The organism is Kiloniella laminariae (genome assembly GCF_027214005.1).
GTDB classification, from domain to species: domain Bacteria; phylum Pseudomonadota; class Alphaproteobacteria; order Kiloniellales; family Kiloniellaceae; genus Kiloniella; species Kiloniella laminariae_A.
In genome coordinates this window covers 57672-114390 of sequence record NZ_JAPWGY010000006.1, presented here as the reverse complement: position 1 = coordinate 114390, position 56719 = coordinate 57672, and the positions used below count along the sequence as shown (strand labels likewise).

The following is a 56719-nucleotide window of genomic DNA, read 5'->3' as shown; positions in this document are numbered from 1 at the left end:
ATCCTCGATAATCCCAACTATCCTACTCATCTATTTGTTAATCACTCGTCTATTTCGCGACCTTTAGGCTGCGTGCAAGCGACAAAAACAAGAAGTTATAGGGCTATTTTGCTGAAAAATAGCGTTACCCGATCCGGTTTTCTTTAGCAGATCAAAAAACAGGTGTCATCAGGATGGTCAGAAAGATCCGGTTATACGGCGGGCTTGTACTGTTTTTCTATCTCTTTACCCACCTGTTGAATCATGCTCTGGGGCTCCATTCCATTGCCATGATGGACGAGGGACGTGAGGTTTTTTTGGCACTGTGGCGTAACCCGCTTGGTACGTTCTTGCTCTATGGTGCGTTGATCTCTCATATGTGTCTGTCTCTGTGGGGGGTATATCGTCGTCAACATCTGCATATGCGATTCTGGGAGATGGCGCAGTTGGTGTCTGGGGCCATAATTCCTCTTTTACTGGTTTTGCATGTGCTGGGAACCCGTTTCGCGCATGAGATTTATGGAATAGAGGACAATTATTACTATGAACTCTATGCCCTGGTGGTTTGGCGCCCCGATGCCGGGGTTCGGCAAGTTATCCTGTTTTTCCTTGCCTGGGGGCATGGCTGTGTCGGGCTGCATTACTGGCTGAGATATCGTTCGGGCTATCAGGCATTCAAACCTTATGCCCTGTCGTTGGTAGTGATTCTGCCTGTGATTTCTCTGGCGGGGTTCTATGTATCCAGCTTGAAAATTACGGAGCTGGCAGCAAATCCTCTTTGGCTGGAAAATTTTCTGGTTTCGGCAAACCTGCCTTCTGCGGAAGAGGTCGGGGATATCTACAGATTTGAGACCTTGTTGCAGGTTGCATTTATCTTTTTGTTGCTTCTGGCATTTTCCGCACGTTGGTTGCGGTACGCCTATCAGCGGTGGCAGGGGACTTTCAAGGTAAGTTATCCGGATGGACGTGCGCTAAGGGCGATAAAGGGCACAAATCTGCTGGACGTCAGCCTGATGAACGGTGTTCCCCACGCATCGGTTTGCGGGGGGCGTGGACGCTGTTCTACCTGCAGAGTCAGGGTCGGGCGCGGTCTGGATACTTTGCCAAGCATAGAACAAGATGAACTGAGGGTACTTCAAAGGATCGGTGCTGCAGAGAACATGCGTCTCGCCTGTCAGACCTATCCGATATTGGATCTGGAGATTACACCGCTTCTCCCTGCAGAAAGCGGAATGAATATGATCGGTCGGCAGGTCAGTTCTATTGCGCAAGGGCAGGAGCGTGAAATTGCGATCCTCTTTGCTGATATCAGGGGATTCACCAGCCTTTCGGAAAAAAAACTTCCTTATGACGTGGTCTTTATCCTCAACCGTTACTTCGAGGCAATGGGTACTGCAGTCGAAGAATCTGGGGGGCGGCTGGACAAGTTTATCGGTGATGGTGTGATGGCGCTTTTCGGTATTGATCGAGGCGTGGAAGCTGGCTGTCGCAACGCCTTGAAAGCGGCCAAGCGGATGGCTGAAAAACTGGACGAACTTAATGCGCATCTTGCCCACGAACTGCCCCAACCCCTGCGAATCGGTATCGGGATTCATACCGGACCGGTGATCGTTGGCGAACTGGGGTGGGGGCAGGCAACCTCGATCACAGCAATCGGAGATGCCGTAAATACGGCTAGCCGGCTGGAGAGTATGAGCAAGGAGCTGGGGGCTCAACTGGTGATTTCCCAGCCAGTTGCCGAGATTGCAGGCGGGGACTTCAGTGCTTTCCCAAAACAGCATATTCAGGTGCGCGGCCGAACCGGGGGTATGGATGTCTGGTCATTAACCAGTGCAAAGGATCTTCCGCACTAGAGGTGCTGCAATTTTTCTGGATTAGCCTAAACGGCCCCGCGTTTATTGGTTGCTTTTGTATTTTTCGATGGCGGTTTTCAGCTCTGAATATTCGTCACAGCCAAAAAAACAGCTCTCGTCGAGAATTTCCAGACGCTCCAGCGCTTTGTTCGGCTGGTTCATTTCCAGATAAAGCTCGCCGAGATAAGCATTGGCCCCGCGATGGCGTGGGTTTATTTCCAGGGCCTTGGTGTAGTTGCTCAAGGCATCATCTTTGTTCCCCAACTTGCGTAGACTGTATCCGAGCATGTTGAAGGCATCTGCATTTTTCGGGTCTTCTGCGGTAACTTTTGTCAGCAGGGGTAAAGCTTCTGTATACTTTTCACCCTTGATAAGCTTGACGGCTTCCTTGAGTTCAGGGGAGCTCTGGTTATCCCAGCCGCTGCCTGCTGCGGAGACGGGAAGACTGTATGCAGAAAGGCCCGCAGCGAAAAGCAGGCCAAGGGCAGTGTGACGAAATCGCATTGTTCTGTTTCCCTGTTGTGAAGGCAGATGATCATACGTCCTTTTATAAAAGGATTGGGTGTCTCTCCTCCGAATTCAATGTTTCTTTGCAACAATAAAACGAAAACCGGCTCTGCTTGGATGGATTTTAAAAGAGTCCTGCTTCTTCCTCAAGCAGTTCAAGATCTTCAGCCTGAATGACCTTTTCAGCAATCGCATAGGAAAAGCCTTTCCTGCCGAGTGCTGCCATATCACGCTCTCGCCGTTCTTCGCGTTCTTCTTCGGGGCGATAGGGGCCCATGCGGCGGCGGCGGGCGTAAGACACTGCTGCTTCCAGATCAGGGTTGATGCTTTCTTCCTTGATGACATTTATCGCCTTGCCGATTTCCTCTTCGGGTACACCTTTGAGAGAAAGATCCTGGCGGATTGCCCGTAAGGAGTTGCCTCGCCGATGAAGACTGCCGCTGCGTCCTTCGGCATAGCGTTCGTCGTTGAGAAAATTGAGATTGCGGAACTTTATAATCAAGGCTTCAATCGCCTCGATCCCTTCTTGTGGATCTGTATCATGCTCCTTGGCCGAGAGAGTGACCTTGCGCATCAGATAACGCCTCAAGCCGGCTTCTGTCGTGGCATAACGCTCAAGATAAAACCGGGCGACATTTCCAAGATACCTGGGCGTCGCTTTGCGGGGCACTTTCCTTTTCGGAGGGCCGTCTTCCGGTTGTCGGGTGAACTTTTTCATGTACTAAAAATGCCATGTCCCAGAGCGTGAACCAATTTTTTTCTGCAACAGGTTTATAAATTTTTCCCTTCAGCAGTATTGTCTGATGAGATCAGGTTATACTTTCAGAATAGTCAGCAAAAACAGAAATAGGATAAGTTAGGTATGTCTGCAAAAATCCAGGGGATGCAGGCACTGTTGGCAATGCGCAACATTGGTCCCAAGTCTGTACCCCAGCTGTTGGAAGTCGGGATAACCAGCCCGGATGACCTGCGAAATTATGGTGCTGAAGAGACCTTTCGCCGCCTTTATTTTCGCTTTTGTGACGAGCATAAATTCTCGCTGAATTATCTCTATGCACTTGAGGGAGCAAATCTTGATTGCGACTGGCGCTGGCTTCCGGTGGAGCGAAAGCAGGAGCTGAAAGAATATTTCAACGGACTAAAACAAGGAAAAAAAGATAGCAAAGTTTAATTTTGTGGCCTGGTATTATTGAAAATAATCAATGATTGATAGGCTTATCCTTTTCTTGCCCTTGAAGATTTCCCCCAGGTTGCGTAAATGTGCAACATGACTTTGATCGACCCGCCTTTGAGTAAAATTGCTCCCCGTCAGATTGGTGCCATGAATTTTCTGGGCCTCTGGACGCTCTACAGCCGTGAAGTAAAACGTTTTCTGAACGTCTTCACCCAGACCTTGATGGCACCGGTGATTACCACCTTGTTGTTCCTGGCAGTCTTTGCGCTGGCGTTGGGTGGCCTGGGGCGTACGGTCGGTGGCGTTGACTATATTACCTTTCTGGCGCCGGGTCTGATGATGATGACCATGACGCAGAATTCTTTTGCCAATACCTCGTCTTCGATCCTGATCGCCAAGGTTCAGGGAAACATTGTCGATATTCTCATGCCGCCCTTGGCCCCCTGGGAGATGACCCTCGCAATCGCGGCGGGTGGTGTTACCCGCGGGCTTCTTGTCGGTCTGACAGTTTTTGTTGCGATGTTGTTTTTTGTACCCAGTGGTGTTGCTCATCCTTTATCGGCGCTATGGTTTGCCGTGAATGCTTGCCTGATGCTCTCGCTTTTGGGGATGCTTGGCGGGATCTGGGCCCAGAAATACGATCATATCGCGGCGGTTACCAATTTTGTGATCACGCCCTTGTCCTTTCTTTCCGGGACGTTCTATTCCATAGATCGCCTGCCCGAAGCCTGGGTGGCTGTGGCTCACTTTAATCCCTTCTTCTATATGATTGACGGTTTTCGTTACGGCTTTATCGGTCATGCTGATGGCAATGTAATCATCGGGTATCTGCTGTTGCCTTCTGTCAATCTGTTGCTCTGGCTTCTGACGCACCGTCTGATTTCCACTGGTTACAGGCTGAAGGCCTGATGTGATGACAGACCCGGGTCCCAAAGTTCCAGCTGTTTCAGGGATCGATCAACCGATCCGGGTGATTGCGCTTCTGCGGGTCTGGACCTTGTTCTATCGGCGTGGTGTGGTCCGTTTCATGCGGTTCTGGACCGAAAGCCTGTTGGGGCCGATGATTTCAACCATGCTGTTTATGACGGTCTTTACCCTGGCCCTTGATAGTGGTCAGCAGATCGCCCCGGGACTTACGGCCTTACAGTTTGTTGCTCCGGGGCTGGCTGCTTTTGTTCTGGTGCAGATTTCTTTCCAGAATGTCTGCTTTATGTTGATCATCGATAAACAGGAAGGTGTGATCGCCGACGTGCTGATGGCACCCCTGACGCCGCTTGAGCTCTTGCTTGGATACGGACTGGCTGGCGTCATGAACGGCTTGATTGTTTCGGTATTGATCATGCTGGCGATGACTGTTTTTACGGGTCCGATGCTTTATGCCGTGGGTTACACGTTGTTTTTCGGCATAGTCGCTGCCTTCCTTTTTGCCATGATTGGTGTCCTGGTTGGTCTCTGGTCAGAAAAGTGGGACCAGTTTTCCATGATTGATAACTTTCTCGTGCTTCCCCTAGGACTGTTGTCAGGCACCTTTTTTACCCTTGATCGCATTCCATCGAACCTGCAGTGGTTGTTCGAAGCAAACCCCATGTTCTGGATCATCAATGGTTTTCGCTATGGCATTACAGGCTATGGCGATCCTTCGATGGTTCTTTGGCAGGGGACAGCGTTACTGGTTATAACTGTGGTTGCTTTTCTCGCCGGCTGGACATTGATGGCACGGGGTTACAAGATAAAGGCCTGACCATTCAAATATTCAATCCTTGGATCTTTACAGGAAGATAGTGGATGAAGGTTTTTGGTTTCGAGATCCTGAGTACTGTAGTCCAGGCAGTTTCTGACCTGCCTCTTCGCAGCTTGTTATTCCGTTCTCCCCAGCGCTTTGTAATCATGCTGATGCTTGGGCTCTGGTCTCTGTTGCCTTTGTCTTCCCTGACACAGGCAAGTGAGAAGGAAGAGATCCTCTATGGGCAGGGGCTGTTCTGGAAGATTGAACGCGAAGGACGGTCGCCGAGTTATCTGTTTGGGACCATGCACGTTTCAGACCCCCGGATTCTGAAACAGAAAGACAGGGTGAAACCTTATCTGAACAAGGCGGATGTTCTCTATCTTGAGATAGATCCGACGTTGCGAGAGGCTCGGGAAGCTTACAACGTAAGGATCCGTGATGATGGCAAAACGCTGGACGAGGTTTTGCCGGAAGAGGTGTATAGCAAGATACGGGATATCGCCCTGAAGCAGGAAATTCCTGAAGAGGATCTCAAACAACTGGAGCTCTGGGCCGTCTATTCGATGATCCAGTCCCTTTTGGGAGAGGAGAGCCAGAAGGTCGAGGAAGAAGGGCTTGCTCTGGATTTTCAGCTGGGACAAATGGCTGAGGAAAACGACGTTCCGGTTAAATCGCTTGAGACAGCAAGAGAACAGCTGGGTGTTTTCCATGAGCGGGATGACAATATCTTTTATGATGCCATCATTCGTGCACTAGAAAGCCCCCTTGCTGTTCAAAACTCTCTGGAGCTGATGGAGCAATACAAACAATGGTATCTGGCGGAAAATACGTCGGCATTTTACCGATCCATGCTTGAGGAACTCAAAACAGAACCTCCAGAGATCTATGACATCATGAAAACCAGACTGATTGACAAGCGTAACCTGAATATGGCCAACCGGATGGCGCGCGGTCTGGTAAGGGGGAATTCTTTTACGGCTGTCGGAGCGCTGCACCTGCCGGGAGAGAAGGGCATTCTGAATATCCTGGTGGAACGGGGCTATCAGGTTAGCCCTATGGATTGAGGGTATCAGTTTCAGGTTTCTTTCACTTGGCTCAACACAATCATAAGACCCGGGTTTGAGATAATCCTCTGTAAAAGCTGCACAGATTTGCTACCTTCGCAGGTCTGTCGCCTTTGTATCTGGGATGTTCCATGCTGAAAAAACCTTCTCGTATTCATTCTGCTTCTTTGTCATATGCCCCGAGGAGCCTGAAACTTGTTTGGAACAGGATCCTGTTGCTCAGCCTGATGCCGGTTTTTCTGGTCATCACACAGCTTGCCCAGGCGCAGGAGTTGCCTTTTGGGCGAGGATTGATGTGGCAGGTGAGCAAGGAGGGCGTTGAGCCAAGTATTATCTATGGAACTTTCCACAGTAGCGAACGCCGTGTCGTTGATTCCAGTGCTTCGGCACATCGAAAGCTCCTGACAGCGAAAAGTCTGGTCATTGAAGTCGAGGATGATGACGCCATTCAGCAACGCCTGTTTGAGACCATGGTTTATGATGACGGGCGGCGACTGGACCAGCTTGTCTCGCCCGAAACCTTCGAGAAGATCAAGGTTCTGGGGTACGAATACGGTTTTCTGGCACGCCAGATGAATGTCCTGCGCCCCTGGGCCGCCGGGGTCATGTTTTCCTTCCCGCCTTCAGAAGCTTCAAGAATTTCACTGGGGATCAGAACTCTTGATCAATCGCTTCAGGATCTGGCGAGAAAGCAGGAAATAGAGATCATCGCGCTGGAAACGATTCAGGAACAGTTGTTGGCTTTGCAGGGCGAAGGCGAGGAAGAGCAGATCCTGTTGCTGACCAGTCTGCCAGAGACAATACAGGAAGTTGAAGACGATTTTGAAGATCTGGTTGGAGATTATCTGTCTCAAAATGTTGCGGGTCTTTATGCCCGCAAGCGCCAGAGCCTGGCGGTCTTGCCGCCTGAAAAAGCTGATGCCTATATCCATCGGCTAGTAACATCCCGGAACTATAGCATGGTGGAACGGATGCGCGGCATGTTGAACAAGGGAAATGTTTTTGTGGCTGTTGATGCTCTGCATCTTCCCGGGCATGAAGGCATTCTCAGCCTTTTGCAGGCCCAGGGGTACAGGATTGAGCCTGTTAAGTGAATTTTCCTGCGGAAAAGGCAGAAAATCAGCTTTCTCCTTATTGACAGTTCCAGATGATCTTGGGTTAATACCTTGCTCCGGGGTGGCAGTATTGTCGCCCCGGGTTTTGTTTTTTCAGCAGATATCAAGAGAGATCCCAATGAGTGACGCAGTAATGCCGACCTATGCACGTATCGACCTCGCATTTGAGCGCGGCGAAGGACCTTATCTCTATACTGCTGAGAACCGACGATATCTCGATTTTGCCGGTGGTATTGCCGTCAATTCTCTTGGACATAGCCATCCCCGGCTGGTGGCGGCACTGGAAGAACAGGGACGCAAGCTCTGGCATGTTTCCAACCTCTACCGGATTTCTGGTGGAGAACGGCTTGCCGAACGCCTGGTGGAACATACTTTTGCCGACAAGGTCTTCTTTACCAATTCGGGTACTGAAGCGCTTGAAGGTGCCATCAAGCTGGCGCGGAAATATCACAGTCATAATGGACAGCCACAAAAATACCGGATCATAACCTGCGACAGTGCGTTTCATGGCCGAACCATGACGGCTTTGTCTGCGGCGGGAAATGCGAAACATCTGGAAGGCTTTGGCCCCCAGACTCCCGGGTTTGACCATGTCGCCTTTGGCAATCTGAATGAACTGCGCGCCGCCATCACGGAAGAAACTGCCGCGATACTGGTTGAGCCAATTCAGGGTGAAGGCGGGATTCGTGCCGCTTCGTTGGATTTCCTCAAAGGCTTGCGAACGGTTTGTGATGAGTTCGGCTTGCTGCTGATCCTTGATGAAGTGCAATGTGGTAACGGCCGTACGGGCAAGTTTTTTGCCTATGAATGGGCTGGCATAACTCCGGACGTACTGGCTACGGCCAAAGGTATTGGCGGGGGCTTCCCTCTCGGGGCATTCATGGCGACTGACAAGGCAGCGGCTGGGATGAAGCCGGGAACGCATGGCAGTACTTATGGCGGTAATCCTTTGGCAATGGCCATAGGTAACGCAGTGCTTGATGTTTTGCTTGAGGAAGGGTTTCTGGAAGGTGTTCTGGAGATTTCCGGTTATGCTCGCGAACGGTTTGAAGGACTGGTTGCCCGCTATCCAATGCTTTTTGAGGAAGTGCGGGGCTCCGGGCTGATGCTTGGTTTGAAATGCAAGATCCTCAATTCTGATGTGATTGTGGCAATGCGTGCAGGAGGCCTGCTTTCTGTCGGGGCAGCTGACAATGTCATCCGCCTGTTGCCACCACTGACAATCGAGCGTGCGCATGTAGATGAGGCAATCGCCATTCTTGAAGATGTGAGCCAAAAACTGGCGCAGGCAGCCTGAGGGCCGCCGGATACCCGAGGTAAATAAAATGACGAGCGTAAAACACTTCCTGGATCTGAACCGGTTTGATACGCAGCAGCTGCGCGCGATTCTTGATTACGGTACGAAGCTGAAATCAGGAGAAATTCCGGGCCGCCCGCTGGAAGGTAAATCCCTGGCGATGATTTTCGAGAAACCTTCGACACGGACCAGGGTTTCATTCGAGGTCGGTATTTCTCAGCTGGGCGGCGATGCCGTACTGCTTGATTCCAGCAGTACACAGATGGAGCAGGGGGAAAGTATTGCAGACACAGCCCGGGTTCTTTCCCGTTTTGTTGATGCCATCATGATCCGGACCTCTTCTGAAAGTATTCTGCACGAGCTGGCTGAATATGCGAGCGTTCCGGTAATCAATGGCCTGACAGATGAGTCGCACCCTTGCCAGCTGATGGCTGATATCATGACCTATGAAGAACATCGCGGCTCGATTGCCGGGAAAACGGTGACGTGGTGCGGCGATGGCAACAATGTTGCCACTTCCTGGATACATGCGGCCGTGCGGTTTGGGTTTCATCTGAAACTGGCAACACCGGCCGAGCTGCCCCCCAATCAGGCTGTTCTTGACTGGGCCAAAGCAGAAGGCGGCAAAATCACGGTGACCCGATCTGTTGAGGAAGCGGCTACAGACAGTGACTGCATCGTGACAGATACCTGGGTTTCCATGGGGGATACGGATGCAGCAAACCGTCACAATCTTTTGAAACCTTATCAGGTGGATCAACGGGTGATGGGGTTGGCTAAACCGGATGCTCTTTTTATGCACTGCCTTCCTGCCCATCGCGGGGAAGAGGTGACAGAAGAGGTCATTGATGGTCCTCAGTCTGTTGTTTTTGATGAAGCCGGTAACAGATTACATGCCCAGAAGGGCATCATGTACTGGTGTATGAGCAAGTAAGAAGCTGGAGTAATGTTGTAATGAGTAACACTGTCGGGACCGGCATAAGAGATGATCTGGTTCAGCCATTTCTGTTAGAGGCGACCGGCATTCGAGGTCGGCTGGTCCGGACCGGGCCAGCCATCAGCACGATTCTGGCACGCCATGACTATCCACAGGTGGTCAATGAACTGCTGGCCGAAGTGCTGACCCTGACAGCTGTTCTTTCTTCGCTGATGAAGTTTGATGGGTGCTTTACCCTTCAGAGCAAGAGTGACGGACCTGTAAAAATGTTGGTCAGCGACATGACGTCGGAAGGCGTTTTACGCGGGTATGCCGGAATCAACGAAGAGGCACTTGCTCAACTGCTTGAGCGGACAGATGATCCTGCCACGCTTACACTCAAGGATTTGACCGGAAAGGGCTATCTAGCTTTCACGGTTGATCAGGGTGAACATATGGAGCGGTATCAGGGGATTGTCGAGCTTGAAGGAGCTACTCTGTCCGAATGTATCCAGGGATATTTCAAGCAGTCTGATCAAATCAAAACAGGCGTTCTGGTCAAGACAGAAAACGAAGGAGAAAGCTGGCGCAGTGGCGGCATGATTCTTCAATACATGCCCGGTGAGGGAGGCATCCAGGGAAGAAAAGATCAAGATGAAGAGACGCTGACAGAAGACTGGCAACGCTCCATGGTCCTGATGGCCAGCTGTACCGCTGGCGAGCTTCTTGATCTTGATTTGCCTGTAACAGATCTGCTCTACCGGTTGTTCCATGAGGAGCAGGTCAGGGTTTTTGATCAGAAGGCCATACTGGAAGGGTGCCGCTGTTCCCGGGAGAAGTTGGAAACTGTCATCAAAACCATTCCCCTTGAAGAGATTGAAACCTACAAGGTTGAGGGCAAGATTGTTGCCTCCTGCGAGTTTTGCAGCCGCAGTTACCACTTTAATGATGCGGATATTGCCCGGCTTAATTCTGAGGAAGAGGTCGAGTCCTGACAGGTCTTCTTTGTGCCATAATTTCTGGGTATTTCCCTAATCATAATTAGACTTGGCCCCCCTGTTTGTATCCCCCTTGGAATAGCGTGGGAGATGATCCGGGGAGAGCGCTTATAGAAGAGGCAGATTAGATCATGGAACTTAGCAGAAGAAATTTTGTGCTTGGGGGAGTTTCCCTTTCAGGTGCTTTATTGGCGGGTTGTCAAACGGCGCCCTCTTCCGGGCGTCAGCCGGAATTGACCTATTCACATCTTCCTCCTTATCAGCTGCTGGTCAGTGAGATAGTGGTTGAGCAGGCATACGTCAGCCCAGCGCAGAGTCCGAATGTCGAGCATCTTTTCAATACGACGCCGTCTGAAGCAGCTGAACGCTGGGCTCAGGATCGCCTGCAGGCAATGGGCAATGACGGGGTGCTGAACTTTATCATCAAGAATGCGTCCGTCACGGAAACCAAGCTGGAGCGGCAAAGTGGGATCACAGGTCTTGTTACTTATGACCAGTCCGAACGCTATGATGGTGTGATTGAAATTGAAATGCAGGTGCGTGATGGCCGGGGATACAAAGATGCCCAGGTCTTTGCCCGCGCTGAACGGAGCAGAACTGTTCCTGAAAATCTAACGCTGCGCGAACGGGAAAAAATCTGGTTCAAGATGACGGAAGATCTGATGATTGAGATTGATCGTCAGCTCCAGCAGGGAATTGCCAAACATCTGAGCAGTTTTGTGATGTAGCCCAGAGCTTACCTTACTGAAGGCAAGCTCTAACCGATAAAAAAACAGCAGGCCTGGAAACAGGTCTGCTGTTTTTCTTTGGCAGATCAACCGCGCCAGAAACGGGGCAAGACCATGACAAGAATGGTGAAAAGCTCCAGACGTCCGAGCAGCATCCCCGCGGCCATGAGCCACTTTGCCCCATCAGGCAGGGTCTTGAAATTACCGACGGGACCAATGACATCCCCAAGCCCGGGACCGACGTTGGCGATCGCAGTGGCCGCACCGGAAACCGCGGTAATAAAATCAAGTCCGAACGCACCCAGCCCAACGGCAAGAAATACGAAACTGACGGCAAAGAGGAAAAAGAAGCTCATCACAGAGTTGGAAACGCTCTCTGGAATGGGGTTATTGTTGTAGTTGGGAAAGAAAATTCCGTTTGGCTGGATGAGGCGATTAAGCTGTGCCTGTGTCGTCGCGTAGAGTACCTGTAGACGGAAAATTTTGATGCCGCATGTGGTCGATCCGGCACAGCCACCGACAAACATCAAAATGAACATCAAGGCGAGGGCAAACCCGCCCCATTGACCATAGTCAGCAGAGCTGTAGCCTGTCCCTGTCATAACAGAGATCACATTGAAAGCCGACAGGCGAAGGGATGTCCCCAGGCTCATTTCGTCTATGTACCAGAGCCAGAGGGTGATGGTCAGGACCGATACAGCGAGAATGATCAGAAAGGTTTTGACCTGGCTATCCTGAAGCAGGCTGGTTAGATCACCCCGGATAACCCGGAGGTAGAGGATAAAGGGAATACTGCCAAGAACCATGAAAAGGCAGATCGCCCAGTGAATCATCGGGTTTTTGAAGTGGGCAATAGAAGAGTCGTAGTTTGAGAAACCGCCTGTTGCAATAGAGGTCATCGCGTGCACAACGGCATCAAATCCAGACATCCCGAGCAGAGAGAGGATGACTGCAGCGGCGATGGTGATGAAAACGTAGAAGATAGAAATGGCGGCGGCAATCTGGGCGGCTTTGGGCAGGACCTTGTCTGCTTCAAAAGCTTCAACCCGGAACATCTGCATGCCCCCGACTTGCAGCATCGGCAAGATGGCAACGGCCATGACGATAATACCAATGCCGCCCAGCCACTGCAGGATGCCGCGCCAGAGAAGAATCCCTGGCGGAGAACTGTCTAGTCCGACGATAATGGTCGAGCCGGTTGTCGTGATGCCGGACATTGATTCAAAAAATGCATCAGTGACACTGAGTTCCAGCTCGGAAAAAGCCAGGGGAATGGCGCCGGCAACGGCAATGGTCAGCCAGGCGACATTGGTAATGACAAAGGCTTCTCGCAAAGAAAAACGGTGCCAGGAGGCGTTGGTCGCCAGAACCATGGCAATGCCGATAGAGAGGCTCAAGGCGGAAGATGTCGCAAAGACACGCCAGTCCGGGTGACCGGCAGCGGCATCAACCACAGCCGGAATAATCATGGCAATAGCCATGATAGAGAGCAAAATTCCGGTTACGAAGACGACGGGACGAAACTGGATCATCCACAGGGCCTTTTCATCAATAGGACTGAGTGCATCAAACAGTTGAACGGTGATGCGTCGGGGACGGTAAAATGTGACATGCCAAAGTCCAGTTCTGGCCGGAGCAATTGATCTGCCTGTTTACAGCAGCAGAGATTAGCAGAAAAAAAACAAGTTTGGTATGCAAAAGCCCCCGGTCCCGATTGCAGGGAACGGGGGCCTTGAAAAGATCTTTTTATTCAGGAGGCCGAAGAAGAAGGATTCCCGATCAGGGAAAGGAATTCTCGCCTGGTCGAAGGGTTGGTTCTGAACAAGCCAAGCATCCGGCTGGTTACCATTGTCACGCCGGATTTATGGACGCCGCGGGTGGTCATGCACTGATGTGCGGCCTCAATCACGACGGCAACGCCTTTGGGTTGCAGTACATCATTGATCGCGTTGGCGATCTGTGCCGTCATCTTTTCCTGGATCTGCAAACGTTTTGCATAGGCTTCGACCACTCTTGCGAGTTTGCTGATACCAACAACACGGTTGTTGGGAAGGTAGGCGACATGGGCCTTGCCTATAATCGGTGCCATATGGTGTTCGCAGTGGGATTCAAAGCGGATATCGCGCAGCAATACGATCTCGTCATACCCTTCAACTTCTTCGAAGGTTCTTTCGAGAAGTTCATTGGGGTCAACATCGTAACCAGCAAAGAATTCCTGATAACTGCGGACAACACGGTCGGGCGTGCCCAAGAGACCTTCGCGGCTGGGATCATCACCCGCCCAGCGAAGCAAGGTTTCCACGGCCGACAGAGCTTCTTCGCGTGTCGGACGGATGACGGTGTTTTCGGTGTTGCTCACGGGCTCTTTCCTTTTATCTTCCTGCTGGAAGTGTTGTGCTAGTTCGGGCGTGCCACTTCGTGTGGACTATCCAGTGAAAAGGCCGGAACGATGACGCTGAAAAGTTCACCATTCGGGCCTTCCATCTCGTAACTGCCTGACATGATACCTGAAGGCGTCGGTAAAGGTGTGCCACTGGTATACTCAAAACTTTCACCCGGCTTGAGGCAAGGTTGTTCACCAACAACACCTGCACCGCGGACTTCCTGTACCCTGCCCATGGAGTCTGTAATACACCAGTAACGGTTTCTCAGTGTGACGGCGTCGTCACCTTTATTTTCAATCTGGACCTGATAAGCCCATACATAGTGGTCGTCAGTGGGAGACGACTGATCTTCGAGAAAAGTCGGTTTTACTGTCACCGTTATAGACCTGGTGGTCTGGCTATACATGGGCACTGGCTCCGGGGCTGTCTTAAATCGTGACAGCTTTTATCCTGAATTTGCCGTTGGGGCAAAATCAAGATGGCATACTGCAGTAAAAAAAACTGCGGTTTTCACTCTAACACGACGGTATTTATTGAAAATTCCCCGATCAGGGCACTTTCTTCAACATATCGACCATCTGAAAACACTGAGTACAAAACAATTTGGGCCCTGACCAGAACAAAGATCTGTGCCAGGGGATCATATAACCGGGGGTCATACAAAAGGCATGTTCAGAATGACACCTTCAGCCGAACGCGCATCTTCCGGGTCATGTGTGACAAGCAGGGTTGGAAGATTATGAGCGCGGGCATGATCAAATACAAAAGTTCGAAAACGTTCGCGCAAAGCGCTGTCGAGTTTGGAGAATGGCTCGTCAAGCAACAGGGCAGAAGGACGAGACAGCAGGGTTCGCATCACAGCGACCCGCGCCCGTTGTCCTCCGGACAGGGTGGCGGGGTCCTGATCGGCAAAACCGGATAAGCCGGCTTCTTCCAGAGCCTGTTCGATCAGCATTTTCCGGTCTGTTTTCTGGCGCACAACGGCAGGAATGCCAAAGCCGAGGTTTTCCCCGACCGAGAGATGCGGGAAGAGCAGATCTTCCTGGAATAACATGCCAATATGTCGCTGTTCTGGCGGGGAGTCGGTAATATCGCGTTGTCCGAGGCAAACCCGACCGTCCACGGTGAAATCTTTGGCAAGCGTCCCACTGATGAAGGAGAGAAGGCTGGATTTCCCACAGCCGCTAGGACCCATGATTGTCGTAATTTCACCGGGCTGTATTTCCAGATCAAATTTGTTGAAAAGGGTTCTGTTTACCCCGGCTCTGAAGAGCGAAAGTGTGAGATCCTTGAGTATAAGGGGTTCGGGTGCCTGAGCAGCGCCGGGTCGCTGGTGTGTATTCATGACTGGGACAAAGCTTTTCTGTGGCGGAAAGTGAAGTTGGAAAACCCGATGGCCGCACTGAAAGCCAGGAGCGGGAACAGGCCTTGGAGCAAGGCATAAACAGAGATGATCCGGCGGTTACCACTGGCTGACAGGTTCACAGCCTCGGTGGTCAAAGTCATAAAACGCCCGCCGCCAGCAAAAAGTGTCGGGAGATACTGGGCCACCGAGACGGCAAAACCGATAGCCAGGGCAAAAAGCAAGGGGCGTAAAAGCATGGGCAGGCGCACTTTCCAAAAAGCACGCCAGGGGCTGGCGCCAAGGCAGTGGGCAATGTTGACAAAACGGTTATCCTGAAAGCGATAGGGCTCAGCCAGTGAAAGGAAAACATAGGGGAGTACAAAAAGAAGGTGGCTCCAGATCAACGCCAGCCAGCTGCCGTCTATATCAAGTTTTATTGCAATCACCTGGGTACCGAAAAGGAATGAAACCTGAGGAATCATCAGAGGAAGATACAGCAGCCAGAGTGCACCGGATCCAGCAGTTTTGCCACGCCGCTTTTCATTCTCGAGACAGGCTACGCTCAGGATGACGGCAATCAGGGCACTGATACTACCGACAATCAATGTTGTACTGCTGCTCAGTAATAGTGTGTCGAGGTTGTTTTGCCAGCTTTGAATACTCCATTCAGAAGGAAAAGCATCGGGATAGCGCCATCTTCGGGTAAAGGACCAGATGGCGATGACCAGCAGAGACCCACAGAAAACACCGCCAAGAATTTGGAAAAATGACCGGGAGAGAAAGCTGATGGTTCGTTCAGCACATGACCTCTGCCCATTGCTAAGCCAGTGGCGAAAGATCTGTGCCATTAACTGTTCCAGAAGATACCAGACCAGAATGGACAGAACGACGATGACGAGTTGAAAAGCAGCTGCCGTTGATGCGAGGGCCCGGTAGCTCAGGTCGGGGTCATTGAACCATCGCACGATAAGGACCGGCAAGGTCGGGGGAGCTGTCGGGCCGAGAACAAGAGCCACATCGACAACAGAGAGGGAGAAGGCGAGAACGGCATAGATGGGCAGACGGATCTGGCGATATATCAGAGGGAGAACAGCCTTGATCCAGGCCGCAACCGGGCTGTATCCGAGGGTTTGTGCCAAAACAAGCCGCTGTCTTGCCTGTCCCTGGTCACATGCCGCAATGATCATCAGAAGCAGGTAGGGGGTTTCTTTAATCACAAGTCCCAGAATCAGGGAAACCGCAAAGGGATCGTGGATAATGGCTATATCTGGAGGGGTATCCCATCCCGTCACCCCCGGAGAGAAAAGACGCGCGATCCAGCCACTGGGGGCAAGCAGAAAAGCAAAGCCGATCGCCAAAGCCGAGTGAGGAATTGCCAAAATAGGCGCAAGCAGTTTTCGAACGCGATTAAAGCTGGGGCGGCCTTGCCAGGCAGCAGTAAAGGCAATTGCCAGGCTAAGGGAGAGTGCTGTTGCGACAAAGCCAGATAAGAGTGTGAGGTGTAATGCCTCAGGCAAAGCCGGATAGTCCAGCAGATACCGCCAGCTCAGGAGAGAAAAATCCTCTGCACCCAGAGCAGGAAAATACCCGAAAGCAGGCAAAATCGTACCAATCAACCCGGCGCCCAAGGGACCAAGAAAAACCAGAAGGGTAAATGCCGGGACATATTTCAGGCTTAGACAATCAGTGATGATCGAGATTTTTACCATGTTCTGTCTTGATGCCGCAGAGAAAGCTATTGGCCATAGCGTTTCAGCCATTCCCGTTCGATTTTCTCCATCCAGGAGGGGTGAGGTTCAAGCAAGGTTGGTCCGAGATCCTGCGGGGGCAGGGTTGCGATGCCCAGCTCAATAGCATCAAATGTACTGCGATCTTCTGCGGAGAGCTTGTCTATAGCCAAAACTGTGTCGTCGCCCCAGTAGCGAGGATCCTGCTTTCGGGCCTGGGCTTCCGGACTCATCAGGAAATTGGCAACAACCATGGCAGCTTCCTTGTGGGACGAATTGTAGGGGATCGCGACAAAGTGGGTGTTGCCGATTGTCCCGTCCTTGAAGGTGAAGGTCCGAACGCTGGCAGGGAGTTCACCGCTTTCGATCAGGGCAGATGCTGCGCCAGGATTGAAAGAAAGGTGAATATCGACCTCGCCATCATCAAGAAGTTGTTGCTGGGCCGAACTGCTGACAGGGAACTGTTTGCCACTGCGCCATAGTTCTGGATGAAGCCGATCGAGAAATTGCCAGAGGGGTTTTGTTTTTTCATCGAACTCTGCCTGGTTGGCGACAGGTGAGCGCAGGGTATCCTCTTTGTCAGTAAGATCAATCAGGGCCTGTTTTAAGAAAGTCGAACCAAGATAATCAGGAGGAGCTGGATAGGTGAAACGTCCGGGGTGTTTCTCGGCCCAGTCAGACAGTTCCTGCAAGGAGGTTGGGGGGGTATTGATATGGGCAGAATCATACATAAAATTGAACTTTGCCATACCCCAGGGGGCTTCTAACCCTTCAACCTGGATAGTGAAGTCAACGGTTGTGGTGGCTTTGTTCTCAATATCAACAAAACGATAGTTGGGCAGGCTTTGTGTGAAGGGACCAAACAGCAGTTGGTGTTGTTTCATCGAAGCAAAATTTTCACCATTGATCCAGACCAGATCAACACTGCCGCCCTCATTTTTGCCAGCTGTCTTTTCGGCAAGGACGCGGCTGACAACATCGGCTGTATCTGTGACTTTGACGTGCGTCAGGCGAATGGAATACTGCTGATCCAATCGCTGTCCCACCCAGGCAATATAGTCATTGATCTTCTCGCTGCCCCCCCAGGCGTTCCAATAGAGGGTTTGGCCTTCTGCCTTTGCTGCGATCTCTTGCCAGTTCAGTTCTTCAGCCTGGGAAACCGATGTTGCTCCCCCCCAGAACAAACTTGATACCAGCGCGAGAGCTCCGAATGTTTTACTGACCACGTTCATTCCTCTTTTCAACCTGCAAGTGCTTGGGCCAATAATCCCGTTTCACCCGGGACTGATTGGTAACTTCAATCGAGACAGCCTACAGGGTCACCGGAGAGCTGTCAGCCTTAAGGCACTCTCATCACGAGGGTTTTACTGAAATCGTCTGTTTTTATCGAGACAGACAGAGGCAGGTTAAAAGAAGGCTTGCGCAGGTTTGTCCTGAGAGCTAGAAGAATCAAAGCCGATCAATGATCGTGCGGCAGTGATGCGGGTGTAGTTCAATGGTAGAACATTAGCTTCCCAAGCTAAATACGGGAGTTCGATTCTCCTCACCCGCTCCAAAGCCCGGCATATTTTTTCCTTTATGACTGTTTGCGTTTACGGCGGGTTCGTCTTTGATTATTTTGAATATACATCGTCAGAAACAATCGAATTCCCTGATTGAAAAGATTCCTGAGTAGTTCCGGTAGCGCGTTTTTTGCGCAGGCGTAAAGGTTTCCACCCGGGGCCGCGTAACAGGAAGCCTAAAAACTCCCCACCAGTCTTGGCGCTATTCAAGTCTTTGTAAAGATTTATGAATTCGTGGAACTGAACCGTAATAGGGTTTTTACTCGTCATAGGAATCGTCAAGCCATAAGTGGGTAATTCCTCTTCTTTCTGATAAGTTTGGAACAAACGGTCCCAGATAATCAGGATGCCCCCAAAATTTTTATCAAGATATTTCCGGTCTGAACCATGGTGAACCCGATGATGGGAAGGTGTGTTGAAAATCCATTCGAGAGGCCCCAGCTTGCCGACCATTTCATTGTGAATCCAAAACTGGTAGGCCTGAACAAGAACCTCTGCGCCAAAGATAAAGATAGGGTTGAAACCAAGCAGTAATAACGGCAGGTGGAAAACGGCAGACATAACGGGATCGAATATACTAAACCTGAAAGCTGTCGCAGTGTTCATCATTGTCGAACTGTGATGGACTGAGTGAGCCAGCCATAAAAGACGTATCTTGTGAGCAAAGTAATGCTCCACATAATAGGTAAAATCGGCCAAGAGGAGGACTAGCAAGAAGACATAGCCTGTTGTGGGAATTTGCCAGGGAATGTATTCGTAAATCGTGAAGTAGCCATAGACTGCGATTCCAAAAATAACAGCTTCAGAGAAATAATAGGGAATCTGGGTAAAGCAGCTTGAGATGGTTTCAAGTATGCGCTCGCCGTTGAGGCGTTTGGTGACTATTTCGTCAAGCAGTTCGATGGTCAGAAACAGAAGTGCGAACAGCAAAGTCCAGTCATATATATCGAAAGAGATGTATTCAATATAGGTCACCCAGTCAGCGGTGTTCATATCTATTTACCTGCTTTATTGGTTTTTGACATGGGAGTGATTACTCCTAGAAATGTTGTTTGAGATACAACGGTGTCTCCGGCGCCGAACTGATAGAGTTCGTAATCAGCGGCATAGGTGAAATTGAATTCGTTATTCTGAGGGCTGCTCCAAGCTTCAAGCACGTTTGCTCCGCTCTGCTGAATGTAATCTCCGGCAGGAATAATGAAGCTGTCGAGAAAAGCTGAGGTAGAGTTATCGGAATTGATCCGGTACCCCAGAGTCACCAGCACCGTTTCCTGGTTGGTGTCGTAGTCGTGATAAACCAGATACAGACTGTTGGGTGTCTCTGTAATCTGAGAATGAGCGAGGTCATCGGTGAGAAAATCGATCCATAGAGTATCGAGTTGCTTTTCCACATTTTTGGAAAGATCTATCGAAACGGTTTTCCCTGATATCAGCTGTTGTTGCTGATATTTAACCGGAACTATTAGTCCAATTTCTCCTGAACTTTCTTCTGCTCCATGGGGTGCAGGCGTGTTGGCGAGCGAGATCTGATACGAGCTATCTGAAAAAGCGATCCAACTGATAAATATAACCATGCACAAGAGGCTGATCACATAAGAAATCTGCAGGAAAATATTGTGTTTAGGTATAGTCAAGGCTTGAACCCTTTACCAGTAGAAGCAAGAAATTGCGACTAAGAACCATAAGGTGAGTAATCCCCAATAGTGTATAGGGGATTTTTTTCGATAATATTTACGATGAAACCAAGTAGTCCCATTGAGAAGGTTTAGTCCTAACCAGAGGAGAAGTATGACACCAATAACCGAAGGCCAGGGCATGACGTTGTTTATTCCGAAGCGTTACGTAGGGTTGAGATGAGGCTTTCTGCACAGGTCCGTGCCGCCCGGCGATATTCTGGACCGATGTTAAGTGGAGAAAGAGCATCAAGATTAAAGTTGAGAGACACGAGTCCAAAAGCGACTGCGTCAACCTGTTCTCGTTTCGCCTGTGGAAATATACTACCGAGTATCGTCTGGATATCTTGGGTGAAGCTGTTTATCCAGTTTCTGAGCATTTTGGCGAGATCCGGATCGTTCCCGGCGGAAAAGGTCAGTGCAGAAATAACCAGGACAGTCTCTGGGTTTGTATTTTTTTCTTCGAAGAGACCATCGAGAAGATAATCAAGTGGATTGTCCTCTGGAATTCCAGCTTTGAACTCTTCCCAGACGGGAACGCTGTTTCCGATCACCCAGTGTGCCAGAGTACGTACAAGTTCTTCTCGATTACCGGCGAAGTGCCGGACGAGACTTCTTTGCATACCTGCTTCTTCGGCGATCTGGTCAAGTGTGCTTCCTTCCAGGCCTGACCGAGCAACGCATCGTTGGAAGGCGGCAAGGATTTGTTCTGTCCGTTCTGCTTTTTTACTGGGACGTCCCATGACCCACTCCATAAATTGTCAATATAGATGATTTATGGAGTGATGGGTAAATTGTCAATATTGATAATATATTATTATTTTTAACTTGCCCCTATTTTCAGCGAGAACTAAAAAAATATGATCTCGTCTCATCACATAAGGGGCCGCATATATTGCGGACATTCAAAGATAATGGTTGGTCGTATTGTTCAGGTTGTTCTTCTTTGTTTTGTTGTTGGCGTAATTTTGGCCGCTTTCAATACTGATGCACTGGGCCTGATGAGATGGGTTACCAGTAATTTCAAGGAAGTGATCGATTACATTCTTGAGTTTCTCGATTGGGGTGGCCGCTATATCCTGCTAGGGGCGGGTGTGGTGTTGCCGATTGTTGCAATTAATATTCTGGTTCATTTTCTCAAAAGACGCCGTTCGGGCGAAGAATAGGAAAAACAAATTTGTTTAGGCAAAACAGATAAATCCTGTCCGGTGTTTACACTCCAGTAACCGTCGTTTTGTTAGGTTAGGAGACGGCGGGTGATAACACCCGTTCAAAGAACAGTGCTGCAGATCTTTAGGATATGAAATGAGTCGACCTTATGGATGGCAATCCCCGGGATTTGTCCTAGATCTGGTCTCGGGGACAAATTGAACACGAACATACGACATATACTGGATACTCTCCCCGATCTTGCGATGCTGATTCGGGACGGGAACATTACTTTTTGCAATAAAGCTGGTCTTTCCATGCTTAAGGCAGAGACTGATTCCGAGATTGTCAACGGCCCCTTGATAGAGTTGGTGCACGAGCAGTACCAGGATGTTTTTCTCGAGGTATGGCAAGATCTCCTGAAAAAAGGGGCAACGCGGTTTCCTCTGAAAATCAAGAGTAATGATGGAGCATTCCATGAAATCCTGTTTCATGCCGACTGTTCACTGGAGGTCGGTAAGGATGTGGTTATTCTCTATGGGAAAGACTTCTCCACTATCGAAATGGATGCAACAGTCCAGATGGGAAATGCGCTTTCCCAACGGGTGCTTAATGACGTGTCTCTTTCCCTGCTTTGTATTTGTGATCCGGAAGGTATCAGTTATATCAATCCGACTGGGGTAAGGCTGCTTGAAGCCGAACAAGAAGATGAAATTCTGGGATTGAAGTTCGCGCAGCTTGTCCATCCTGATTATAAATCAATCTTCAGAAGCGAACTGGATGTTCTTGCTCAAGAGGTTGAACCTCTGCCCTTGAAACTTATCGGATTGCGGGGCACTGAACTGCGCGTGGAGATGAAGGTTTCGCGGTTTCGCCATGGCAGGCGTGATGGCTTCCTTCTGGAAGCCCGGGATATTACAGATCTGTTGTTACGGCAGGAAGAGCTGTTGCGCATACAGGGCGTTCTCAAACGAAAAGTCGAGGAACAAACCCAGGAACTCAGTCAGGAAATTCACGCCCGGATAAAAGCCGAGGAAACTGTCGAGCATATGATCTTGCATGACGGATTGACCGGGCTTGGAAACCGCACCCAGTTTGTACGGCATATGGATGCCGAAACAAAGAGCTGCGGGGAAGAAGATAAATGGGCTGTCTTTGTTCTCGATCTGGATCACTTTAAAGATCTGAATGATATTTTCGGGCACGAGACCGGTGATCAGCTTTTGCGGAATGTGGCCAGAATTCTCAGCAAGAGAATAACGGGCGATGGTTATATGGCCCGGTTGGGAGGCGATGAGTTCGCCCTGATGATCCCCTATGATGATGATCAGGAGCCCGAGCTGTTCGCCCAGAAAATCCTCCGAAAAATGAGCCGCGCATTCGTGTTGAATGATCAGGAAATCTATTCTGGTTGCAGTATCGGGATTTCGCTCTTCCCGGTGCACGGGGACAAAGCGGCTTCTTTGCTTGGCTGTGCAGAGATGGCGCTCTATCACGCCAAGAACAAGGGCCGGGCAACCTATTCGTTTTTCAATAACACCCTCAAGCAAAATGCTGAGGAAAGCAGCCGGATTGAGCACCTGTTACGCGCTGCACTGGTTCGGAATGAGTTTGAATTGTACTATCAACCCCAGATTGACCTGAAGACAGGAAATCTGGTCGGCGCCGAAGCGCTTATTCGTTGGCACAGCAGTGAAGGGATGGTCAGCCCTGATCGTTTTATTCCCATCGCGGAAAAAACGGGCTTGATTGATCCCATCACCGACTGGGTTATGACGACCGCCTGTACACAGGCGAAGGAATGGCAAAGCATTATTCCCGGAATCAGGATTGCCGTGAATTTGTCGGCAGTTTCTTTCCGGCAGGCAGATTTTGTCAACAAGGTCAGTGAAGTGCTCGAATTTACCCAGGTGAGCCCGGAATGTCTTGAGCTGGAAATCACCGAGACAGCTATTATGGCCGATTTTAAGGAAGCAGATCGCATCCTTAACCGTTTGGATGAATTGGGAGTAAACCTGGCGATTGATGATTTTGGAATGGGTTATTCATCGCTGTCCTACCTCAAACGGTTTCCCGTGGACAAGCTCAAGATTGACAAATCGTTTGTCATGAAGCTGGATCAAAATCCGGATGATGCGGCAATTACGGCGGCGATTATTTCCATGGCCCATGCAATGGGAACCCGGGTTCTTGCCGAGGGCGTCGAGGAAAAAGCCCATATGCTGTTCCTGAAAGAGCGGGGCTGTGAAGAGGCTCAAGGGTTTTACTTCGCGCGCCCCATGCCGGCAGAGGAATTTGTCAAATGGTGCTCACAGGGGGGGACTGGAACTGCGCCGCCCGTGCCGGGGCTGGGGAGCTTGAATTAACCTGAACATCCTCTGGTCAAGCCAGCAAATTCTGGCTGTAATCCCCTCCTGGAGTTCTCAATGTAAATCCGCGCTTTCCTTGATGAAGGCCCGGAAGGTTTCGTCAAACATATCCCTTTTCAGGTCTCGGACAATAAAGACCAGTTTGGAGCGATGGTCCTCATCTGGCCAGCCTTCGAGCATGACAGGTGGGTGAAAGACGTGCTGGACCCCGTGGATGACGACGGGATTCTGGTCGCCTTCGATATTTAAAATCCCCTTTATCCGCAGAATATTATTGCCATAGAGCGTGATCAGCATATCGACCCAGGAATTCATCTGGTCCCAGTCGATCGGTCTGTCGTGGATCAGGCAAAAAGCATGGATCTTGTCATCATGGCGATTGACATCGTGATGATGATTCGTGTCATGACCATGACCATGGCTATGGCTATGGCTATGGCTATGGCTATGGCTATGGTCATGTCCGTGAGAAGTTTCCTCGAAAGCTTCGGCCTTTAACCACTTTTGCACGTCAAGAGACTTGGTTTCGGGGTTGTATAGCCCGGCATTAAACAGGACCGCTGGCTCAACATTGCCAAAACTGACCTCCTGAATCATTGCAGCAGGATTCAGGGTTTTGATCCGGTGAAGAAGATCCGGATCTCTTTTCCCTTCTGTCATATCGGTTTTGGTGATGAGCAAACGATCTGCAACGGCAACCTGTTTGACGGACTCTGGGTGGTTGTCCAGTGTACTGTTGCCATTGACGGCATCGACGGTGGTGATAACACCATCCAGCCGGAAGCGTTCACTCAAAAAAGGGTCCGTCATCAATGTCTGAAGAATGGGTGCAGGATCTGCCAGACCCGTTGTTTCGATAACAAGGCGCTTAAAGGCAGGGACCTCTTTGATAAGGCGCTTTTTATAGAGCTTGCGGATGGTTTCAACCAGATCCCCTCGCACGGTACAGCAGAGGCAACCACTGTTCATCAGCACGATGTCTTCCTGCGAGCTCTCGACCAGCAGATGATCCAGCCCGATTTCACCAAACTCGTTTACAATAACTGCCGTTTCATCCATTTCCGGATGCTGGAGAAGCTGTTTAAGCAAGGTGGTTTTGCCACTGCCGAGAAAGCCGGTCAGGACAGACAGAGCGAGAGGCTCTTCGGGAATGTCCATATCATGGACCTGAAATTTTATATCGGACATGATCAGATCTTTCAGATGAGCGAAGGATTTTTGTCCCGGCGAGCCAGAAACAAACTATAAAGGCTGGCGGTGAGAAACAGAAGCCCTCCTGCTTGATGCAGGGCGCCCAGTGTAATGGGAACAACCAGAAGCAGGGTAGATATTCCAAGGCTGAGCTGAACGAGTGCTGCCAGAACCAGAAGATGGAGCGCTTTGTTCAAGGGCCTTGAGCGGGGAAGTCGCCACGCGTAGAGCCATATGCCCAGGGTCATGGCAACAGTTGTAACGGCGAGGAGACGATGGTTGAACTGTACAGCGGCAACGTTCTCGAAGAGATTGATGTACCAGGGGGTAATGTCGTTATAGGCCGGGGGAATGATCTGTCCTTCCATCAGTGGGAAGGTGTTATAAATCATTCCGGCATTGAGCCCCGCCACAAGCCCGCCAGAGGCGATGGTTGTTACAATCAACCAGGGCAGGAGTGCCAGAGGACGGTACAGGCGGGTGCTGGCTTCGGCGGCTTTGTGACCGGGTTGGGGGAAAAGCAGGCCTAACGCAACCCAGAAGAGATAAGCGTAAATCGCAAAAGCGGCCAGAAGATGTGCTGTCAGTCGATATTGACTGACATCGGTTCTGTCGGCAAAACCACTGGCAACCATGTACCAGCCAAGAGCGCCCTGTAACCCGCCGAGCAGGAACATGCAGAGCAGGTGGGGAACCAGTGCTCTTCTGATCTGACCACGGAGCCAGAACCAGAGAAAGGGAACAAGAAAGACAACACCGATCGCCCGCCCCCAAAGGCGGTGGATAAATTCCCACCAGAAAATTCCCTTGAATTCTTCCAGACTCATTCCGGCATTTTCCTGCTGGTATTCGGGAATTTGCTGATAGATGGTAAAGAGCCGCTGCCATTCTGTTTCGGACAGTGGCGGAAGGGCCCCGCCGATTGGATTCCACTCCATAATCGACAAGCCTGATTCGGTGAGGCGGGTAATGGCCCCGATCACAGCCATAATCAAAATCATCGCACAGCAAACCAGAAGCCAAATCGCGATTGGGCGATCCTGTTGGCGGGTGTCGTTCTTCATTCTCAATCCAAATAGAAAATAGAGTCACACTGGGTTTATAGAGAGAATCCGGGGTGTTTCAAGGCAGATAAGACTATTGTTCTTGGATGATACCAAAGAAGGACTCTTAAGATGCTGGTGCCGGGGTGATCCTGCAGGAAGGAAGCTGGAGGTGGTGTGTTATCCTGCCGGTTAGATCTTTGATGGACAGCTGCATTCCTGGGGAGGTGTTCCTGTAGGTTATGGCAGGTATCAGAGATATCTGTCGCAGTTTCTCCAGATCTTCAGAAAAACCTTCATCCTGCGGTAATTGTAACTCTATCAGGTCCAGGTCACTAAAGTTCTGTCGGTTGCTGTTTTCCCATTGATCCGGTCGTTTTCCACCAGGTGACTGGAAGATGAAGGGATGCAGTGGATCCTGACTGGAAAGGCTGACGGGAATTGTCATGCCAGGCGGCAGGTAGGGTGGGAGGTAATCCCACGTAGCCAGAGGGAACGGATGCTGGACCGTCCGTCGCAAGGCCAGACCAAAAGGGGAAGCACCATTTGTTTTCCAGTGGGCGCGTTCAGCCAAAGCGGTTCTGGCGATCAGGGGGCTGCGGGCTTCTTGCTCGTTCGTGAGCCACAAGAGTTCCAGATAGCAGTTATCAAAACAGTAACAGATATTTGTTGTTCCCTGCCCGGGGTGCGCCCGTCGATAGCTTTCCTGCAGCCCGGCCTGTTCCAGAAGAGTTGCCTCTTTCGGTTTTGTCTCACTGTCCTGAAGTGTGACAAAAACAAAGATATGGTCAAGTTCTAGCTGTGCAGGTGGGAGGGCGGGTGGTTCGTCTGTGATGACGGGCATAGGGGAGGTAATCTCGTCGTAAGTTGAAAAAGAAGAGGAAAGTGCTGTGAGTTCCCTCTTCTTTTCGTCTGGCTTATTCCGTTAGACAGAAGTGTAGCGTGCACGGGTGCCGCGTTCAATCGCAGCTGCAACAAGACGTTCAACATTCAGTGTATGGCGGAGAATTTCAAGTAACCGGAGCTCTTCCTGACTGGCAAAGCCATCAGCCGCGACAACTTCCAGTGCAAGAGCATAAGCTGTTTCATGAAGTTTTTCCGGCAGGGCTTTAGCGGCCTGAGAGATAACTTCTTCAAAGCCGTCTTCGCCACCCAGAAGCTCGGCGCAGGCATTGGCATCCTTGGGCAGGTCATCCGGATTATACCCTTTGAAAACCGGAAGGAATTTCACGATTTCGCCAATGGTCTGCAATTCGGAATCCGTCATGTCGCTATCAGCAGCTGATGCGAGAACCATAATGTAGACAAGTGCGGTTCTATAGTCGGTCATTAAGGAACGTCCTTTTACCTTTATGTGTTTATGTACTGACTGGCCTGGAAATCCAAACTCCACATGATGAAGCAAGCCCAAAAGCAATCCCTTTGGTGATACTATACCAGCCCCTTGCCGGAAAGGCCTAGAGAAGTCTTTTCAAATGTGGCTGTCGGGCGTTGATCAGAGCTGTTGATAGACAAGATCAGCAAGTTGTGAGAGCTCCTGGCGATTCATCTCGCCAACCAGGGCATATCCCAGAGGGCCGTCATACCAGTAAAAGGCTCTGGTTGTGCCTTCCTCATGATAGCGGAATGCTGTTTCTTTACTGCCAGATTGTCTGGACAGGTACAGTGTAACCCGGTTTTCATCCGTGTTTTGATACATAAACTGTGCTGCGGGTCCATTGGTGGAAGGAAGAAGACGCCCCCCAACGAGGCTGAACCCTGCCGAGGCAAGATCGGGAATGGTAAGAGGGACCTCCAGGCGATTGGAGAGCCACTTGGCCAGGTGGGCCTCTTCATTTGCCAAGACCTCGACCGGATGTCTCGCTTCGGGCGTATAGACCCAGTGTGCTTCCAGTGCAGGTTGGGTGAAGTTGACAGTCCGGGCGGTTTGAAAGCCGGGTACCTGAAAAATTCCAGAATTGTTCGAGATATACTCATGGCCAAACCATCCCCCACTGCCTCCGATGGTAAGCCACAGAACCGCGGCTGCAAGCCTGGACCAGACGCGTGAGGTTTTCCTGGGGGCAGGGGATGAGGAGGTAATGTTTGTTGCCAGGGGTTCGCCGGGAAACAACTGAGGAGGGGCTATTTCTTCTGCTTTGTGATCAAACAGAACCCGGAGCCCACGAGTCTGCTTTTGCCAGGAAGCCACCCGTTCTGCATCTTCAGGGTGTGTGGATAGCCATTGCTCTACACGGTTTCTCTCGGCAGCAGTCAATTCACCATCAACATAAGCGTGGAGAAGGTCGGCTCCCTCGAATTTATGTTTGTTCATTTGATCCGCCTTATGTTTGCGGCTGCTTCATCAGTTCCAGTTCCGGAAGTTTTGTGGCGCAGCGTTTCCCGGGCGCGCGAAAGTCGTGACATAACAGTGCCCAAGGGCAGTTCAAGCGTTTTTGCGGCTTCTTGATAGGAAAAGCCTTCGAGGCAGATCAGGAGAAGGATCTGTTTTTGTTCTTCTGGCAGCTGGGCAATGGCGGCTTCGAGATCCTGCAAATACAGATGATCAATCTGGTTGGCTGGACTTTGTGCTTCTGCAGCAGTAAGTACGGCTTCGCTTGTGGTATCTGAAGTCTTCAAGAAATTTCCCTTGTCTGCCCTTATCTGATTAAGATGGATATTGCTCAAAATCCTGTATAACCAGGTTTTAAGGTTTCCCTCTCCTCGCCATTGGGCGCGATGCGCCAATCCTTTTTCAAGACAGTCCTGTACGAGGTCATCAGCCAGAGACGAGTCCCTGACCAGTGCATAAGCATATCGACGTAACGTCGGGATTGCTTTGGTCAGCTGCTCTAGAAACTCGTCCATACCTTGTTCCTGATCCGATGCCGATTGGCAAAAGCGGTTTTGCCTGCCTCTGCTGTCAATAGAGCACAGGGCGAAATCCTTATTTGCCCTTGATCCGGCAGAGATCAGGGCTTGGCAACATGCCAGACATTCTTGAAGTTGTCGCCTGTCACATCGCCCGGATTTTTGTCCTGGACCCAGCCATAAAGTGCCTTGCCTTTATATGCCCATTGTTGGGTGCCATCATCCCGTGTAATTTTTGTGAACTCGTCAGTTTCTTCCGTTTCACCCTGAACGAGAAGGGGAGGCCAGGCTTGGGCACAGCCCCCGTTACAGGTTGATTTTCCGTCAGAATCATTGGCAAAGGTATAAAGCGTCATTCCCTTGCTGTCTGTCAGAACAGAGCCAAGGGATGTTTCCCCGGTTGTCACAACGTTCTGTAGTTCCTGGGCATAGGCATTGCCAAGAAAACTGGCGCTGACAACAAGTAATGATGCCGAGAGTGCAAGAGTGCTCAGTGTCCGTTTCATGAGAGTAACATCCTTCTGGTGGAGGCCCCAGCTAGAGGCAGGTATAGATTAGACACCTCAGAAGCAGATTTATTCCCGTAACGGTAAAAAATATTCTCTGAAAGGTTATTTGGACAGAGCCAAGAGACCCCCCGCTCCGATAAGCAAGCTGCCACTTGTCCGGTTCATGATTTTCTGTCCCCGGACTGTTCGGGTCAGAAATGCCAGCTGTTTCCCGGAAACAGCGTAAAGGATCAGGGCAATGATTTCGAGTACTATGAATGTACTGCCCATGATGCTGAACTGAGGCAGCATCGGGGTGTCAGCGACCAGAAACTGGGGGAAAAACGCAGTAAAAATCAGGATTGCCTTCGGGTTCGTGATGGCAACAAAAAATTCCTGGCGAATGATGTTCCGGGTCGAGACTTTCTGTTCTTTTGTATGGGAGTCTTTGCTTGTTTCTTCGGGTTGGCTACGCCAGAGGCGATAACCGAGGTAAACCAGATAGAGTGCACCGGCAATTTTCAGCAGATAGAAAGCGGTTACGGAAGTTGAGAGAATTGCTCCCAGGCCCGTTGCGGTTAACAAGATCAGAATACTGAATGCGAGGAGACGCCCCACACCGCCCTTAAGGGCATAGAGAAGTCCATAACGCAGGCCATTGTTCATGGCGAGCATATTGTTGGGGCCAGGCAGTACATTCAGGGCAAAGGCGGCTGGGACAAAAAGCAACCAGAGTTCGAGAGACATTGTCAGTATCCTGTAGGACATTCAGGAAGTGAGCGTATCGCCAAAAACCGGGCTTGTATAGCTTGATTGAGAGCTTCAGGAATTGTCATGAGACACTGCTCAGCAGAGAGATCAGGCCCCTTATGACAAAAGGCCGCCCAAGGCGACCTTTGAATGTCAATCTTCGCTAGAAGATTGGTCGGGGAGAGAGGATTCGAACCTCCGACCCTCTGGTCCCAAACCAGATGCGCTACCAGGCTGCGCTACTCCCCGATCCGGAGTGAGGTTTATGCTTCCTCTTTTCTTTTTGCAAGAAAAAAATAAAGGAAAATTCTCTTGAATATAATAATGCTGTCAGGACAGGCATTTTATCTACAGGAAAGGAGCTGCTTTGCCGGGTCAGGGGGATTATCCGCTATGAATCTGTTATTTCACAGCGGGTGGTGCAAAGAAAGATTTGATCTGTTGCACTGTTTCCGCGAGTCCGATTTTCTGAATGGAGACTCCTTCGGGAAAGGCGTTCTGGAGTCTGCTGGGCATCATCGGATCAAGCAGAACAAAAACACCCCGGTCATTGGCGCGACGAACCAGCCTGCCATAGGCCTGTTTCAGCTTTAGACGTGTCTGGCTGTCATTGTATCTGTTGCCGCCAAAGTGTTCCTTGCGGGCCCGGTGCTGGATAGTGGGACGTGGCCAGGGCACACGGTCAAAAACAATCAGGCGCAGGGAGTCTCCGGGGACGTCAACGCCATCCCGGACTGCATCGGTCCCAAGCAGGGAGGAATTTCTTTCGGCCCGGAAAATATCGATCAGTGTGGAAGTGTCAAGATTATCCATATGCTGGCTGTAGAGGGTCAACCCGGCACGATCAAGTTCGGGGCCGATTTTCTGGTGTACACTGCGGAGTCTGGAGATTGCTGTAAAAAGGCCGAGTGCCCCGCCTTGCGAAGCCAGAAACAGCTCACGATAGGCTGCCGCGACTTGTTCCATATCATCCTTGCGTACATCGTTGATGATAAAGACGCGAGTCTGATCCGCATAATCGTAGGGTGATTTGAACTTCACCCGGATCGGATTGCCTGGCACAAAAGACGCCCCAGTGCGTCGTTCTGCCCCGATCCAGTCCCCTTCTTCACTTCCGCTGCCTTCTGTCAGAGTAGCGGAGGTGATAACCGTGCCGTGTGCTTGCGTCAGAAGCGTATTTGCCAAGGGTTTTGTCGGATCAATCCAGTGGCGGTGCAAGCCGACATCAAGATCTTTTCCACCCGCTCTTTCAACCGAGAACCAGTCGGTAAATTCCTCTGGAATTTCATCCTCAAGGGCGTCAAGCATGGAAACCCATGCCTGAACCTGGTTACTGCCACGTTGCTCAAGGCTTTTACAGGCTGCTTCAATTCTGCGCCGGGTGTCGCTGTCGAGTTCATCCGCTTCAGTATCAAGGCGTTGCTCCAGCCTGCGACGCAGATTTTTGATCGGCTCAAGCAGTTCCTTCAAGGCGGTTTTCAGTTCAAGAGCCGATTCAATCAAGCCCGGGACCGTCGGCTTTGTCTCTGTTTCCAGGCTGTAGGGAGAGTTCTCGGGATCGGTTCGCGCATAAACCTGGGTACGAACGTGTGCGAGAAAGCTTTCCATTGGGCCGACGGGCAGATTGTCTTCCAGGCGATTTACCCAGCCATCGCCTGTAAGGTGACGTGCGGCATGAATGGTTTCTGTGACAAGCTCACCCGTGCGGGGATCAGTGGCAATCAGGTCTTCGAGACGTTTTTTCAGGCCGCGGGCACGGCTGGCAGAACGGGCTGTGCTGCTCTCGACACCCGTAAGCCAACGGCGCAGTTCCTGGCTTTCCTGAGCAGTCAGATGAGCCGAAAAAGCGGCATCAGCGGCATCAAACAGATGGTGCCCCTCATCAAAGACATAGTGGCTGGGTAAGTTGCCTTCATCCCGACCGCCGCCCATGGCGGCCTGAACCATAACAAGGGCATGGTTGGCGACAACGATATTGGCTCGCTTGGCTTTGCGGATATTGCGTTCGATGTAACAGCGACTGTAATGGGGGCAAGCTGAATAGATGCATTCGCCCCGGCGGTCAGTCAGGCCTGTGGTCCGGCTCCGGCCGACGAGATCGGATAGCCAGCCGGGGAAATCGCCTCCGACCATGTCGCCATTGCGGGAGCGACCAGCCCAGCGTGTCATCAACCCGATGGCAATGGCATCATTGGGACGGGCGGTCAGAGCCTGGGTTGCCTCTGCAAGGTTGAGCAAACAAAGATAGTTTTCGCGTCCCTTGCGAATGACAACCCGTTTGGCCTTGTCGTAGCGTTCGGGGAAAAGGCGGTCCAGCTCGCTGTCGATCTGGGTTTGAAGGTTTCTGGTGTAAGTCGAAATCCAGACAGGTGCACCGTTTTTCTCTGCCCAAACACTGGCCGGGGCAATATAGCCCAGGGTTTTTCCGACACCTGTTCCGGCTTCGGCAAGCAAGATATTGGGTTCCCCGGCGACATTTCTTGGTGCGAAGGCACTGGCGACAGCAGAAGCATAGTCAGCTTGCTGGGGGCGGGACTCTGCTTCCTCTCCCAGAAGTTCTGCCAGTCGATTCCGCGATTCCTCTGCGCTTACCGATAGCTGGCGTGGCGGATCTTCCGGAGCGTGATCACTCCATTCCTCAAGGCGTTCCCATACGTTGAGGCCCCGACCAGGACGAGATGCCGGGGAATGAAGGTCCTGTTCCCCCATGGCCGCGAGAACGGCAGGCCCCCAGAGCCAGCCGCCCATCATCATGGTTCGGGCAACATCCGCAGCGTAGGGGTCGAAGCTTCTGCCACGCGAAGCCTGCTCACGCAGCAGCAACTCAGCTGTCTGGTACAGGAGAAGTGTTGCCGCTTCGATGGATGCTGGTTCCGGAGCACCAATAAAGGCGGCAAGGCCACGGGGGGTCGGGGTGCAGGCTGCTGTCGGCCTGACGAAGGCAATCAGTTCAAGTACGTCATAGGCCAGAAAAGGCTCTACTCCCAGCCGCTGTGCCGTGGCTCTGGCGTGGCAGACAAACGGAGGCTCTAGTGTGATCCTCTTGGCGACGTCGCTGTTCGCCAGGCGTTCGATTTCTCCATCCGGACTGATCCAGACTGAAAAGCGCATACCCGAAAGCAGCAGCGGTGCTTTGGGCATCATCAGGCCGGCTGCTGTGCCTGTTGCCTGCGGTGCTGGAGTGTCGTGGTCTGCAGTCATGGTTGCCAGATCAGGTTTTTAGGCCGGGTTTCTTCCTGCAGGTTTCTATATCAGGGCGGGGCTGACCTGGACAGTTATAAAAACCCGAAGATTAAACGCCGTGTTCTTTCTTATAAAAGGGAGAATGATGATTGGCTATGCAAAAGAACAATTGGCGAACATTGTCTCTTTGCTAGCATTACTTTGGCTTCTTGTCGCGTGATTGTTGACGTGAGGGCCGTCTCAGCCTAATTTCCCGGGTCTGGAAAGGCGTGCGGGACACGCCAGCCGATTTTTCATTAGACCACCTAGCCCTTGAGGGATTTTTAAGATGTCCAACCACCAGGAACTTGCCATGCAGGCGAAAGCATGGCCGTTTGAAGAAGCGCGAAGAGTATTGGCTCGTGTCGGTGGAAAGACGCCGAAGAAGGGCTATGTTTTATTTCAGACGGGTTATGGTCCTTCTGGCTTGCCCCATATCGGGACTTTTGGCGAAGTTGCCCGCACGACGATGGTGCGTAAGGCCTTTGAGCAGATCAGCGATATCCCGACCAGACTGTTTTGTTTCTCTGATGATCTGGACGGTTTTCGCAAGGTTCCCGATAACCTGCCGCAAAAGGAAATGCTGGCGCAGAATATTGGCTTGCCGCTGACTGCTGTTCCGGATCCTTTTGGCGAGTACGAAAGTCTTGGGCATCATAACAACGCCCGTCTTCGCCAGTTTCTTGACAACTTCGGTTTTGAGTATGAATTCAAATCGGCTACGGATGTCTATCGGTCCGGACAGCTGGATGAAGCCTTGCTAAAGGTTCTTTCCTGCTATGACGGGATCATGGACGTAATGCTGCCGACTCTCGGTCAGGAACGTCGGGCCACCTATAGCCCCTTTATGCCGATTTGCCCCAAAACCGGCAAAGTTCTGCAGGTTGCTATTGAAGAAGTTCGCCAGGACAGCGGGACAGTTGTCTATCGTGATGATGCCGGAGAACTGGTCGAGGTGCCTGTGACGGGGGGACATTGCAAGCTTCAGTGGAAGCCTGACTGGGCCATGCGTCAGTATGCTCTGGATGTTGATTATGAAATGTCCGGGAAGGATCTGATCGATTCTGTGGCTTTGGGCAAAAAAATCCATCGTGTTCTTGGAATTAAAGGCCCGGAGACTTTCACTTACGAACTTTTCCTGGATGAAAAAGGCCAGAAGATCTCCAAATCGAAAGGCAATGGCCTGTCGATGGAAGAGTGGTTGACCTATGCGCCGCCAGAAAGCCTGGCGCTGTTCATGTATAACAAACCCAAAACGGCGAAAAAACTCTACTTTGATGTTATTCCGCGTATGGTCGATGACTATGTAACCTTCCGGGACAATGCTGGTGGACAAGAGCAGGAGAAGCTGTTCGAAAATCCTGCCTGGCATATTCATTCTGGCGACATTCCTACTGAACCTGCATCACTTTCCTTTGGCATTCTGTTGAATTTGGCAAGTGTCTGTAATGCGAGTGAGAGCGATCGTCTCTGGGCATTTATCAAGCGTTATGCGCCCGATGCCTCACCGGAAGCCACGCCATTTCTTGATCAACTGGTTGGTTTTGCCGTTCGGTATTATCAGGATTTTGTCAAACCAACGCTTGAGTATCGTGCCGCTGACGACAAAGAGCGGGCTGCATTGGAAGAGCTGCTGTCTGTGCTTAAAAAGCTTCCTGCCGATATTTCTGCAGAAGATATTCAGACCGAGGTTTACACAGTGGGCAAGAACCACGGTTTCGAAAATCTGCGCGACTGGTTCAAATGCCTTTATGAAGTTCTGCTCGGGCAATCTCAGGGGCCAAGAATGGGAACCTTCTTTGCACTTTATGGTCTGGAAGAGAGTATCTCTCTAATTGAGCGGGCTCTGGCTGGGGAAGACCTCTCCTCCTGAAGCCGCAAGGCACTGTCACTTTGATGCATAAATAAAAAAGCCCGGATTTCCGGGCTTTTTTATTACTTGGAATGTTCTATCTGATCCGAGCTATCCGGTTTTGATCTTGAAGTTGGCGCTCAGTTCGGCTGTGCAGCGATCGCAGGCCCAGTCTTTGCCTCTTGGAGGGCGAGGGTGCTCTTTATTATTGAGTTTTTTCGAGCCACCAAATTCATGGAAATTCTTGCACGATTTTTGGTAACTTGCTTCCACAGACATGGCGTAGCTGAATTTGAAAGCATTGATAGGGTTTTTGCCCTTCAGTTTGTCAAACAGCCCACCTTTGCCAATTCCCTTTTTCAAGCACTTCAAAAGCGTCTCTTGAACTGTTGAGTCGGCAAAGTCGACATAGAGAACTTCGAAGCTACGGTTGGCTGCCAGATATCCAAGCGCTATGCTGCCTGGCATCGGCTGGCCAGTTTCTCTCAGGATTGCCTCCTCTTCCAGCGGGAAGGGGCCATCCATATCCAGTTTGGCCATTTGGTTCTGCCTTTCAAACACAGGTCGTCAGTACTGAGACGACAAATTACGATATTTCTATGTTACAGTTTGACTTATAAAGGCTTTAAGAAAGGTAAAAATGCTTAATTTGCAATCTATTGTCGTTTTTCTTTCTTGTATTTTCTCTTAAAATTGCGGCCAATTTACTGGCTGACCCAGAGAATGCGGGCGATCCAGATGATGTCCTGGGCAAGATAAGATTTATCTTCCTGTGATCCCAATCCTTTCAGTTCCACCTTTAAGGGACTGTTACGTATAAGTTCTTTGATCAGAATTTGGAAATTTTTGGTCATGACGGCCACTCTGTCACCCCGCCTGAGATCTGCGGCAGGTGAGACAATCAGGACATTGCCGTCGTTGTAGATCGGAGCATAGAGGCTTCCAATAATTTCCAGTCCATAGGCTGCGGGATCGTCGACATGGGCAAAGAGTGTTTCATCCCAACTGTTGCCTGTTGGCCTGCCTTGCGGATCAAAGTTTTTGCCAGATGCAGCATGAGTGAGATCTAGTACAGGGATGCGTTGGGCGAGCAGGCCGCCACTTTCTCCGCCGACGAGTTCGACAAATTCTGCCAGAGTGGAGTTTGTTGCAGCGAGAATCTTGGCTATGGATTCCGTGCTGGGCCAGCGCTGTTTGTTTTGAGGGGTAATCCGCTTGCTTTTATTAAAGGTTGTTGGATCCAGCCCTGCCTTGCGGGCAAGGCCCGAGGGGGAAAGAGAATTTCGGGTGGCGAGACTGTCGATGGCTCGCCAGATGTCTGCGTGCTTCAGCATTTTACAGTCACCACAGATGGGGGAAACGAAATGTGATCCGCGCTATGTACTGTCGATTATATAGTATTTTTAATGATAATAGGACCAAAAACTTAGTATTTCCCCTTTCGCCTTTCAGATGACACATAAAATGGTGTTCGAACTGATGGCTTTATACGTAGACCGTATCAAGGGCCTGGGGTAATAAGATGGAATGAAAACCGGGAAAGTACAGCAAGTGTATAAAAGAGGTAACCGTCCTGGCAGGAGGACTGCTGACCAGCCAAAGCACTTGGACCGAAAGCAGGGTCCGTTAGCTCGAACGCCGTCACAGCAAAAAAATCCATACAAAAATCCACAAAAGAATCCACTGTATATTGCCCTTTTTAAACCTTACGGCATGTTGAGCCAGTATACCGGAGAGGAAAATCAGCGCACACTACGTGAACTTGATCTACCGGCAGGTGTCTATGCAGCAGGTCGGCTGGATCAGGATAGCGAGGGCCTGTTGCTTTTGAGTAATGACGGGCCTTTTATTGATCGTTTGATCCATCCCAGGAATGGTCACAGCCGAAGCTATCTGGTTCAGGTTGAAAGAGTGCCTGATGCTGCTGCGTTGCAAAAATTGCGCGATGGCATACTGATTAAGGGGTATCAGACCCGACCGTGCAAAGTCGAGCTATTGCCGGAAGCTCCCTGTCTTCCTCTTCGGGATCCGCCGATCCGCGAAAGAAAAAATATTCCAACAGCCTGGCTTAGAATGACCCTGACGGAGGGGAAAAACCGTCAAGTCAGGCGAATGACGGCTGCAGCAGGATATCCAACCCTTCGTTTGGTGCGAGAATCAATTGGAAAGTTGATGCTTGGTGAGCTGTTGCCTGGACAGTGGAAGAGCGTATTACCCGAGGATATTATCTAGAGGCTGGTGACAACTTTATTAACTCAGCCCTGACTAATCCCAGCCCAGCCTGTCTGCTGTCAGGTAGAGATCGGGAGTAAAAAAAAGCGGGAAGCAAGCTTCCCGCTTTGGTAGACCGCCTTTCACAGGCTAAAGGCAGTCTGTGATGACATCTATGATTGATGCAGTGAGGGGGTTATTGTTCTGCCTCAATCATAGAAACGAAGATTTTTCTTACTGTCTCTTCGCTCAAGCCACCGATTAGCGATCCTGCTTTGAGCATCGCCGGGGTCGGAGTTTCCGGTATTATTAGATGACCGGTTTGTCCCATGGCGGAAACGGCGTCTAGGGCAGTTGCCAATGCCCTGCTGCCGATGGTGCTCGCTGTCATGTTTTGATGTGCCATGGGTCTCTCCTTTCGTGATGGAAGTCTAGCTCGCAATAGACTTCCTGAAAGTAGTAATTGCATGGACTGTGCCAGTTCTGGGAGAGTGTTTTGTTTTTTTAAATGTTTTTATTTAACTGTATGTATTTAAATGAAAAAATATGAATTCAATTTTTCTTTCTGGCGTTTCTGTGAAGTTGTATCTTAGGGGGAGGTCAGGTTTTCTGCGGTATTTGGCGTTTTTCAGTAGTGTTTCTGCTGTCCGTTACTCTTTTGTGGTGTTCAAAACTATAGGATTTCTGCGGACTTTAAGGGAAACCCTTGGGTGAATATCAAGTTTGAAGTGTTGAGTTTTGTTGCATATTGCAAATGCGTGGCTGTGGTTTTTGCAATATGCAACGCATAATTAGAAATAATACAAGGTGTATCCTATGGCTGAACGGTGGATTTATCACGTTTGTAAGGCAACAGAATGGAAAGAGGCCAATAAGGCCGGTGTTTATCCTGGGTCCTCTCAGGACCAGGCCGACGGGTTTATTCATTTCTCTTCAGGAAAGCAACTGCAGGTTTCTGTTGCGAAACATCGTGCAGGACAAGATGACCTTGTTCTTCTTGAGGTCGATGGTGCCTTGTTGGGACAGAAGCTGATCTGGGAAAAATCTCGAGGTGGTCAGCTGTTCCCGCATCTCTATGGGGAGTTGCCTCTTACGGCTGTCCGCCGGAATGGGGCTGTCCGATTGGGGGAAGATGGTAAACACCTTTTGCCTGACTGGTTTGACCTCTGTTGAATAGCGGCTGATCCCTTTGTGGAAGGGTATATACTTTTGGGGGATACTGGTTCTTGCTGTCGCGCTGTGGTACTTCCGGACATCAGTTCTCTCTATTAAAGCTGGAGCCGTTTGTGGATACTTTTCGTTTTGCTGGTCCCCTGATCCGGTTGTTGGAGCCAGAAAGGGCTCATAACCTTACTCTTTGGTGTTTGAAGACGGGGGTGGTTCCGTCACAGAAACCGGTCATATCGCCTCTCTTGAAAACGTCTCTCTGGGGGCGGGAATTCAGTAATCCGCTTGGGCTTGCAGCTGGGTTCGACAAGAATGCAGAAGTTGTTCAGCCCATGTTGGATCAAGGCTTTGGGTTTGTTGAAGTTGGGTCCATTACCCCACGGGCCCAGCCGGGGAACCCGCGACCCCGGATTTTCCGTCTGGCGGAAGATCAGGCTGTGATCAATCGCATGGGCTTCAATAATGGCGGAGCGGAGGCCGCCTGTGAGAGGCTGCAGAAACTCAAGTCGGAGGGATATAAAGGGCTGCTTGGTGTCAATCTGGGCAAGAACAAGGACACGGCGGTTGCTGTGGACGACTATAAAAAAGGGGCGCAACTGCTTGCCCCTTATGCCGACTATATGGTCATCAATGTTTCATCACCGAACACGCCGGGACTGCGCGCCTTACAGGGACGTGCAGAGTTGCAGGTGCTGATCGGTGGAGTTCAGGAAACACTCAGACAGAATCTGGGGGACAAGGCCCCTCCACTGGTTTTGAAAATTGCGCCCGATCTGACCGAGGCGGACAAGGAAGATATCGCATCCGTGGCACTGGAGCTCAAGCTTGATGGTTTGACTGTAACCAACACAACGATTGATCGACCTGACAGTCTTCAAAGTGTGCATCGAAATGAGGCGGGCGGTCTCAGCGGTGCACCATTGTTTGAAGCCTCTACAAAGGTTCTCGGCGATATCTACCGCCTTACCGAAGGAAAAATTCCCCTGATTGGTGTGGGAGGAATTTCCTCTGGAGTTCAGGCATACGCAAAAATCCGGGCGGGCGCTTCTTTGGTTCAGCTCTACTCAGCACTGGTTTACGGTGGCCCGGCCCTGATACCTCTTGTCTTGACCGAATTGGTTCAGCTTTTGACGCGGGACGGGTTTTCTTCTGTAACTGAAGCTGTTGGTGCTGATCACCGCTGAGGGGGTCTAGAGGATCTCGAGGACTGATTCAGGTGGACGTCCGATTCTGGCTGCTTTGTCGGTTATTACGATTGGCCGCTCAATCAGAATCGGATTTTCCAGCATGGCTGTAATCAAGGCTTCGTCAGGCAGATCAGGGTTGGCGAGTTCCATTTCCTGATAGATCTTCTCTCCCTTGCGGAGAATGTCGCGTGGAGAAAGCCCCAGTTTGGCAAGGATGCTTTCCAAGGTTGTCCGGTCCAGCGGGTTTTTGAGATACTCAATGACCTCCGGAACACAGCCCCGGTCTTTGAGAAGCTCCAGGGTTTGGCGGGATTTGCTGCAACGCGGGTTGTGGAGTATTTTTACGCTCATGAGATCCAGCATTCTGTGATAAGTGAATTAAAGGACAGTGTGTGACAGATTTTATGGATTTTGTTAAGGGTCTCTCAAGGCGGTTCTGACAAGCTTGGTTTCCTGGATGTGTCGTCGTCTCAATTCACTGGATGAAAATTAACTCAAGATTATGCCTTTGCTTCAGCATCTTTTTTTCATAACTCTCTATTGCGGGCTTGCTCTTCTAGCGGTCTTGTTTGGACCAACCTATATTCCAGAGCTACAAACAGGCGGTGCCATGTTGCTTGGCCTCTGGGTCTTTTTGGCCGGAGTGGTTCTGCATGAGATCATGACGCGTCGCTCTCGGGAAGAAGAGACAACGAGCACGCTGGAAACGCTGCATCACAATCAGGCTGTGCTCAGAGACCGGATATCCTGGACACGGCGTGAGATGCTCGGGATGGCCGAAGCGTTGGAGGGAGCTGCAAAATCAAGCAAGCTGAGCGCCGAACAGAGTATTATCAATGATGCTCTTTCGGAAGTGAACCTTCTCAAAACCCTTATGCCGCGTCTTACTGATCCTTTTCTGGGGTTATTTGAGGACGAAACCAATGTGATCAAAAAAGATCAGAGAGTACGTGAGGAAGGGGAGGCGCGTCGGGCAAAGCACCCTGATTTTCTTGATGATTTCCGGCCGGAAAATTATATAGGGAAAACAGTAAGGGAGCCTGCCGAGCCAGAGGCCGTTTCTGTTCTGACGGGTCTGGGTGAAACTGAAGTGCTGTCCATAGTGAGGCAGTCGCTTCGTGACGACCGGATTGAGATGTTTCTGCAACCCGTTGTTGCCCTGCCACAGCGCAAACGCAAGTTTTACGAATGCCTTTCACGTTTGAGGACCTCAAAGGGGCAGGTTATCGAGCCGGGTCAGTATGTAGCGATCGCTACCCGTGCAGGTCTGATTACAGCGATCGATAATATGCTGTTGTTTCGCTGTGTGCAGATCATCAGGAAGATATTGAAATCAGGTGATGATATTGCCTTTTTCGTCAATCTGTCGTCCCACACGCTGAAGGATCACGACTTTTTTGATGATTTTGTAGAATTTGTCCGGGGCAATATCGAACTTGCCCCACATCTGATTATCGAAGTGGCCCAGAAAGAGTTTCTGGGCTTGAAAGCCAGCGAGCTGTTAAGCCTTGAGCGGCTGATGGGGTTGGGCTGTCGCCTGTCCTTGGACCAGGTACAGAGTCTGGATATGGACCTTGAGGCCTTGGCAAACGGCCGGGTCCGGTTTCTCAAGCTTGAAGGCTGGCTTTTTGCCGAGAACCAGATTGAGACCAAACGGTTTCTGGAGCAGTTGCGAGGCTTGCCCATTGAGCTGGTCATCGAAAAGGTGGAAACTGAAGATGCCCTGGTGCAGGTTCTTGGGCAGGATGTTTCTTATGGCCAGGGGTTTCTTTTTGGCGAACCACGCCCGGCCCGGCCCTGATTCCGCTTTTCAGATTTTACCTGACTTGAAATCTTCGCGACAGGATCAGGGGCACGGTCGTCAGGCAGCTTATCTTATTCAGACAGCATAGTCTTATGCAGAGGTTTGCAAGTCGGTCGAGCTATGGCACAAAAGCAGTCTGTTTTCTGAATATCATTGTCGACTGTTCTGCCTGCTGGTTTTCTTGTCTTTTTTTATGCCTTTTCTGGAGCCCTTTATGTCCACCACCACGCCCCGAACCATTCCTCTCTTGTCCGGTGTTTCCGAGATCCTTGATGATTACGACGGGTTTGTCATCGATCTTTGGGGGGTAATGCATGATGGTGAGGAAGCTTTCCCCGAAGCAGTGGAAGCTCTGCAGAAGCTCCGCGCTGCGGGCAAGAGAATTGTTATTCTCTCGAATGCCCCCCGCCGATCAGATTCTGTTGCGGAACGTAATGAGGAGTTGGGTATCGCCCGGGATCTGGCAGATGCTGTTCTCTCTTCTGGTGAGGTCACCTGGCGCAATCTCAAAGAACGCACGCTTCCTTTCTATCAGAAACTCGGGGCAAAAACCTTGTTGATCGGTCCTGCCCGTGATCTGGGAATGAAAGAGGGGCTTCCCTATGAGTTTGTCGAGGAAATCGAGGATGCTGACTTTATTCTTTTGACGGGTATCTGGGATCCGGCTGATGCTGTCGAGCGTTATGACTTTTTGCTCAAGCCCGCCTTGGCCAAAGGTTTGCCAATGGTTTGTGCCAATCCCGATCTTGAAGTGATCCGGGGTGGGAATAGAGAACTTTGTGCGGGGGCTGTTGCCCAACATTATGAAAAGATGGGGGGGGTAGTGCAGTATCACGGCAAACCTCACCAAGATATTTATCGTGAATGTATGGAATTGCTTGGTGTTCATGATGCGTCCAGGGTCCTGGCTGTTGGCGATTCCCTCCGCACGGATATTGCCGGGGCCAATGCCGCGGGAATTCATGGCCTCTTCATCGCGGGGGGCATCCATTGTGAGGATCTCCACGGGCTGAAGTCGCTTGGTGATATGATGCGTTTGGTGACCCTGTGCGATAAGTATAAAGAGTATCCTGTCGCGGCGATGTCGATTTTCCGCTGGTAGTCTTGTCGTACTTTTCCTTTAAGGGCGGTTTTTTCTTTTTGGAGGCCTTCCACCAGGTGGGGGAGGATGGCCCTGTTGGCCGCCTCCGTTGCGTTTATGGAAAGAGGGGTCTGGTGCGCCCCGGAACAGACGGGGAATGAAGGGATAATCTGCAGTCAGAAAATAGGCATAGATACCCTGCGGGTAATCAGGGGTGATGCAGAAGCGGCCATTGCATTCATCAAGATCACCTGCCTGGGGCAGATAATGATAATCCTGAACAAAAGTCCCGTCGTGTGGCCCTCCGGGACCACTGTTTCTTGTTCCGGATTTCAGTCGATAACTGGAGGTCAGAGGCCTGATTTCTGTGTCTGGCTTCTCTGGTTTGTCCAGACCATAGAGAACATAAATCGGAAACCCATCTGCGGCATAACCAATGAGAGGGGAGTGCTGACGATCAGACCAACTCTTGATCAACCCGGTGGGCAGGCCATGGTAATGGTAAGCCCCGTTGGGCTGGACATGAGCGTTGTTTTGATCAAGTCCGAGATTGATTTTTCCCGAGAGAGCTTCATAACGCCAACCCGAGTTTCGATCTCTTTTCCAGAACTCGTTAGCTGCAGGATCAAAGGGAATGCCGTTCAGGGCGATGCCTATTGTCATGAGGCCAGCGTCTTGCGCTGTAGGGCGGATTTCTGGAATGAGGGGAACCCGGAAGTGGTGATTCTGGGTTTCGATCCGGTTTGGGTTGTTCCGGTTTGGAAAACTGCCCGTCGTATGATCAGGGATGCCGTTGGCGCGAATATAACGATACCTGCTGTCTTGGGTAACCTCGACTTTACTTTCCAGAGCCCAGGCATTCCGATTTGCCATGGCAACAAAACCTGCGGCAGGCAGAACCCCCATCAAAATCATGAATTGTCGGCGTTGCATTGACGTCTTGTCGGCCATGGTCAATTGGCTTCTCCTTCTTTTTCTGACTTCGATTTTAACGCAAGAGATGCAACATTCTGTCGAAAAAAAATACGGCCAGGTCTGTTCTGCAAGAATGTGAGGGTGGGTCTGCCAATATCCCTTCCTTGCGAGGCATGGACTTGACAGCAAAACTGTTTAATATTGCACTGCAATAAAAACCCAAGCAGGATGTCCTGTTTAAAAATGAACAAATGCGACAAAACCAGAGTAGAACTCTGAAGGCGGGAGAGGCAAAAATGTCCGATTTTCCTAAGAAAGCGACCAGTGACTGGCAAAACCTTGTCGAAAAAGAGCTCAAGGGGAAGCCTAGCGAAAGTCTGAACTGGGAAACGCCAGAAGGGATTGTGGTCAAGCCGCTTTACACCGCAGAAGATCTTGAGGGGCTGGACACACTTGATAGTCTTCCAGGCTTTGCACCTTTTCTGCGGGGACCTCGCGGCAGTATGTATGCGGCGCACCCCTGGACGATCCGCCAATATGCAGGCTTCTCGACAGCTGAAGAGTCCAACGCTTTTTATCGCCGGAATCTTGCTGCCGGACAGAAAGGGCTTTCCGTTGCTTTTGATCTGGCAACTCACAGAGGGTATGATTCTGATCATCCCCGTGTGGTCGGAGATGTGGGGAAAGCAGGCGTCGCAATTGATTCTGTCGAGGATATGAAAATCCTGTTTGATGGTATTCCATTGGACCAGATGTCTGTATCCATGACCATGAACGGGGCGGTCTTGCCGGTTCTGGCCGGGTATATTGTCGCCGCGGAAGAGCAGGGCGTTAGTCCAGACAAGCTCTCCGGGACAATCCAGAATGATATATTGAAAGAATTCATGGTGCGGAATACCTATATTTTCCCGCCGGCACCCTCGATGCGGATTGTTTCCGACATTATCGCCTATACCGCGGAAAACATGCCGCGTTTCAATTCGATCTCGATTTCCGGCTATCATATGCAAGAGGCTGGTTCGACCCTGGTTCAGGAACTGGCCTTTACCATCGCGGATGGTATCGAGTATGTGCGTACTGCCATTGCCAGGGGCCTTGATGTTGACGCCTTTGCCCCGCGTTTGAGCTTTTTCTTTGCCATCGGCATGAACTTTTTCATGGAGGCCTCCAAGCTGCGGGCGGCGCGATTCCTCTGGGCCCACTATATGAAAGAGCTGTTTGATCCCAAGGACACCAAGTCTTTGATGCTGCGCACCCACTGCCAGACATCCGGGGTCTCTCTGACGGAACAGGACCCTTATAACAATGTGATCCGGACCACCGTTGAAGCCATGGCGGCTATTCTGGGGGGGACGCAATCCCTGCATACCAATGCACTGGACGAAGCGGTAGCCTTGCCAACAGATTTTTCGGCAAGGATTGCCCGGAATACCCAGCTGGTTTTGCAGGAAGAAACCGGAATAACAAAGGTCGTCGATCCCTTGGCCGGCAGCTATTATGTTGAAAGCCTGACAGCGAGCATGATCGAAGAAGCCCGCAAGCTGATTGACGAAGTCGAGGCTATGGGCGGAATGACCAAGGCGGTTGAAACTGGTATGCCCAAGCTTCGTATCGAGGAAGCCGCGGCGCGAAAACAGGCACGGGTGGATCGCGGGCAAGAAACTGTTGTTGGTGTTAACAAATATCGTCTGGCCAGGGAAGACGATATGGATATTCTGAATATCGACAATACGGTGGTCCGGGAAAAACAGCTGGAACGTCTGGCTTCGATCAAAGCCAGACGGGATAATGCAGCCTGTCAGGCTGCTCTGACAGAGCTGACTGCAGCAGCCGAAGCCGGAACGGGCAACTTGCTGGATCTGGCCGTCAAGGCGACCCGTCAGCGGGCGACTGTTGGAGAGATTTCCGATGCGCTTGAAAAGGTTTTTGGGCGTCATCGTGCAGTGAACAGGAGTATTTCAGGCGTGTATGGTTCAGCCTACGAAGGGGATGAAACCTTCGCCCAGATACAGAAGGAAATTGAGGACTTTGCCACAGAAGAAGGGCGCCGTCCGCGGATGCTGGTTGTCAAGCTGGGGCAGGATGGGCATGACCGGGGTGCCAAGGTTATCGCAACCGCCTTTGCTGATATCGGTTTTGATGTTGATGTTGGCCCCTTGTTCCAGACGCCGGAAGAAGCCGCAATGCAGGCAATCGAGAACGATGCCCATGTGATTGGTGTCTCAACCCAGGCGGCAGGTCACAAGACACTTGTCCCGCAGCTGATTGCCGAGCTTCGCAAGCAGGGAGCCGATGACATTGTTGTTGTCTGTGGCGGTGTTATCCCGGCACAGGATTATCCGGCTTTGAAAGAAGCCGGGGTCTCCGCCGTGTATGGTCCGGGGAGCAATATTCCACTGGCGGCCCGGGAAATCATTTCCATCCTGAAATCCTCTTCCTGAAGTGTGGACAGCTGATTTTTTAAAAAGTTGCTGATCTTGCTGGTCTTTCTTGGACTGTGGGCGCCTCCTAGCCTATCATCTGTTCAAGGTTATAAAAGATCGTGAGCGAAATCAGGGAGTGAGGGATGTCAGGTCATACCTGGATCACCAGAGTTTTAACGCTGGTGGGGCTGGCTGCAACAGGGGGGTGGTTATGGCTCTGCTATGACTATATCACCAGGCTGGTCGGATGGAGTGTGGTGACAACCATGTTACCCCAGGAGCAGGGACAGATGCTGGCCGGAATTACCCTGCCGCTGTTTCTGTTATGGGTGGTGTTGCTGTTTATGGTGCGGGGCGCGGCAATGTCTGTGACATCCCGGCGCCTGTTGCAGCAGATGGAGCGTCTGACCTATCCTGATGATGAAGAACAGACGCGGGTCAAGGATATCACGCGTCAGCTTCTTGAACAGACCGAGAGCCTCAACAGCGCCTCCAGTGATGTAGAACACCGCCTGAATGGCCTGATTTCCACCTTTAAGGAGCAGACAAAACATCTCACGGGCGCAGCGATCAGGGCATCATCCCAGACGGAACAGATCCAGGAGACTCTTGGAACCCAGCAAACGTCACTTGATGAAATTCACCGCTCGATCCACAGCAGTCTTGAAGCCGCGCGTGAAGCTGTGAAGGAACAGGTCTCTTCACTGGAAAGTGCAGGTATTCGCAGTGAGGTGATGGCCGAGACAATCAGCAAGACTCTGGGGGGAGCCGTGGATGTTCTGGATGACGCTGTCGAACGAACCATCAATCGAACAGAAGATGCTGGCGAGATGCTGCGCCAACAGGCGGAAGATATGGCTGCGGCAGGAACGACTGCCGAAGTCAGCAGTGAAACCATGCGCGAGAGCCTGAAGCAGGACCTCGAGGCGCTCAGGCTGGTTCAAGATACGATTGAATCTGAGGGGGATCGTTTCAAGGGGTTGATCAAAGATCGTATCGGAGATGTGGAAGAACTTCTGGCAGGCGCGGGCGACAAGGTATCAGAGCTTAGGGAACAGCTCTCCAGCGAAAATCAGGCGATGGAACAGCTGGTTGCCGAGATTGGCTATAAAGCGGTCTCGCTTTCCGATGCCATGCGCAAGGATGCCGAAGAGGTGCGTGAACTTTTTGCCGATGTTTCTCTTAAGGCGGGGGAAATGACGGACCGTTTCCGGATACAGGCAAAAGAGCTTGGCAAGAGCGGAGAAGATGTTGCCGAAAATCTGACTCAGGTTACCCGTGATCTGAGTGAGGCGGTTGCGGTGGCTGGACGACAGGAAGCATCCCGTCTGACCGAAGCGACAGGGCAGGCACAGGATATGCTGGTTTCTGCAGCAGAGAAAATACGTCCCGGTATTGAAAGCCTTCAGGAATCTTCCGAGAAACTCAGTGATCTTGCCGATGTGATTATGGGAGGCTTGAGTGAACATACCCGCGAAATCGGGCAGGTTAGCCAGGTAGCCCATGATAATGTGGAGAAAGCCTCAAAGAGCCTGAAAGACCAGTCCCGTTTGATGGAACTGGCAGCTGACAAGGCTGTACGCCATACGACCGAAGTCGCCAAGGTCTTCAAGCTGCAAACCTCGGCACTTGCTGAGGGAGCCAGCGCGGCAAACCAGGCAGTTCAGGATTTGCGTCAGGGTGTCCATGAAGAACTTGATGCTTTCAGACAGCTTTCCGCAGATTTCGCAAAACTGTTGGAAGAGGTCCGTTCATCCCTTGATGACAGGACAACAGCCCTGACCGAAGCGTCTGAGGAATCCCGTCAGACCGCACAGGCACTGCAGCAGGAAACTGAAAACCAGAAAAACAAACTGACGAAACTGGCGGAAGAGGCCCGGCAGCGGGTTGAGGAAATCAGTCAGCGAACAGAAGCAACTACCAATGGATTGGACAAGGTTGTCAAAGCTGCTCTGGAAAAGGCAGAGACCCTTAATAAAAGTCTGCATAAAAACAGCACGGATGTTTCCGACATTCACAACAAGGTATCAAAGCTGGCAGAGACCTTTGGCCAGCAGACACGGGATCTGACACATGCCTCGGAAGAAGCAACACGTCAGGCGTTGAAGCTGCGCGAAGACCGGTCAGTGAACAAGCGGGAGGCCTTCCTGCGGGGGGCGACATTACTGATTGATGATCTGAACTCTACCGCTATAGATCTGAACAAGATACTCGACGAAGACCTGCCGGAAGAATACTGGAGACGATACCACAAGGGGGATCGTTCGATTTTTGCCCGACATATCCTGAAGAAAAAGGATATTTATGGCACGCGCGAAGTAAAACGCTACTTCGAAACCAATCAGACCTTTCGCAATCAGGTGAACCGCTACATGGACCAGTTTGATAATCTTATGGCCCAGGCACGAGAGTGCGATAGCGAAGATATCCTGGCAGCCACCTTTATGACCGCAGACGTTGGCAAGCTTTATGTGCTTCTGGCACGGTCGCTTGGCCGGATGGAGTAACACGAGATGCGACGGATGCGTGAGAACAGCCCGGAAGTGCCGGGCGAAACCAGTCAGCTGGATACCCTGAAAACGCTGCTGCCCTATTTCTGGCCTGCGGATCGTGTTGATCTGAAGGTCCGGATCATTATCTGTTTTGGTCTTCTGATCCTGGCCAAGCTGACCAATGTGTCAGTGCCTTACATCCTGCGAGGGGCGGTTGATGCGCTCAGCATTACAGAGCCGGGATTGCTTGTTGTGCCTCTGGGCTTGCTGATTGCCTATGGCCTTGCCCGGGTCAGTGCGATTGCCTTTGACAATATTCGCGAGGGTGTCTTTGCCAAGGTGGTCCAGAATGCCATCCGCCGTGTGGCGCTGGTGACTTTCCGTCATCTGCATGCTCTCTCGTTGCGGTTCCATATCGAACGCCGTACCGGCGGTGTCACCCGGGCCATTGACCGGGGAACCAAGGGCATCGAGTTTATGCTCACCTTCCTGATGTTCAATGTCATCCCGACACTGCTCGAAATCGCGGTTGTCTGCAGTTTGCTCTGGTATCTCTTTGACTGGCGCTTTGCCGTCGTACCTCTTGTGACCATACTGGCCTATATTTATCTGACCTTGCGGATTACCGAGTGGCGGATCACCCTGCGCCGGGATATGAACGCGGCGGATAACGATGCCAATACCAAAGCCGTTGATAGCCTCCTGAATTTTGAAACAGTAAAGTACTTCGGCAATGAAGAGCATGAGGCCGCAAGGTATGACCGCGGTCTCGCAGCCTATGAAAATGCAGCGATCCGCAGCAGGACAAGCCTATCCAGCCTGAACATCGTCCAGTCCGGTGTGATCTCGCTTGGTGCCAGCCTCATGATGGTTATGTCAGCCTATGGTGTTTCGTCAGGGGCCATGACTGTCGGTGACTTTGTGATGGTCAATGCCTATCTCCTGCAGCTGGCGATGCCTTTGAATTTTCTTGGGTTTGTATATCGTGAAATTCGCCAGGCACTGATTGATATGCATACGATGTTCGAACTGATTCGCCAGGACCTTGAGATCAAGGATGCGGATGGTGCTAGCGAGTTGGCGGTCAAAGGGGCGGAAGTCCGCTTTGAAGACTGTCTCTTTGGCTATGATGCGCGCCGCCCAATCCTCAAGGGGATCAGCTTCACCGTTCCTGCCGGAAAGAAGCTGGCTATTGTCGGATCAAGCGGGGCGGGGAAATCCACCATCAGTCGTTTGTTGTTCCGTTTCTATGATCTGGATGGCGGCAAGATCACGATTGATGGACAGGACATTGCGGCGGTGACCCAGGCATCCCTGCGCCAGTCGATTGGTATCGTGCCACAGGATACGGTGCTTTTTAACGACAGCATCTATTACAATATTGCCTATGGACGTCCCTCTGCGAGCAGGGAAGAGGTTGAGGCCGCGGCAAAGCTGGCAAAGATCCATGATTTTATTCTCTCGCTTCCTGATGGTTACGAGTCTGTTGTTGGTGAACGAGGGTTGAAACTTTCCGGCGGCGAAAAGCAACGGGTGGCGATTGCACGGACGGTTCTGAAAGATCCGTCAATCTTGCTGTTCGATGAAGCGACTTCGGCACTGGACAGCAAGACCGAACGGGAAATTCAGGCCAGCTTGAATGATGTTTCCAAAGACCGGACAACGCTGGTCATTGCCCACCGTCTCTCGACAGTGGTCGATGCTGACGAGATTATTGTCCTCGAACAGGGGCAGGTAGTCGAACGGGGGACGCACCGGGGACTCCTGGGGCAAAAAGGACACTATGCGGAAATGTGGCAACGTCAGCTTGAAGTGGCAGAAAAGAGCGAAGATGTCGCTGTGCCGACACTGAAGAATGACCTGTCTGTTTAAGCTGACGTGATCAAGAGATAGCGCGCTGAGATGTCGGGAGCAAAAGAAGATCTGGTGATGAAAAAGGTGAATTCGAAAACAACATCTGGTCGAATGGCTGAAGGGGTCCTTGCCGGAGAGCGGCGAGCTCTGGCGCGGGCAATCACACTGATCGAATCGACCCGGCGAGATCATCGGAGCGAAGCGGATGTATTGCTGGAACAGATTTTACCTCATAGCGGAAAATCCATTCGTATCGGAATCTCCGGTGTGCCGGGCGTGGGAAAGTCCACCTTCATTGAAGCTTTCGGAATGCATCTGATTAAAGCAGGGCATCGAGTCGCTGTCCTGGCTATCGACCCTTCTTCCCAGCGTACAGGCGGTTCCATTCTGGGGGACAAGACGCGGATGGAGCTACTTTCCCGGCAACAATCCGCCTTTATCCGGCCTTCACCAGCGGGGAAGACGCTTGGGGGAGTGGCCCGCCGAACACGTGAAGCGATGCTGTTGTGTGAGGCGGCAGGCTTCGATGTCATTCTGGTCGAGACTGTCGGCGTTGGGCAGTCAGAAACCGCAGTGTCGGAAATGGTGGATATGTTTTTGCTGTTACTCCTGCCCGGCGGGGGAGATGAATTGCAAGGCATCAAAAAAGGCATCATGGAACTGGCTGACATGGTGGTGGTCAATAAGGCAGATGGTGATCTGATTCCGGCTGCCAACAGGGCCGCGGCGGAATATCATGCGGCTCTGGGGTTGATGCGCCCTTCCAGTCCGAATTGGAAGCCTGCGGTCAAGAAGTGCTCGGCACTGCAGGAAGAGGGCATAGCGGAGATCTGGGAGGCTATAGGCAGGTTTCGCGAAAAACTATGGGAAAGTGGAGAGATCCCGCAAAAGCGTGCCCAGCAAGCCAAGGCCTGGATGTGGAATGAAATCCGGGAGACACTGGTTATTGCCTTTCGAGAGGATCCACAGGTGGCCGCTGCATTGCATCAGATGGAATCCGGTGTTATAGAGGGGCAACTGGCGCCAGCGTCGGCCGCAAATAGGTTGCTCAATCTGTTTTTAAAGCCCTCATAGCTTTGAAAAATCGAAGATTTCCAAATAATTTTGAGGAATCTTCTCCAGAATCGAGCTTTTGCCTTGACCCTTATGGTCCTGTGGCCTAAAACTCGCGCCGAGCCGATTATCGGCAGTAGTTTTTTATTATTCATCGAGAATACAGGATTAAAACCATGGCACGCCGTTGCGACTTTACAGGCAAAGGGGTTCAGACTGGTAACAATGTGAGCCACGCCAAAAACAGAACACGCCGTCGGTTCCTGCCAAATCTTCAGGAAACCTCGATGTTGAGCGATGCGCTTGGTCAGGTTGTTCAGTTCCGTCTGAGCACCAGCGCTATCCGCACCATCGAAAAGCGTGGTGGTATTGACGCGTTCTTGCTGTCAACAGCATCTGAAAAATTGGGCAAAAAAGCCCGTGAAATGAAGAAGCGCGTTCAGAAAGCTCTGGTTTCCAAAGCAGCTGAATAAGCCGATCCGTTCTTGAGACAGCCCGCTGAGCGTAAGCCAGCGGGCTTTTCTTGTTTGCGCAGTTCAAACATCACCAGCAGCGTTTGTTGTGCCATGCTCAGGTTATCGTCCGAGAGCAGATAAACCAGTGTTTCGCCATTTTCTCCACGCCTGCTGCTGACGCCTTCCAGGTTATCCATGGCATGCTCGCTGTCAAAATAGGCGAGTACCCGACCTTTCATAATGTGTCCTGGACGTATTTCCTCTGCGGGAAAAATTCTCAGACTGCTTGTAAAACCGCCAAAGAAGCTGAAACCTCGCTCTAGCAGCAGGAGATCGCCATCGGGTGTGATTGCCAGGCCCGTCGGGAGCAATCCTGCACGGTTTGCCTGCAGAGTAAGGCTTTGCCAGCTCTTATGATCCCAGAGATAGGCTTCAAGAAGATCATCAGGTTGCTGACGTTCGGGGAGGACAAGGAGACACCCGCCGGGCAACTCGGTCATGGCTTCGATCCCCCGGTTTTTGCGGGCATCCTCGAGTGCTTCGGGAAAGGGGATAGCCTCGGCTTTCGGGGCAAGGGGACTTTCATATCGCAAGATACGGTGCTTGCGTTCAAAGCTGACATAAACGGCACCGTTTTCTGCCATCGCCAGAGATTCGCTATCCCGATCTTTCTTGTGGGTCAGGGCGAGGCCATTTGTGTCGTGAAGCGAAGAGAGCAGCCCCTGGGAAAGGCTCAGCAGATTGCCCTCTTTGCTATAACCAAGGCGGCCCTTAAACCAGAGGCCTTTATCCGTAATAGCCAGTATTCCCCGACCGTCTGGAGATATCTCGAGCCCGGACAATCCACCAAAGCGCGGATGGGGAGAAGACAGAGTGATACCGCCCCGCCAGATAAGCTGCTCATGTTGTGGCGCACTTTTATGCGTCAGGGGGGGAGCGACAGCCTCAGTTTTTAAAGGAATGCGAACGGATTGGAGGGTCTCGAGATTTCGGTCCTGGTAAGCAATATAGACCGTGATGATTCCAGCGAGGAAGGCTGCTACATAAAGAGCTCTCTGGATCATGTCGGTGCCTGTTTTCCTAGTCCTGTTCTGATCCTTTATATCTTAGCCGCAGTTTGTGAAGAGAGAGTGAAAACCCTGTGACCATTCTTGGGCAGCCTTGAACGATTGGGCGAGTTTATGAGCGGTTTATTCCAGGAGTCAGAGCGAGGATGTGAAGCTGAGTGCTTCCTTGACCTGTTGAGCCTGCCTTTTGATGGTGCACCCGAAAATCCTGGAAAGTCGTGCTGGTTCCATCACCTCTGCTGTGGCTCCAGATGCAACGAGCCTGCCGTTGGAAATCAGGGCGACCTGATCACAATAGAGGGCGGCCTGGTTGAGATCATGAAGGACAGCCATTGATGCTGTGCCATAGTTTTTGCTCTGGTCTCTTGCGGCTTTGAGAACCGCATGCTGATGTGCAATATCCAGTCCGGCGGTTGGTTCGTCCAGTAACAGGTATTTACTGTCGGTTTCGTCTTCTGTCCCAAATGACTGGGCCAGGGCACGGGCCAGTTGTACCCGCTGTTTTTCTCCGCCGGAAAGAACAGGGTAGGATCTTTTGCCCAGGTGTCTGATATCTGCAATCGCCATGGCACGTTCGATAACCCGGTGATTTTGAAAAGAACTGCTCAACGTTTCATAGGGCCATCTTCCCATGGCAACAACTGCCCGTGCTGAAAAGGGAAAAGCCAGCTGTGATGCCTGGGGCATAACAGCACGTCGGCGGGCGAGAGCTTCGTCCTTCCAGACTTTCAGGGGGATACCATCAAGGGTGACCGTCCCATGCGAAGGAGAAAGTTCGCCTGACAGTACTTTCAGGAAGGTTGATTTTCCTGCGCCGTTGGGACCCAGAATTCCGAGAAATTGTCCAGGTATCAGATCCAAGGTCACATTCTGGAGCAAGGTCGTGGCACCGATAACAACCGAAACGTCTTTTACACTGAGTGTCATGCGCGTCTCTTCCTGAATTCGCGAAACAGCAAGGCAAAGAAAAAGGGACCACCGATAAAGCTGGTTACAAGGCCGATGGGCAGTTCGGCGGGTAAAACAACGATACGGGCAATGGTATCGGCAAGGATGATCAGCAAGGCACCGATAAGAGCTGCAGCAGGCAGAACAAAGCGATTGTCCGCTCCGCCGATCAAACGTGCGAGATGCGGGGCTATCAAACCGATAAAGCCGATCATTCCCGCGGCAGCAACTGCGGCACCCGTCGCACAGGCCGCCGCAAGTGCAGCCTGTCGCTTGATGCCTTCGGTTGCGACACCGAGATGCTTTGCCTCTGTCTCGCCGAGTAAAAAGAGATTCAGTGGTCCGGAGAGGCGCAGGAGTAATAAAGAGGCAAACAGCATAATGCCGATCGACGGCCATGTTGCTTCGCCGGCGCCAGAAAGGCTGCCCATGCTCCAGAACGTAAGAGAACGGAGTTCACTGTCATCTGCAATATAGGTCAGAAGACCGATAAACGAGCCGACAATTGCATTGACTGCAATGCCCATCAACAGCATGACAGCCACATCGGTTGCCCCTTGCCGTCGGGCAAGATTGTAGACCAAAGCCGTCGTTGCCAGACTTCCGGCAAAGGCAGCCAGAGGCAGGCTATAGCTGCTGGTGGCTTCAAGAAAAGAAGCAAACAGACTGTCCCCGAGAACAATCACACAGACGACGGCGAGAGCGGCGCCAGAGGACACCCCGATCAAACCCGGATCAGCCAAAGGATTTCTGAACAGGCTTTGCATGACGGCACCAGATAAGCCCAAGGCCATTCCGATCGCAAGACCCAGGGCTGTCCGGGGCAGACGTACTGCCTCAAGAATCAAAATCTCCTGCGGTTGAAGATCGGAATGAGTCAGCCCGAGGTAGCTGAGAAAATGCCCCGCGCTTGCCAACGGGGGGATGGATACGCCACCAATACCGAGGGAGAGAAGAATGGCGATGAACAGAACAACAAGTAAAAGGGGAAGTAACCAGTAACTGGCGCCGTCCCGTTTTTTACGTCGTCGGATTTTTGCCAAAGAAAGATAGGCCATCTTGTCCTGTTTAACGATTGTTGGGGAAGATCTGGTCCGAGATAGTGGCGATGGCCTCTGGCGTTCTTGGCCCAAGACCAAGCAGTAGTGTTCCATCAAGGCTCAGGACACGGTTTTCCTGCACGGCCTTGAGTTTACCTAGCAGAGGATCTTTTTTGAGGGCCTCAAGGCCCCCGGCCTGTTCAAGTGTCCGGCTGGGGAGCAGCAGATAATCAGGAGCATGTGCCAGGATGTATTCACTGGCCATAGGTTTGAAGCCCTGAAGATCTGTCGCGGCGTTACGGGCCCCGCTGTATTGAATGATGGTGTCTATTGCGGTGCCTCGGCCAGCTGTCATCGGGCTGCCTTGACCGGTACTGAGAAGAAAAAGGACCAGAGGGGGATTTTCGCGTTTTTGCGCCTGCTGTTGCAGGACCTCCAGTTTCTCTTTTACGCTGTGCCCAAGAACTTGCCCGTTTTCTTCTGTACCGAGAATACCCGCAATAGCAAGGACACCGGTGTGGATAGCTTCAGGGCTGTTCAGTTCGGGGATGAAGGTGACGGCAATACCGGCATCCTTCAATGTGTCGAGCACGGGAGCAGGTCCAGATCCTTCCAGGGCAATGATCTGATCTGGTTGCAGAGCCAGAAGGCCTTCTGCCGAAAGTTGCCGCATATAACCGACTTTGGGCAAATTTTCCTGCTGTTCCGGATACTTGCTGGTGGTATCTGTAGCAATGATTCGATCTCCGGCACCCAGAGCATAAACGATCTCGGTCACAGGACCGCCAACGGTAATGATCCTGTTGGGGGCAGAATGGGCGACCGCTGATACAAGCAGGGCAGGGAAGATCATGAGAGATAAGAACAAGTGTCTGATGGGATATGTCATTTCAGGGTTCCAGAAGTATTTCGGCAGCAGATCGGCCCTGTTTTTCGAGGAAAGAGAGTACCTGAACCAGATTTTCGATAGGGGCAGCTTTGTCGCCAGCAATCACAACCTGCTGCTCCGGGGAAGATCTCAAGAGAATCTGCAGAGAGGAACGGGCATCTGCCCAATCGTGATAGGGCGTGCCGGCAACCTCCCAGACCGCATCCTCCGGTCGGGAAGGAGCGTGAAGTGTAATGGTTATGGCCTGTTGTGAAGCCTGCTGAACCACACTTTCCTGCGGGGTCGGCAGGGAAATTTCCAGAGAGAAATTGACGCTGTTTGCGGTCAGGATCAAAAACACCAGCAGAATAAAAAGGACATCAAGCATGGGAGTCAGATCGGGAACCAGACTGTCCATCTCCTGATCTTGTTCCGACAGGATATCAATCAAGACTGTCGTCCTTTTTCTGGCAGGCCTGTCGCAGGCCCGTGCTGTTGAAGAGACAGGGAAAGAGACAAATGACTGAGACCCAGACCAAGTTTTTCAATGTGACGGTCGGCAAGAATTCGAAAGCCGTGAGCCCCCAGCAAGGAAGGCAAGGCAATCACCAGACCTGCGGCTGTTGTCAGCATGGCTTGCCAGATACCGTCTGCGAGCAAGGCGGGATGTAATGGTCCTTCCTGAACAGCAATAACCTTGAAGGCCTCAATCATCCCCAAAACCGTGCCAAACAGACCAAGAAGCGGGCAGATCACAGCAATCAGCATCAGAAAACGCAAGCCAAAGCGGATTTTCCCGGAATAGCTTCTGAGCCAGATTTTCAGGGCTTCTTCACGAAGTTCCACGGGCGTTGTGCTGTGTTGCAGGGTGATGGCTATTGCTTCAGCCATCGGGCCCGGTTTACCTGCTTCTTGCTCCAGGCTCATTTGGTCGGGAGATATTGATCCCGCAGCAATACCGGAGCGCAAACGAAGAAAAAAGAATGTTCGTTCCAGTAACAGGAGAGCAGCGAGAAAAGAAAAGACGGCAAGGGGCCAGCCAACGGGCCCCAGCCTGGCAAAAAGGTCCGGGAGAATCATTCCGCGGCCTCGGTAAGGGGGTGATAGCGCGGCAGGTTCTCAACAAGTTCCTGCCATTTCCGGTTCTCCGGATTGTGTGCTTCTCTTTCCCCGCAAAGCAAAGCAAAGGATT

The 56719-nt window shown here is 51.3% G+C and carries 55 protein-coding genes and 2 tRNA genes (1 of these 57 running past the window's edge); 24 read left to right on the top strand and 33 right to left on the bottom strand.

The features are described 5' to 3' along the window. Window positions 1-173: 173 nt before the first annotated feature. Window positions 174-1832 carry an adenylate/guanylate cyclase domain-containing protein gene (locus O4H49_RS15755; protein ID WP_269424397.1) on the top strand — a complete coding sequence of 553 codons (1659 nt, stop codon included), beginning with the start codon at window positions 174-176 and terminating at the stop codon, window positions 1830-1832. 42 nt (window positions 1833-1874) lie between these two features. Here the strand turns inward: O4H49_RS15755 and O4H49_RS15750 are convergent, their stop codons facing one another. Next, window positions 1875-2336, bottom strand: a complete 462-nt coding sequence (locus tag O4H49_RS15750; protein WP_269424396.1) for a tetratricopeptide repeat protein — start codon at window positions 2334-2336, stop codon at window positions 1875-1877. 127 nt (window positions 2337-2463) lie between these two features. Beyond that, window positions 2464-3057 (bottom strand): regulatory protein RecX, encoded by a 594-nt coding sequence (locus O4H49_RS15745; protein ID WP_269424395.1) that lies wholly within the window; start codon window positions 3055-3057, stop codon window positions 2464-2466. Between the two features lie 144 nt (window positions 3058-3201). On the opposite strand from O4H49_RS15745, the gene O4H49_RS15740 reads away from it, so the two are divergent. The 9 genes from O4H49_RS15740 (at window position 3202) to O4H49_RS15700 (ending at window position 11357) form a co-directional block, all read left to right on the top strand. Further along, on the top strand, window positions 3202-3510 hold the full coding sequence (locus tag O4H49_RS15740) for a TfoX/Sxy family DNA transformation protein (protein WP_269424394.1): 309 nt from the start codon (window positions 3202-3204) through the stop codon (window positions 3508-3510). An 87-nt stretch (window positions 3511-3597) separates the two neighbouring features. Continuing rightward, window positions 3598-4422: an ABC transporter permease gene (locus O4H49_RS15735; protein WP_269424393.1), complete on the top strand. Its 825-nt coding sequence runs from the start codon at window positions 3598-3600 to the stop codon at window positions 4420-4422. Window positions 4423-4426: 4 nt separating this feature from the next. Then, entirely contained in the window at window positions 4427-5254 is an 828-nt protein-coding gene (locus O4H49_RS15730) for an ABC transporter permease (protein WP_269424392.1), read from the top strand. 44 nt (window positions 5255-5298) lie between these two features. Then, on the top strand, window positions 5299-6303 hold the full coding sequence (locus O4H49_RS15725; protein ID WP_269424391.1) for a TraB/GumN family protein: 1005 nt from the start codon (window positions 5299-5301) through the stop codon (window positions 6301-6303). A 131-nt stretch (window positions 6304-6434) separates the two neighbouring features. Beyond that, window positions 6435-7397 (top strand): TraB/GumN family protein, encoded by a 963-nt coding sequence (locus O4H49_RS15720; protein ID WP_269424390.1) that lies wholly within the window; start codon window positions 6435-6437, stop codon window positions 7395-7397. 139 nt (window positions 7398-7536) lie between these two features. Next, entirely contained in the window at window positions 7537-8715 is a 1179-nt protein-coding gene (locus tag O4H49_RS15715; protein ID WP_269424389.1) for an aspartate aminotransferase family protein, read from the top strand. A 28-nt stretch (window positions 8716-8743) separates the two neighbouring features. Further along, window positions 8744-9649 (top strand): ornithine carbamoyltransferase, encoded by a 906-nt coding sequence (gene argF / locus O4H49_RS15710; protein ID WP_269424388.1) that lies wholly within the window; start codon window positions 8744-8746, stop codon window positions 9647-9649. A 20-nt stretch (window positions 9650-9669) separates the two neighbouring features. Then, on the top strand, window positions 9670-10626 hold the full coding sequence (locus tag O4H49_RS15705; RefSeq protein WP_269424387.1) for an Hsp33 family molecular chaperone HslO: 957 nt from the start codon (window positions 9670-9672) through the stop codon (window positions 10624-10626). 134 nt (window positions 10627-10760) lie between these two features. Then, the gene (locus O4H49_RS15700) at window positions 10761-11357 is read left to right on the top strand and encodes a hypothetical protein (protein WP_269424386.1); all 597 of its coding nucleotides are present in this window, start codon (window positions 10761-10763) and stop codon (window positions 11355-11357) included. Between the two features lie 86 nt (window positions 11358-11443). Here the strand turns inward: O4H49_RS15700 and O4H49_RS15695 are convergent, their stop codons facing one another. From O4H49_RS15695 to O4H49_RS15670, 6 genes are all read right to left on the bottom strand, one after another. Further along, entirely contained in the window at window positions 11444-12889 is a 1446-nt protein-coding gene (locus O4H49_RS15695; protein WP_269424385.1) for a TrkH family potassium uptake protein, read from the bottom strand. Window positions 12890-13107: 218 nt separating this feature from the next. Then, on the bottom strand, window positions 13108-13716 hold the full coding sequence (gene folE, locus O4H49_RS15690) for a GTP cyclohydrolase I FolE (protein WP_269424384.1): 609 nt from the start codon (window positions 13714-13716) through the stop codon (window positions 13108-13110). Window positions 13717-13754: 38 nt separating this feature from the next. Next, entirely contained in the window at window positions 13755-14147 is a 393-nt protein-coding gene (gene apaG, locus O4H49_RS15685) for a Co2+/Mg2+ efflux protein ApaG (protein WP_269424383.1), read from the bottom strand. Window positions 14148-14396: 249 nt separating this feature from the next. Then, window positions 14397-15086 (bottom strand): ATP-binding cassette domain-containing protein, encoded by a 690-nt coding sequence (locus O4H49_RS15680; protein WP_269424382.1) that lies wholly within the window; start codon window positions 15084-15086, stop codon window positions 14397-14399. Beyond that, entirely contained in the window at window positions 15083-16846 is a 1764-nt protein-coding gene (locus O4H49_RS15675; RefSeq protein WP_269424381.1) for an ABC transporter permease, read from the bottom strand. Before O4H49_RS15675 ends, O4H49_RS15680 begins: the two co-directional genes overlap by 4 nt. Next, window positions 16822-18045, bottom strand: coding sequence for an ABC transporter substrate-binding protein (locus O4H49_RS15670; RefSeq protein ID WP_269424380.1), 1224 nt, complete (start codon window positions 18043-18045; stop codon window positions 16822-16824). Before O4H49_RS15670 ends, O4H49_RS15675 begins: the two co-directional genes overlap by 25 nt. Before the next feature lie 249 nt (window positions 18046-18294). Here O4H49_RS15670 and O4H49_RS15665 point away from each other — a divergent pair. Continuing rightward, a tRNA-Gly gene (locus O4H49_RS15665) sits at window positions 18295-18368 on the top strand. Window positions 18369-18426: 58 nt separating this feature from the next. Here O4H49_RS15665 and O4H49_RS15660 read toward each other — a convergent pair. The 3 genes from O4H49_RS15660 to O4H49_RS15650 form a co-directional block, all read right to left on the bottom strand. After that, on the bottom strand, window positions 18427-19368 hold the full coding sequence (locus tag O4H49_RS15660) for a sterol desaturase family protein (protein WP_269424379.1): 942 nt from the start codon (window positions 19366-19368) through the stop codon (window positions 18427-18429). Window positions 19369-19370: 2 nt separating this feature from the next. Then, window positions 19371-19949 carry a hypothetical protein gene (locus O4H49_RS15655; protein ID WP_269424378.1) on the bottom strand — a complete coding sequence of 193 codons (579 nt, stop codon included), beginning with the start codon at window positions 19947-19949 and terminating at the stop codon, window positions 19371-19373. 251 nt (window positions 19950-20200) lie between these two features. Then, the gene (locus O4H49_RS15650) at window positions 20201-20791 is read right to left on the bottom strand and encodes a TetR/AcrR family transcriptional regulator (RefSeq protein ID WP_269424377.1); all 591 of its coding nucleotides are present in this window, start codon (window positions 20789-20791) and stop codon (window positions 20201-20203) included. 171 nt (window positions 20792-20962) lie between these two features. Between O4H49_RS15650 and O4H49_RS15645 the strand changes: the two genes are divergently transcribed. Together O4H49_RS15645 and O4H49_RS15640 are read left to right on the top strand one after the other, a co-directional pair. Then, window positions 20963-21214: a hypothetical protein gene (locus O4H49_RS15645; RefSeq protein WP_269424376.1), complete on the top strand. Its 252-nt coding sequence runs from the start codon at window positions 20963-20965 to the stop codon at window positions 21212-21214. Between the two features lie 201 nt (window positions 21215-21415). Continuing rightward, on the top strand, window positions 21416-23563 hold the full coding sequence (locus tag O4H49_RS15640; RefSeq protein ID WP_269424375.1) for an EAL domain-containing protein: 2148 nt from the start codon (window positions 21416-21418) through the stop codon (window positions 23561-23563). A 57-nt stretch (window positions 23564-23620) separates the two neighbouring features. On the opposite strand, the gene O4H49_RS15635 is transcribed toward O4H49_RS15640, so the two are convergent. From O4H49_RS15635 to O4H49_RS15590, 10 genes are all read right to left on the bottom strand, one after another. Then, complete coding sequence (locus O4H49_RS15635) at window positions 23621-24754, bottom strand: CobW family GTP-binding protein (protein WP_269424374.1); 1134 nt, start codon at window positions 24752-24754, stop codon at window positions 23621-23623. 11 nt (window positions 24755-24765) lie between these two features. Then, on the bottom strand, window positions 24766-25821 hold the full coding sequence (locus tag O4H49_RS15630) for a COX15/CtaA family protein (RefSeq protein ID WP_269424373.1): 1056 nt from the start codon (window positions 25819-25821) through the stop codon (window positions 24766-24768). A 106-nt stretch (window positions 25822-25927) separates the two neighbouring features. Continuing rightward, window positions 25928-26644: a VOC family protein gene (locus O4H49_RS15625; RefSeq protein WP_269424372.1), complete on the bottom strand. Its 717-nt coding sequence runs from the start codon at window positions 26642-26644 to the stop codon at window positions 25928-25930. Between the two features lie 81 nt (window positions 26645-26725). After that, complete coding sequence (locus tag O4H49_RS15620) at window positions 26726-27130, bottom strand: tellurite resistance TerB family protein (RefSeq protein ID WP_269424371.1); 405 nt, start codon at window positions 27128-27130, stop codon at window positions 26726-26728. Window positions 27131-27295: 165 nt separating this feature from the next. Continuing rightward, window positions 27296-28114 (bottom strand): anti-sigma factor family protein, encoded by an 819-nt coding sequence (locus O4H49_RS15615; protein ID WP_269424370.1) that lies wholly within the window; start codon window positions 28112-28114, stop codon window positions 27296-27298. Continuing rightward, window positions 28111-28647, bottom strand: coding sequence for a sigma-70 family RNA polymerase sigma factor (locus O4H49_RS15610; protein WP_269424369.1), 537 nt, complete (start codon window positions 28645-28647; stop codon window positions 28111-28113). Before O4H49_RS15610 ends, O4H49_RS15615 begins: the two co-directional genes overlap by 4 nt. A gap of 104 nt (window positions 28648-28751) precedes the next feature. Further along, the gene (locus tag O4H49_RS15605; protein WP_269424368.1) at window positions 28752-29156 is read right to left on the bottom strand and encodes a hypothetical protein; all 405 of its coding nucleotides are present in this window, start codon (window positions 29154-29156) and stop codon (window positions 28752-28754) included. A gap of 105 nt (window positions 29157-29261) precedes the next feature. Then, window positions 29262-29885 carry a LysE family translocator gene (locus O4H49_RS15600; protein WP_269424367.1) on the bottom strand — a complete coding sequence of 208 codons (624 nt, stop codon included), beginning with the start codon at window positions 29883-29885 and terminating at the stop codon, window positions 29262-29264. A 175-nt stretch (window positions 29886-30060) separates the two neighbouring features. Then, a tRNA-Pro gene (locus O4H49_RS15595) sits at window positions 30061-30137 on the bottom strand. 153 nt (window positions 30138-30290) lie between these two features. After that, the gene (locus O4H49_RS15590; RefSeq protein ID WP_269424366.1) at window positions 30291-33089 is read right to left on the bottom strand and encodes an ATP-dependent DNA helicase; all 2799 of its coding nucleotides are present in this window, start codon (window positions 33087-33089) and stop codon (window positions 30291-30293) included. A gap of 310 nt (window positions 33090-33399) precedes the next feature. Between O4H49_RS15590 and O4H49_RS15585 the strand changes: the two genes are divergently transcribed. Next, a complete protein-coding gene (locus O4H49_RS15585) occupies window positions 33400-34983 on the top strand; it encodes a lysine--tRNA ligase (RefSeq protein WP_269424365.1) in 1584 nt (527 codons plus the stop codon). Between the two features lie 90 nt (window positions 34984-35073). Here the strand turns inward: O4H49_RS15585 and O4H49_RS15580 are convergent, their stop codons facing one another. Together O4H49_RS15580 and O4H49_RS15575 are read right to left on the bottom strand one after the other, a co-directional pair. After that, the gene (locus O4H49_RS15580; protein ID WP_269424364.1) at window positions 35074-35502 is read right to left on the bottom strand and encodes a hypothetical protein; all 429 of its coding nucleotides are present in this window, start codon (window positions 35500-35502) and stop codon (window positions 35074-35076) included. Window positions 35503-35666: 164 nt separating this feature from the next. Further along, window positions 35667-36296: a S24 family peptidase gene (locus O4H49_RS15575; RefSeq protein ID WP_269424363.1), complete on the bottom strand. Its 630-nt coding sequence runs from the start codon at window positions 36294-36296 to the stop codon at window positions 35667-35669. A gap of 193 nt (window positions 36297-36489) precedes the next feature. Between O4H49_RS15575 and O4H49_RS15570 the strand changes: the two genes are divergently transcribed. Further along, entirely contained in the window at window positions 36490-37194 is a 705-nt protein-coding gene (locus O4H49_RS15570) for a pseudouridine synthase (RefSeq protein ID WP_269424362.1), read from the top strand. A gap of 175 nt (window positions 37195-37369) precedes the next feature. On the opposite strand, the gene O4H49_RS15565 is transcribed toward O4H49_RS15570, so the two are convergent. Next, window positions 37370-37579, bottom strand: a complete 210-nt coding sequence (locus tag O4H49_RS15565; protein WP_269424361.1) for a hypothetical protein — start codon at window positions 37577-37579, stop codon at window positions 37370-37372. Between the two features lie 410 nt (window positions 37580-37989). Here O4H49_RS15565 and O4H49_RS15560 point away from each other — a divergent pair, with 410 nt between their 5' ends. Further along, on the top strand, window positions 37990-38346 hold the full coding sequence (locus O4H49_RS15560; RefSeq protein ID WP_269424360.1) for a DUF952 domain-containing protein: 357 nt from the start codon (window positions 37990-37992) through the stop codon (window positions 38344-38346). A 113-nt stretch (window positions 38347-38459) separates the two neighbouring features. Beyond that, window positions 38460-39524, top strand: a complete 1065-nt coding sequence (locus O4H49_RS15555; RefSeq protein WP_269424359.1) for a quinone-dependent dihydroorotate dehydrogenase — start codon at window positions 38460-38462, stop codon at window positions 39522-39524. Window positions 39525-39530: 6 nt separating this feature from the next. Here O4H49_RS15555 and arsC read toward each other — a convergent pair whose 3' ends face one another. Further along, the gene (gene arsC, locus O4H49_RS15550; RefSeq protein ID WP_269424358.1) at window positions 39531-39878 is read right to left on the bottom strand and encodes an arsenate reductase (glutaredoxin); all 348 of its coding nucleotides are present in this window, start codon (window positions 39876-39878) and stop codon (window positions 39531-39533) included. 157 nt (window positions 39879-40035) lie between these two features. Between arsC and O4H49_RS15545 the strand changes: the two genes are divergently transcribed. Together O4H49_RS15545 and O4H49_RS15540 are read left to right on the top strand one after the other, a co-directional pair. Beyond that, the gene (locus O4H49_RS15545; RefSeq protein WP_269424357.1) at window positions 40036-41328 is read left to right on the top strand and encodes an EAL domain-containing protein; all 1293 of its coding nucleotides are present in this window, start codon (window positions 40036-40038) and stop codon (window positions 41326-41328) included. Window positions 41329-41545: 217 nt separating this feature from the next. Beyond that, window positions 41546-42433, top strand: coding sequence for a TIGR01459 family HAD-type hydrolase (locus O4H49_RS15540; RefSeq protein WP_269424356.1), 888 nt, complete (start codon window positions 41546-41548; stop codon window positions 42431-42433). Between the two features lie 18 nt (window positions 42434-42451). Here O4H49_RS15540 and O4H49_RS15535 read toward each other — a convergent pair whose 3' ends face one another. After that, window positions 42452-43363: a YHYH protein gene (locus O4H49_RS15535; protein WP_269424355.1), complete on the bottom strand. Its 912-nt coding sequence runs from the start codon at window positions 43361-43363 to the stop codon at window positions 42452-42454. Between the two features lie 260 nt (window positions 43364-43623). Between O4H49_RS15535 and scpA the strand changes: the two genes are divergently transcribed. From scpA to rpmB, 5 genes are all read left to right on the top strand, one after another. Continuing rightward, the gene (scpA, locus tag O4H49_RS15530) at window positions 43624-45768 is read left to right on the top strand and encodes a methylmalonyl-CoA mutase (RefSeq protein WP_269424354.1); all 2145 of its coding nucleotides are present in this window, start codon (window positions 43624-43626) and stop codon (window positions 45766-45768) included. 125 nt (window positions 45769-45893) lie between these two features. Continuing rightward, a complete protein-coding gene (locus O4H49_RS15525) occupies window positions 45894-48257 on the top strand; it encodes a hypothetical protein (RefSeq protein WP_269424353.1) in 2364 nt (787 codons plus the stop codon). A gap of 6 nt (window positions 48258-48263) precedes the next feature. Continuing rightward, complete coding sequence (locus O4H49_RS15520; RefSeq protein ID WP_269424352.1) at window positions 48264-50114, top strand: ABCB family ABC transporter ATP-binding protein/permease; 1851 nt, start codon at window positions 48264-48266, stop codon at window positions 50112-50114. A 57-nt stretch (window positions 50115-50171) separates the two neighbouring features. Continuing rightward, window positions 50172-51170 (top strand): methylmalonyl Co-A mutase-associated GTPase MeaB, encoded by a 999-nt coding sequence (meaB, locus tag O4H49_RS15515; RefSeq protein ID WP_269424470.1) that lies wholly within the window; start codon window positions 50172-50174, stop codon window positions 51168-51170. 155 nt (window positions 51171-51325) lie between these two features. Further along, the gene (gene rpmB, locus O4H49_RS15510; protein WP_269424351.1) at window positions 51326-51622 is read left to right on the top strand and encodes a 50S ribosomal protein L28; all 297 of its coding nucleotides are present in this window, start codon (window positions 51326-51328) and stop codon (window positions 51620-51622) included. Here the strand turns inward: rpmB and O4H49_RS15505 are convergent. The 7 genes from O4H49_RS15505 to O4H49_RS15475 all read right to left on the bottom strand — a co-directional run. Beyond that, window positions 51589-52668, bottom strand: a complete 1080-nt coding sequence (locus tag O4H49_RS15505) for an esterase-like activity of phytase family protein (RefSeq protein WP_269424350.1) — start codon at window positions 52666-52668, stop codon at window positions 51589-51591. The genes rpmB and O4H49_RS15505 overlap by 34 nt on opposite strands. Window positions 52669-52806: 138 nt before the next feature. After that, window positions 52807-53598: a heme ABC transporter ATP-binding protein gene (locus O4H49_RS15500; RefSeq protein WP_269424349.1), complete on the bottom strand. Its 792-nt coding sequence runs from the start codon at window positions 53596-53598 to the stop codon at window positions 52807-52809. Beyond that, a complete protein-coding gene (locus O4H49_RS15495; RefSeq protein WP_269424348.1) occupies window positions 53595-54677 on the bottom strand; it encodes a FecCD family ABC transporter permease in 1083 nt (360 codons plus the stop codon). Before O4H49_RS15495 ends, O4H49_RS15500 begins: the two co-directional genes overlap by 4 nt. Before the next feature lie 10 nt (window positions 54678-54687). Further along, window positions 54688-55548 (bottom strand): heme/hemin ABC transporter substrate-binding protein, encoded by an 861-nt coding sequence (locus O4H49_RS15490; RefSeq protein ID WP_269424347.1) that lies wholly within the window; start codon window positions 55546-55548, stop codon window positions 54688-54690. Window position 55549: 1 nt separating this feature from the next. Further along, window positions 55550-55978, bottom strand: coding sequence for a biopolymer transporter ExbD (locus tag O4H49_RS15485; RefSeq protein ID WP_269424346.1), 429 nt, complete (start codon window positions 55976-55978; stop codon window positions 55550-55552). Beyond that, entirely contained in the window at window positions 55975-56607 is a 633-nt protein-coding gene (locus O4H49_RS15480) for a MotA/TolQ/ExbB proton channel family protein (RefSeq protein WP_269424345.1), read from the bottom strand. The genes O4H49_RS15485 and O4H49_RS15480 overlap by 4 nt, the downstream gene beginning before the upstream one ends. Then, a protein-coding gene (locus O4H49_RS15475) for a hemin-degrading factor (RefSeq protein WP_269424344.1) crosses the window boundary here: on the bottom strand, window positions 56604-56719 show its 3' end. It continues 973 nt past the right edge of the window; the window shows 116 of its 1089 coding nt (coding positions 974-1089); its start codon lies beyond the right edge, outside the window; the stop codon is at window positions 56604-56606. The genes O4H49_RS15480 and O4H49_RS15475 overlap by 4 nt, the downstream gene beginning before the upstream one ends.

Excerpts from the sequence above, each read along its gene's own strand:
- O4H49_RS15720 (WP_269424390.1), top strand. The coding sequence starts at position 6,435 with ATGCTGAAAAAACCTTCTCGTATTCATTCTGCTTCTTTGTCATATGCC.
- O4H49_RS15525 (WP_269424353.1), top strand. The coding sequence starts at position 45,894 with ATGTCAGGTCATACCTGGATCACCAGAGTTTTAACGCTGGTGGGGCTG.
- O4H49_RS15740 (WP_269424394.1), top strand. The coding sequence starts at position 3,202 with ATGTCTGCAAAAATCCAGGGGATGCAGGCACTGTTGGCAATGCGCAAC.
- O4H49_RS15490 (WP_269424347.1), bottom strand. The coding sequence starts at position 55,548 with ATGACATATCCCATCAGACACTTGTTCTTATCTCTCATGATCTTCCCT.
- O4H49_RS15650 (WP_269424377.1), bottom strand. The coding sequence starts at position 20,791 with ATGGGACGTCCCAGTAAAAAAGCAGAACGGACAGAACAAATCCTTGCC.
- O4H49_RS15730 (WP_269424392.1), top strand. The coding sequence starts at position 4,427 with ATGACAGACCCGGGTCCCAAAGTTCCAGCTGTTTCAGGGATCGATCAA.
- O4H49_RS15700 (WP_269424386.1), top strand. The coding sequence starts at position 10,761 with ATGGAACTTAGCAGAAGAAATTTTGTGCTTGGGGGAGTTTCCCTTTCA.
- O4H49_RS15755 (WP_269424397.1), top strand. The coding sequence starts at position 174 with ATGGTCAGAAAGATCCGGTTATACGGCGGGCTTGTACTGTTTTTCTAT.
- apaG (WP_269424383.1), bottom strand. The coding sequence starts at position 14,147 with ATGTATAGCCAGACCACCAGGTCTATAACGGTGACAGTAAAACCGACT.
- O4H49_RS15745 (WP_269424395.1), bottom strand. The coding sequence starts at position 3,057 with ATGAAAAAGTTCACCCGACAACCGGAAGACGGCCCTCCGAAAAGGAAA.
- O4H49_RS15670 (WP_269424380.1), bottom strand. The coding sequence starts at position 18,045 with ATGAACGTGGTCAGTAAAACATTCGGAGCTCTCGCGCTGGTATCAAGT.
- O4H49_RS15480 (WP_269424345.1), bottom strand. The coding sequence starts at position 56,607 with ATGATTCTCCCGGACCTTTTTGCCAGGCTGGGGCCCGTTGGCTGGCCC.
- O4H49_RS15505 (WP_269424350.1), bottom strand. The coding sequence starts at position 52,668 with ATGATCCAGAGAGCTCTTTATGTAGCAGCCTTCCTCGCTGGAATCATC.
- O4H49_RS15495 (WP_269424348.1), bottom strand. The coding sequence starts at position 54,677 with ATGGCCTATCTTTCTTTGGCAAAAATCCGACGACGTAAAAAACGGGAC.
- O4H49_RS15520 (WP_269424352.1), top strand. The coding sequence starts at position 48,264 with ATGCGACGGATGCGTGAGAACAGCCCGGAAGTGCCGGGCGAAACCAGT.
- O4H49_RS15560 (WP_269424360.1), top strand. The coding sequence starts at position 37,990 with ATGGCTGAACGGTGGATTTATCACGTTTGTAAGGCAACAGAATGGAAA.
- O4H49_RS15620 (WP_269424371.1), bottom strand. The coding sequence starts at position 27,130 with ATGACCGACTATAGAACCGCACTTGTCTACATTATGGTTCTCGCATCA.
- O4H49_RS15575 (WP_269424363.1), bottom strand. The coding sequence starts at position 36,296 with ATGCTGAAGCACGCAGACATCTGGCGAGCCATCGACAGTCTCGCCACC.
- O4H49_RS15540 (WP_269424356.1), top strand. The coding sequence starts at position 41,546 with ATGTCCACCACCACGCCCCGAACCATTCCTCTCTTGTCCGGTGTTTCC.
- O4H49_RS15675 (WP_269424381.1), bottom strand. The coding sequence starts at position 16,846 with ATGGCTGAAACGCTATGGCCAATAGCTTTCTCTGCGGCATCAAGACAG.
- O4H49_RS15590 (WP_269424366.1), bottom strand. The coding sequence starts at position 33,089 with ATGACTGCAGACCACGACACTCCAGCACCGCAGGCAACAGGCACAGCA.
- O4H49_RS15750 (WP_269424396.1), bottom strand. The coding sequence starts at position 2,336 with ATGCGATTTCGTCACACTGCCCTTGGCCTGCTTTTCGCTGCGGGCCTT.
- O4H49_RS15635 (WP_269424374.1), bottom strand. The coding sequence starts at position 24,754 with ATGTCCGATATAAAATTTCAGGTCCATGATATGGACATTCCCGAAGAG.
- O4H49_RS15580 (WP_269424364.1), bottom strand. The coding sequence starts at position 35,502 with ATGGCCAAACTGGATATGGATGGCCCCTTCCCGCTGGAAGAGGAGGCA.
- O4H49_RS15535 (WP_269424355.1), bottom strand. The coding sequence starts at position 43,363 with ATGGCCGACAAGACGTCAATGCAACGCCGACAATTCATGATTTTGATG.
- O4H49_RS15715 (WP_269424389.1), top strand. The coding sequence starts at position 7,537 with ATGAGTGACGCAGTAATGCCGACCTATGCACGTATCGACCTCGCATTT.
- O4H49_RS15600 (WP_269424367.1), bottom strand. The coding sequence starts at position 29,885 with ATGTCTCTCGAACTCTGGTTGCTTTTTGTCCCAGCCGCCTTTGCCCTG.
- O4H49_RS15625 (WP_269424372.1), bottom strand. The coding sequence starts at position 26,644 with ATGCCCGTCATCACAGACGAACCACCCGCCCTCCCACCTGCACAGCTA.
- O4H49_RS15680 (WP_269424382.1), bottom strand. The coding sequence starts at position 15,086 with ATGAATACACACCAGCGACCCGGCGCTGCTCAGGCACCCGAACCCCTT.
- O4H49_RS15565 (WP_269424361.1), bottom strand. The coding sequence starts at position 37,579 with ATGGCACATCAAAACATGACAGCGAGCACCATCGGCAGCAGGGCATTG.
- O4H49_RS15585 (WP_269424365.1), top strand. The coding sequence starts at position 33,400 with ATGTCCAACCACCAGGAACTTGCCATGCAGGCGAAAGCATGGCCGTTT.
- meaB (WP_269424470.1), top strand. The coding sequence starts at position 50,172 with ATGAAAAAGGTGAATTCGAAAACAACATCTGGTCGAATGGCTGAAGGG.
- argF (WP_269424388.1), top strand. The coding sequence starts at position 8,744 with ATGACGAGCGTAAAACACTTCCTGGATCTGAACCGGTTTGATACGCAG.
- O4H49_RS15570 (WP_269424362.1), top strand. The coding sequence starts at position 36,490 with ATGAAAACCGGGAAAGTACAGCAAGTGTATAAAAGAGGTAACCGTCCT.
- arsC (WP_269424358.1), bottom strand. The coding sequence starts at position 39,878 with ATGAGCGTAAAAATACTCCACAACCCGCGTTGCAGCAAATCCCGCCAA.
- O4H49_RS15630 (WP_269424373.1), bottom strand. The coding sequence starts at position 25,821 with ATGAAGAACGACACCCGCCAACAGGATCGCCCAATCGCGATTTGGCTT.
- O4H49_RS15695 (WP_269424385.1), bottom strand. The coding sequence starts at position 12,889 with ATGATCCAGTTTCGTCCCGTCGTCTTCGTAACCGGAATTTTGCTCTCT.
- rpmB (WP_269424351.1), top strand. The coding sequence starts at position 51,326 with ATGGCACGCCGTTGCGACTTTACAGGCAAAGGGGTTCAGACTGGTAAC.
- O4H49_RS15705 (WP_269424387.1), top strand. The coding sequence starts at position 9,670 with ATGAGTAACACTGTCGGGACCGGCATAAGAGATGATCTGGTTCAGCCA.
- O4H49_RS15500 (WP_269424349.1), bottom strand. The coding sequence starts at position 53,598 with ATGACACTCAGTGTAAAAGACGTTTCGGTTGTTATCGGTGCCACGACC.
- O4H49_RS15605 (WP_269424368.1), bottom strand. The coding sequence starts at position 29,156 with ATGAAACGGACACTGAGCACTCTTGCACTCTCGGCATCATTACTTGTT.
- O4H49_RS15615 (WP_269424370.1), bottom strand. The coding sequence starts at position 28,114 with ATGAACAAACATAAATTCGAGGGAGCCGACCTTCTCCACGCTTATGTT.
- O4H49_RS15610 (WP_269424369.1), bottom strand. The coding sequence starts at position 28,647 with ATGGACGAGTTTCTAGAGCAGCTGACCAAAGCAATCCCGACGTTACGT.
- O4H49_RS15655 (WP_269424378.1), bottom strand. The coding sequence starts at position 19,949 with ATGGTTATATTTATCAGTTGGATCGCTTTTTCAGATAGCTCGTATCAG.
- O4H49_RS15735 (WP_269424393.1), top strand. The coding sequence starts at position 3,598 with ATGTGCAACATGACTTTGATCGACCCGCCTTTGAGTAAAATTGCTCCC.
- scpA (WP_269424354.1), top strand. The coding sequence starts at position 43,624 with ATGTCCGATTTTCCTAAGAAAGCGACCAGTGACTGGCAAAACCTTGTC.
- O4H49_RS15645 (WP_269424376.1), top strand. The coding sequence starts at position 20,963 with ATGGTTGGTCGTATTGTTCAGGTTGTTCTTCTTTGTTTTGTTGTTGGC.
- O4H49_RS15660 (WP_269424379.1), bottom strand. The coding sequence starts at position 19,368 with ATGAACACCGCTGACTGGGTGACCTATATTGAATACATCTCTTTCGAT.
- O4H49_RS15725 (WP_269424391.1), top strand. The coding sequence starts at position 5,299 with ATGAAGGTTTTTGGTTTCGAGATCCTGAGTACTGTAGTCCAGGCAGTT.